This window comes from Candidatus Flexifilum breve (assembly GCF_016713355.1).
This window is the reverse complement of sequence record NZ_JADJPI010000022.1, coordinates 1-56,793: the sequence shown is the minus strand read 5'-3', so window position 1 is coordinate 56,793 and position 56,793 is coordinate 1. Positions and strand designations below refer to the sequence as shown.

Below are 56,793 nucleotides of genomic sequence, written 5' to 3'. Positions count from 1 at the left end.
CCCCGGATGGCCGCGTGATTTCGCCCGAAGAAACCGACCGCACCGGCGTCGATCTCTTTTTGGCGACGGCGAGCATCGGGCGGCCGCTGCGCACGATTTTGCTCGGTCTGGTCGGCGAAATGAGCATCGCCAGCGGCAAACGCGCCGCCGCGGGCACCTACGTCGACATTGTCGAGACGATCAACCTCGGCGAAAACCGTTCGCTGGAAGACCAGCTCAACGCCATCACGCTGGCGCGCCCGGACCTGATCTTCATCACCGGGGGCACGGAAGGCGGCGCGGAAGGCCCAGTGCTCGAACTGGTGCAGATGGCGCGCACCGCCATTCGTTTGCTGCCCAAAAATGTCAAACCGATTGTGTTATATGCGGGTAATAGTGCCGTTATTCCGCAAATCCACGAATTATTTGACACGCAAACTGGTCTTTTAATTGCCGATAATGTACGCCCTACGCCGGAACGCGAAGCGCTGGAATCGGCGCAGAAGGCGCTGGCGCAAGCCTACAATAACTTTACGGAAAAGCGCGGCCTCGGCTTTGACGTGATCGCCGAGATGAGCGCGATTGGCGTGGTGCCGACGGCGCAAAGCTACCAGACGATCATCGATTATCTGGGGCGGACGACCCGCGGCGGCGTGCTGGCGGTCGATGTGGGCAGCGCGGTCAGCACCGTGTCCGCGTCGGTCAAACGCTTCACCGCGACCAGCATCCGCACCGATATCGGCCTGGGGCACAGCGCGAACAATATTCTGTACGGCGTCTCGCTCCCGTCGGTGCGCGATTGGCTGCCCTTCGCTGCGACCGACGCCGAAATCACCGCCTATGCGATGAACAAAGCCCTGCGCCCGGCCAGCGTGCCGGAAACCGTGCGCGAACTCTACCTCGAACATGCGCTGCTGCGCGCCGCGCTGCGGACGCTGGTGCGCGATGCGCGCCCCACGTGGACGCCGGACTCCGCGCCGGATAAGGCCGACGCACCGCTGCCGTATTTCGAACGCATCATCGGGGCAGGCGCGGCGCTCACCGGGACGGGACAACCACTCCTGACCGCTATGCTGCTGCTCGACTCGTTCCAGCCCGTCGGCGTGACGCGCTTGCAAGCCGACCGCCACGCGCTGATCCCGGCGTTGGGCGCGCTGGCCTACATCATCCCGGAGGCGGTGGTGCAGGTGCTGGATGGCCGCAACCTCGAAGATCTGGGCATCTGCATCAGCCTGAGCGGCAACCCGCGCAAGGGGCGTGCCGCCTGCCGCGTGCGTGTCACCGATGAGCGCGGCGAAGTCAGCACGTATAATGTGATGGGCGGCACGATTTTCAGCATTCCGCTGCCGCTGGGCGTTGCCGCGAACGTGCAGGTGAGCGCGTCGGGCGGCGTGAGCATCAACGGCAAGCGGCGGCTCAAAATTGATGTGATCGGCGGCACCGCGGGCGTGATCATCGATGCGCGCGGGCGCGTGCTGCCGCTGGAACGGTCGCCGCGTGGCTTGGCGGGTCAGCTCCCGGCGTGGTACGAGCAGGCAACGGGGGTCAAACACGACATCCCGGACGATTGGCTCGCCGCGCCCGAGGCGCCCAAAGCGGAAGCCCAGGCCCAGAAACGGCAGGAACGCCGCAAGAAGCGGCAGACGGCGACCGAAGATGAGCCGATCTTCAGTGTGACGGGCGACCCGAAGGCGGAGCCCAAGAAACGCGGACGACCGCGTAAGGCCACGCAGGCAGAGGCGCCCGCTCCCACTCCGAAGGAAGAAGAGGTCGATGACTTACGCGATTTACTTTCCTAGTCACCGCCATATGCTCGCGAGCGCCCAACTGCGCCGCGAACGCACCCTGCCCGACCTGAGCGTGCGCGTCGAAGTGGGCAACATGACGCGCGTCAGCTTGTCGGATGTTGTGCTGCGCGGGATTCAACCGGCGCCGTTTGCGGTGATTGACGCGGCGCGCTTCTTTGGGCTGCGCCGTCCGGAGCAGCTGCCCGACCTGATGGAAGCGCGGCAGGGCGACCGCATCGAAGAGGGGCAAACGCTGGCGATCAAGGCGCGCGGCAAACGGCTCCTCGCCCCGATCAGCGGGACGATCATGTTTGTTGGCGATGGCAAGATCATCTTACAGCAAACACAGGGCGTCGTCGAAGTCGAAGCGGGCATGAACGGCATGGTGGTCGAGGTGGTGCAGGGGCGCAGCGTGACAGTCGAGGCGTATGGCGGCGTGCTGCAAGGCCTGTGGGGCAACAACCGCCGCGCCGTGGGCACGCTGAGCATGGAACCGCGCGAAGGCGTCGAGAAGATTCGCGCTGATGCGATGGATACGGAACTGCGCGGCGCGATCATCGTCACGCGGCAGCCTGTGCGCCAGAGCACGATCGACGTGATGGAACAGCAGGGCTTTCGCGGGTTGATCGCCCCGAGCATGGAACCCGACCTGATCGACGCGGTGCTGAAACTCCAGCGTCCGGTGCTGCTCACCGAAGGCTTCGGCTCGATGCGCATGAACACCACGACGATCAATTTCCTGATTGATATGCAGGGCAAACAGGCGACGTTGGACGCCGTACTGCCCGCGGCGCTCGAGCCGCGCATCCCCGAAGTGGTGATCAACGTGCCGCTCACGGGGAACAACCGTCCCAACCCACCCAATACGATGCAGCCGCTGCGGCGGGGCGACAATGTGCGCTTACGCTCCGGCGTTACGGGGAAAATCAGCGATTTGCCAAAAACCCCTATCCTGTTGGACAATGGATTGCGTATGATGTGCGCTCAGGTCGAACTGGCGGGTGGTGAAAAGGTCACTGTACCACTAGCGAACATCGACTATTTAGGCTAATAATTTACCCAAAGCTGTTACCCGCTGCGGGAAGGGGGAACATGAGCAACCGCGACCAGAACGACTTTGACGATTTCGAGAATGATCCTTTTAATTTTGGGGATGAACCAGAAGACGACCTTGGCGCCGATTTTTTTGACGACGATGCGGTCGCCAACGTTGGGGATGATCTCGACGACGACATGCCCGTCATCGAGGAGCAGGAAGAAGAACGGGGCGGCAACCGCACGTTTTTGCTCGTCGCCATCCTGCTAATCCTCGTACTGGTCGTCGGCTTGGGCGCGGTTTTGTTCCTCGCGACCCGGAATACCGGCCCGACCGAAATAGAATTCACGACGACGGCGATTGTGGCGTACAACGAGACGCAGATGGCCTTTGGCGCGCTGACGGCGACGGCGGGGGCAGAACAGCTCGCGCTGACGCAGACTGCCGCCGCGTGGACGGATACGCCGACGCCGACCTTCACGGCCAGCCCGACGGAAGTGCGCCCGACGATCACGCCGACGCCTTCCGCGACGCCGAACCTCGATCTCACGGTGCAGGCCATGCTCGACTTAACCGCCGCCGCCCAACCGACCGCCGTGCCGACCGAACCGCCGACGGATGTGCCGTCAGTTCCGGCGCAGAACGCCGAACTCAACGTCGGCGACGCTTTCGCGACGCAGGTCGCGTTTGCGACGGCGCAGGGCGCGTTCAACCAGAGCCTGTACAGCACGCAGGTCGCCATCGCGACCCAGTTCTCCGGGACGGGCGGTCTTGATCCGACCTCGGAAGCGGCGTTAGCGGCAGGCTTGAGCGCGACGCAGTCCGCGTTGGATGCGCAGGTGGCCGCGGTGCAGCAGGCGATTGATGTGGTCGACCGCGCGCTGCAAACTGCCGCCGTGACCGATCCGTTCATCGCGACGCAGCTCTCGGTGCTTGTCCCCATCGGGCAGGCGACGCAGACCGCGCTGGCGAATCAGGGCAATCTGGCGACGCAGGTGGCCGGACAGACCCGAGAAGCCATTGCGACGGAGATCTTCAACGCCACCGCGCAGGCGGGCGGCACGACCTCGATTCAAAATCGACTGCGCGTGGTTCGCACCGCGCCGTTGAACGCGAAAGCCATGTTCCTGCCCGGTTACGCCGCGCAGGTCGCGACGCTCGAACCGACGGTGGCCTTCTTTGGCACGCTGGCGGCGCAGGCGACGCAAGCCGCAGGCTCCTCACAGAGTCAGCTGGGCACGGCGCAGGCGCAGGGCGGCGACACCACGGCGGCTTCGCTGCTGGCGACGCAGGCCGCGCTCTCGTTCCAGTTCCGCCTCGCGACCATCGAAGCGCAGATCACCCAGTCGGGGTTGGCGACGGCCACCGCGCAGGGCACGGATGTGAGCATCGACGCACAGGTGGCCACGCAGAGCGGCGAACAGACGCAGGCGGCTTTTGCGGCGCTGGTCGCGCAGGCGACGGCGGCGGTCAGCGGCGTTGAACCGACTCCGACGATTGAAGGTGTGGACGACAGCATCGCGACGCTGGTGGCTGCGGCCACCCAGCAGGCGCTCTCGACCCCGCCGGCGGTCGCGACCCAGTCGGCGCTGGCGACGCAGTCGGCGCTGTCGACCCGCCAAGCACTCATCGACCGGCTGCAGGGCACGGTGATCGTGGACGTTACCCCGACCATCGATCCGCTGGCGGCGGTCAACCAGACGGCGACCGCGATTGCGGGTGCGTTCCTCACGGCGACGGCGCAAGCTGCTCAAGCGCAGGCGGGTACGCCCACCGCGGAAGGCGCGCTGGTCACGCCGACGCAGGGCTTCCTCCCGACGACCGTTCCGACGGCGCTGCCGGATACCGGGCTGTTCGACGAGATCGCCGGCGGCGGACGCGATGGCGTGGGCGCGCTGGCGCTGGTGGTGATCGGTCTGGTCGGCGTGATCGTCGTCTCGCGGCGCGTGCGCACGAACCTCAACCGTTGTCGGGATATTCAGGTCAGGGATGGCCTGTGTGGAGATGTTGTCGAGCGTCATCACCAGCGCGCGCAGACTGTTGCCATGCGCCGCGACCAGCACGCGCTTGCCCTGCTTGACCAGCGGTTCGATCTCGGCGCGGTAGTAGGGCAGTACGCGGTCACGGGTGTCTTTGAGACTTTCGCCATTGGGCGGCTGCGTGTCGAAGGAGCGGCGCCAGATATGCACCTGTTCCTTGCCAAATTTGATGGCGGTTTCGTCCTTGTTCAAGCCTTGCAGATCGCCGTAGTGCCGCTCGTTGAGCGCCTGATCGCGGGCAATTGGGATATCCGTCTGGCCGATCACCTCGAGGATGATCCGCAGCGTTTCTTGCGCGCGCGTCAACGCCGAGGTGAACGCAAAGTCGAACTGCTGCCCTTTGAGCAGTTCGCCCGCCTTGCGCGCTTCGGCTTCACCTGCCGCGCTCAAGGGCACATCGATCCACCCCGTAAAGCGATTTTCGAGATTCCACTGTGACTGTCCGTGCCGCACCAGAACGAGCGTGCCGACCAGGTTCTCCATGCCGCCTCCATTCATAAAAGGTGTAATGGACATTGTAACCGGAAATTCGGTTTTCTGAGCAGGCTGGTCACCCGCCGCCGATGGTCGCCAGCGCCGGCAGGTGATCGGAGCCGACGTAGGGACCATAGCTGGCCGTCAGCGCGACCAGATCCGGCGTGTGCCAAATGTAGTCGATGCGCATGGTGGGGGGCAGTCCCGGCGGTAAACCGAACGCCTCCCACGCCGGGAAGCTGAAGCCAAAGCCCGTCGAGGTTTCGCGGTAGCTGTCGCGGAGCTCACTGGCAAGCTCCCAGTAATCGCTCGACTGCTCGACGAGATTCATATCACCCGCCACGATGACCGGGTTGGGCGACGCCGCGACATAATCGACGATGGCCGCGACTTCCGCCGAGCGCGTGACGTCACTGTAACCCCACAGCATATCCCACGCGTTGTTGACCAAGCGGATGCGCGTATCCGGCAGCAGCACGCGCCCGCGCACCCCGGTTGGCGCGTCGAGACTTGTGCCGATCACCGTGACGGGCTGGTCGCCAACATGCACGGTGATGCGCGGGTAATGCGGATAGCCCGCCTCATCCTCGCCCCACCCTTGCGGGTCGCTGAGGGGATAACGCGACAGGATGGCCACGCCATTGCGGCGATCCTGCCCGATACTGTACGGGTACAGGTCGGACATGCGCGGGAGGGTGCGGTCGGGGGAGCGGTCGATTTCCGCCAGCACGACGACATCGGCGTCCATGGTGCGCAGCCACGCTTCGATGCGGTGCATGGGTTGGTGGCGCGACGACACATTGAACGCGATCACCTTGAGCGACCACGCGGGTTCGGCGGTGACGGCAGCGCGCGGCACGAAATAGCTCGCATACAGGAGGGCCGCGGCGACCATGACCGGGAGCAGCAGCAGCGCCGACCGTTTGGCGCGAATCAGCAGCGCCGCGGGGAACATGAGGAAGGCGGGCAGGAGGAGGAACGGCGTGAAGTTGACGAGCATCGCCACCCACCACTGCCGCTCGCCGAGGAACGCCCACGCCGCGCCAAACGCGATCATGCCGAGGACGTACAGCAGCGTGAGCAGAAAAAAGAGCATGCGGAGCAGCGTCATCGCACTCAGCGACCGCTGACCCGCACTCCGGTGTTCGCTTTCAATGGGATAGTTACGATTCGAGGTCGAAGAGATAAACGGTTGTGCCAACGAAATCCTGCGCTTCGACTAACGGATACTGGTCTGGCAGATCAGATAACGTCAGCCGCTCACCTTCCGGGTTCGACGCATACACGACCAACCACAGCCGATCGCTCTGGCGGCCGCACGTGCTGATTTGCGCGGCGAGCGCCGCGCTGTCGCCGCGCACGTCGACAAAGCAGTCGGACGTCATGGCCGGATAATACCACGAAAAACTGTCGCGGATGTTAAAGGCGTCGCCGGGGAAGATGCCGTACGAGAGCGCCAGCGCATCGCCGGGCTGAATGCGCTCGTCGATGAACGCGGCGGTTTCGCGCCACTGCTCTTTGAGATCCTGCGTGTAGTACGTCCACAGTACGCCGGTGATCAGGATGAGCAGCACGACGACCGAGAGCGCGACCGGGACGACGCGCCGCAGCGTCCACATCGCCAGCGCGATCAGTAGATACCACGCGGGCGCGGCGGTGATCACGAAGCGATCCAGATACATGGGCGCGAAGACGTGCGAGAGCAGAAACGTGATGCCAATCGGGCAGATCAGCCACAGAATGACCAACGTCAGGCGGGAGTCGAACAGCCCGCGGATGCTGCCCGCCGTCGCGCGGACATCATCACGCCACGCGCCGCCGCGGGTGAGCGTGTAGGCGAGCAGCCCGACCACCAGTACCGCCGCGCCGACGCCGATCACCGACCATGACAGGTAACTGCGCTGAATGAACATAAAGTTGATGAGGGTGCGCAGCGGTGCATAGATCGGCGGGACAGGCAGCCAATCGACGACGGGCGTGCCGCCACCGACCGTGTTTTCCGGAATTACCGTACTGACCGTGGTGAACGTCGAGATGATACGCGGCAGCACCGCGATGATAATCAGCACCTGCGAGGCGACCCACAGCCAGCGTTTGGACGCCTGCGCCTGCCACCGCGTCAAAAAGTGCAGGCCCAAACCGACGTAGAAGAAGATCGCGTAGGTATGCACGTAGGCGGCGAGCGCCGAAAACACCGTGTAGGCGATGAGATCAATCGCGTGGCCGTGCTTGAGCCACAGCAGATAGAACAGCACCGCGAACAGCACCACCAGTTCGAACACGGCGTAATAGCGATATTCCTGCGAGTACCAGACCTGAAAGGCTGAGACCGCCATCACGAGCGCCGCCAGCAAGCCGACCTCGCGGCGGTAGAGTTCGCGCCCGATCAGGTACATCACGCCAATCGCGGCGACCCCGGCCAGCGCAGAGAGCGAACGTGTCGCCGCCTCGCTGGTACCGAACAACTGCGACCACGCATAGCCGAGCAGCACGTAGACCGGGGGGCGATCCGTCCCGGTGATCTCCTGCAGCACGGTGTCGAACCCGTTTCCGGTCAGGCGCACCATGATGATCTCGTCGAGCCAGTAGCTTTCCCCGCCGATGTCGGCGAAGCGCAAGAGCGCCGCCAGCGCCAGAATCGCGATCAGCGCGATGGCGATCAGCGTGCCCTCGCGCTTAGACAGGGATACGCGCATGGTTGCTCTCCTGGCGGCGTTCCCGGCGGCGCTGGCGGAAGTAGGCGCGGATCTGGTCTTCGTTCATATGCTGCCAGTAACGCGTCGAGTGCACGATTTTGGCGTTGACCTTGACGAGGTCGTCGGGCGAGCAGGGCAGCCCCTTCCATACCACCGCCAGCGGCTGTTCGGGGATGTGGAAGCGGGCGACCTTCAGCCCGACGGCGTAGCACAGCAGCCCCCACAGGTGATCTTCCTGCAGCATGGTGCGGCGCAGTTCTTCGCGCAGCAGCATGTCGTGTTTGACGAGGCGCTCGATGAATTCCGGGTGATAGATCGCCGTGCCGCCAAGCACATGCTCGCCGATGATGTAGCCATTGGCTTCGGCCTGCTGCATGTACAGGCGCATGGTGGTACAGCGCTCACGGTCGCGCAGCCAGCCGTACATGCTCACTTCGCGGCCAATCGTCTGCGCTGGGTACTTGATGCCGTCGCCGTCGTACAGGCGGTGCCCGATTTCGCCGACGCCGGGATGCCCGTCGAAGAAGCGAATCGCGTCGTCTTCGATCCCCGGCCCGGTCATCAGGGCGTCGGTGTCCATCTTCATCAGCACCTGATACTGATACGTCGAATGGACGTGCAGCAGTGCCAGCGACAGCGACTTGTACAGCCCGCCGAACAGCCCGTAGTTGAGCGGCGCGCGCACCACGTCGAGGCGCGGAAACTCCTTGAGCAGCCGGTCGCCGAGATGCATGGGCGCGGAATTGTCCTGAATCACGATCTTATGATTGGGCGTGGCATAGTGCTGGATGCTCTCAATCGTATCCACCATATGCTCATAGCGATTCTTCGAGCTCAACGCCCCCACCGGGATGACGACAACCAGTTTCACCTGTTGTTTCATTCGTTTCCCCCTTTTACTGCACACCGATGCGCGCCCGGAATGTGACTTGAATCTGAACGGTGATCACCAACTGCCCCGCGCCCGCCAGCAGCGTGCTGGAGGGTTCGGTGATGATGCCGCGCGTGATCTCGATTTCTTCTACGTTGAGCGGTTCGCCCACGATCAAGCCGAGGCCGGCCGCGAGTTCCCCGGCGCGCTCGTATGCGCTGGTGATCGCTGTAGTGCGCGCGCTCGTCTCCAACGCCCGCAAATCGGTCATGCCGAACGCGAAGTCACGGATGATGTTCGCGCCCGCGCGCACCGCCTCGCTGATGATGGTACGCGCCTGACTCACATCGCGGATGATGACCTGCTGGGTATTCGACACACGGTAGACCAACTGCCCGGTGAGCGCGCCGGTGCGCGTGTCGACCAGATCCTGCGGTGTGACATCCACGCCGATGATCTGAATGTCGGCGGCGTCGACGCCGATGCCCGTGAGCGCTTCCGCGATCAGGTTCATGCGGCTTTCGACGTCGAGGATCGCCTGCGCCAGATCCGTGTTGAGCACTTCCACGCCGAGATTCACCGATGCGAGATCCGGCGTCGCACTGACCTGCCCCTCGCCGACGACGGTGATGCTGTTCTCGGGTTCCTGCTGCGCCTGCGCCGGTGTCGGCGCGAACCCGCTGACGAGCAGGAAGAACAGCACGGCGACGTTCACGAGAACGCGTTTCGCGGGGCTGAGGCGCAGCCCAACGGTCGTAGGGGCAAGGCGCGCCTTGCCCCTACCCTGATCCATGTGCGGCATAAAACGGTTAGCGAACTTCCACAACTGCATGGGTGATGTCCTTTTTCAACCAGTAAGAGGCGAGTCCATACGTCACGATGCCGCTGATCGCTCCGACGAGGGAGGTCAGCGCCGCCCCGGTCAAGCCGAGGGTGGGAATGAACACGAAACCGAAGACGACCGATACGCCGACCACGACGACGCGCATGATGGTTTCGAGCTGTGGTTGCCCCGCGCCCACCACCACCGCCGACATGATGCCCTGAATGCCGAACGCGATTTCGCTGAACGCCAGCATGACGAGCACGGCGAGCGGCGCGACGTAAGCTTCCCCGAACACGTACAGGATGAACGGACGGTAGGCGACCAGCATGACGATGAGCACCAGCGCGTTGATCATCAGCGAAATCAGGATGGAGTTGCGCAGCAACCCGCGATGCGACGCGCCCTGACCCGCTGCTACTTTCGGCAGCAGCACGGTCGTCAACCCGGTCGGGACGAAGCTCAACAGCATGGTGAGCGTCTTGGTCAGCGCGTACAGGCCAACCGCACCGGTGCCGAGAAAGCGTTCGAGCAGCAGAATGTCGATGCCCGCGTAGAAGATGTAGGCGGCGTGCGACACCCACACGGGCGCGCTGAACTTGAGGATGCGCCGCACATACGCGCGGTCGGGCAGGAAGAACCGGAAGCGCACCGGGAAGGGCTGCATGAGCTGGAGCAGCGCAATCGGCAGCAGATACGACGCGCCGTAGATGATCAGCGCGGGCATGGGGCCGCGTTCGCCCAGTACCACGTACACAATCACGATGGCGATGATCTGCACCACGTTGCTGCCCAGATAAGCCGCCATCAACCGCCACGACGCCATGAAGCCGCGCGCCAGCCCAAAATAGCTGTAGTGCAGCGTGAAGCCGAGGAACACGACCAGCACGCCGACGCTCAAGCGTCCGGCGAGCAGCAGCACGGGCACAGCGATCACCAGCGTGACGGCCACCAGCCCGATCAGGATGATCCACGCGGTGGCGAGAAACTCGTCCAGTTCCAGCGGCTGGTCCTTGACATTGCCGACATAGCGCGCCAGAACATGCTGACCGAAGGGCATGGTGAGCAAGGTCACCAGCCCCGCCAGCGTGAGCGAGTACTGAATAAAACCGTAATCGTCGGGCGAGAGCAGCCGTGCCAGCACCAGCGAAAAGCCGAAGCCGAGCACGCGCGCCAACGCCACGCCAACCGAAATGATAGTCGAACTCTTGATGAGTTCGCGGGTTCCAGATGCCATACGTTATGCCTGTTCTATCGCGCGCAGTAGCTCGCCAAACCGTGCTTGCCACGCGGCTTCCTGCTGAAGCGCCAGCCACTTGACGGCTTGGATCAGGTGGGTTTCGTCGCGCATAACTGCGCGCACGCCCGCCACAATGCCGCCAGCGGTATTCGGAATGAAAACGACCCCCGACGTGAAAAACTCACGCAGCGCGGGTTGGTCGGAGAGCAGCAGCGGCTTGCCCAGCGTGACACCGTCCTGCGCGCCTCCGAGCACGGAATAAGGGTAGGTGGTCAGCACCATGACGGCGTTCGCCGCCCGCAGCGCGTCCCAGTAGGCCTCCCCGCGCAGATACCCGGTGAAGGTCACGTTGGGCGGCGTGGACTGATGCACATCAGCGGGGGCCATGCTCAAATCCCCCATGATCGAGAAATGGGCATCGGGCAGGGCGTAGGCCGCCTGCAAAATGATGTCGAGCGGTTCATCAGCGGCGAAGGTGTTGACCACGGCGACTTCGAACAGCCCATCCTGCCGCGTGCGTGTGACCGTCGATTTCGGCTGTTCAGCGGCTTTGTCCACCGAGTGAGCGCGTTCCAGCTCGATGATCTTTTCCGGGCGCGGGCGGGGCGGATTGGTCAATGTGACGACCTGCGCGCCCCACTGCCGGAACTGGTCGGCAAAGCGCTCCTGATCGATGATGTTCAGGTAGGCGCGCTTAATCACAAAGCGCTGAAGCGGCACCGTCCACGCCCATTTGCGCGAATACAGCGCGGGCGGATGCGTGTCGATGACCAGTTTCGTCCCCGTGAACAGGCTGTAGAGCCACACACACAGCGGCGCGAACACGGGCGGGTTGAGCACGTACACCAACTGCGGCCGTTCGCGCAGCAGAATTGCCCACGTTTTGAACGCTTGCAGCACATACTTGAACGGCGCGATATACGGTCGCTTGTAGAGCAAAAAATGCACGAAGAACACCGGCACTTGCAGGCGGTCAGCGAACAGGGCAGTGCGCGCTTCGAACGGCGCCCACGCCAGGGCCAGCATGTGCGCGCGCCGCGCGGGCAGCGTCGACTTAGTGAGTACGGAAGTCATAGTCGGCCCTCATCGCTGTAATTGGTTCGGCGTTGAAATCCGGGAGCGTGACTTCGCACGGCGTCGGGTTTTCGACCTTCAACCGGTAGCCCGCGGCGATCAAGCCCACAATGATCCAGACATAATCGACCGCGCCCGAACTGGTGAACACTTCGTTGGTGATGCCCATAATGCTGAGCACAGCCAGAATGGCAAACAGCGCAATCGCCAGTTGATGCGTGACTTCGCTCGGCGAGCGGAAGCGGCGGAACGCCCACACCATCAGCGTGACCACGTAGGCGAGATGCCCGATCAGCGAGATGAGGCCGGAGCGCACCAGCAGATACAGATACTGGCTTTCCGCCCACGCCCACGTCACGCGTCCGGCAAAGGTCGGCGTGATGCCCCACAGCGGATTTTGCCGGATCATCGGGAAATAGATGTCCTGCCACACTTTGAAGCGGTAGGCCAGTGTTTCTGGCACCACGCCGCCGCTGCGATACTGATAGTCCAGGCGTTCGAGGATCAGGTTTTGCAGGAAGAAGCCCGCAACCGCCATGCCCACCAGAAACACGAGGATGATCTTCCAGCCGCGCCGGTCAAAGCCTTTGACGATGAACAGGCTGAGCACCAGCCCGAACAGGCTGGCATACGACCCACTTGCCAGCAAGCACGCGCCGCACAAGGCCAGATTCACCACGAGATTCGCCGTACCCCACCGGGCGCGCTGCTTGTAGCCGTGCATCGCCAGCACCATGATCAGGTTGATCATGAGGAAGTTTCCGAGCGAATTCCACGCGCCAAGAATCGATGTCACGCGCCCGAGATCCGCGGCGTCTTCCGCCTGCTTGCTCGGATACAGCGTCTGGATCAGGTCGTTGACGGGGCCGACCCGCGCCGCCTCCAGCAAGCCGATCAACGCGACCGCCGAGCCGCACATCAGCATGAAGGTGATGATTTTGTAGCGGTCAGCTTCGTTTTTCGGCAGGGACGCGAACAGCCACACAAGCACCACATACTGCACGGGGGCGACCAGACTGAAAATATCGCTGGTCGTCAGGGGAAAGTCGCGCAGATAGTAGGCGAGCGTGGGGATGAGCGCCGTGCCGAAGACCATGCAGCCGAGCGCGAACACCACCGGGCGTGGCAGCTTGGGTGCTTTTGCGCGTGCCAGCATCACGAAGAAGGCCAGCGCCGCCGCCACCACGAGAATCGGCTCGTTAGGGATGAGCAGCGGAATCACACCGCCGCGGGGCATGCCCGACAGGAACACAATCGCCGCGACCAGCACGTAGCACAGCATGACCGGGCGCGTGAGCGCCAGCACCGCGAAGCCCAGCCCGAAGAGAATGCCCAAGCTGACGAGCGGCGAGATCAGCGTGGTGATCGCCAGCAGCGTCCCCGTCAGCAGCGCCCACAGATATGGTTCAAGCCGGGTGCGAGCCATGCGCAGCGTCATGACGCACCATCCTTCGGTTGAATGACGGGCAAAACCTCACCCCGATGGGCGTGACGAGGGGGAACGGCGGACGCGGAGTTTAAGTCCCCTCGCCCTCTGGAGAGGGGATTTAGGGGTGATGTGATCTTTTCCACCAACCCGCGATACAGCGCGCGCTGCTTGGGAATCGAACACTGCTCGTAGACGCGCAGCCCGTTGACGGCGAGGCGGTGACGCAGCGCGGGATCGCGTGCCAGTTCGAGGATGGCGTCGGCCAGTGAGCGCGCGTCGCCCGGCTGGAAGAAGCGCATGGTGTCGTCGTTGAAATAGGAGGTGACTGCCGAAGTCGCACTGATGACCATCGGCACGGCCAACTGCAAATACTCATACATCTTGAAGGTGTGCACGAGGTCGGCTTCCGGGTTCTGCATGAGCGTCACCGCGCCGATGTGCGCATTCATGAGGCGTTCGACCAGCACGTCATCCGGCACAAAACCGCTGAATGTCACCACGTCGCCGAGGCCGAGGCGCGCAACCTGCGCTTGCAGGTCGGGCAGCGCCTGCCCTTTGCCCAGAATCTCTAAGCGCGCGTGCGGCAGCTCTTTGACGACCAGCGCCAGCGCGTCGATCAGCACGTCGTGACCGTAACGCTTGATCACCGTGCCATGCGTGATGATGCGCAGGTCGCCGTCGATCACCTGATCGGCGGGCGGCGGCGTGATCGGGCGGGGCGGCTGGAGTTCACTCGTGTTGAGCATGACGGCGATCTGGTCGCCGTTTGCGCCGCGCTGGATGAGCGCCTGGCGCATCTGCTCGGTGCACGTCACGCTGACATGGGCGAAGCGCAGCGCCGCCTGTTCGATGCGCGTCATCAGGTTGAGGATGCGGCTCCCCGGCTGCGCGCCAAAGCGATCCATGAACATCTCCGGCGTGCATTCGCGCACGTCAAAGATGATCTTGGCGCCCAACAGCTTGGGGATCAGCCCGGCGAACACCAGCGTATCCGGCAGGTTGGTGATGTGGATAACGCGGTAGCCGCGCAGAATCTGCATGACGGCCAGCAGCACGAACACGGGCGTGAAGAAGGAGATATATTCCGCCACATAGCGCACCTTGCCCGCGCGCTGCCGGGTCAGGGACGGAATGCGCAGGATGCGCACGCCCTCCACGACTTCGCTGAAGCGTTCGCCGGGCTGCTTCATGGCGATCATATCCACCGACCAGCCGGCCTCGGTCAGCGCCGTGATTTCGGTCTGCAAGCGGCCGTCGCCGGGGTAGTACCGCTGGCTGACAAAACAGGCTTTCATTTACCGCTGTCCATTCCCATAGCCGACGCCTTCCGGCTCGCCGTGGCCGTTCGGGCTGATCGGCTGGCTGACCCGATTGCCATTGTCCGAGCCGGTGCCGCCCGCGTATTTGCCTTTGGCGCGCGCCCGGTAGTACTTGACCCAGTTGAAGCTCTCATCCTTGGTGACGCGGTTCGCCACGACGCCGAGCACCTTCGCGCCCACGCCTTCGAGCTGTTCGCGCGCGAAATCCACCACGCGCTGATCGACCTTTTCGGTGTCGATCACCCACAGCACGCCGTCGACGAACGGGGCGAGCACCGCCGCGTCAGTCGATGCCAGCAGCGCGGGCATGTCGAAGACGATCACGTCGTAGTAATGCAGCAGGCGCGAGGTCAGGTCGTTGATTTCTTCCGTGTGCAGCAGTTCCGCCGAGTTGCCATTCGCGGCGTAGCCCGCTGTGAGCAGCTGCAGGTTCGGGATCATGCTTTCCTGCACCGCATCTTCCAGCCGGGTTTCGTCTTTGAGCACATTGCTCAAGCCGGAATTGTTGGCGAGGTGGTAGCGTCGATCCAGCGTGGGCGCCTGCATGTTGCCGTCCACGAGCAGCACCTTGCGCCCGTTCTGCGCGATGGCCGCCGCGAGATTCGCCGCGACGGTCGATTTGCCTTCGCCGGGGATGGCGCTCGTCACCAGCAGCAGACGCATTGGCTTGTTGCGCGCGCCCGCGAACAGGTTGGCGCGCAGTCGGCGGAACGCCTCTGCCGCCGACGGATCGCCGCCGAAGACGTTCTCCGTATGGCCGCGTTTGATGCCGGGAATCTTGCCGATGACCTCCGCGCGCAGCACCTTTTGAATCTGGCGCAGCGTGTAGAAGCGCGGGTTCTGGTACTCGGTGGCGAAGGCGATCACAATGCCGCCCAGCAAACCGATGATCGCCGCGACGACGGTGTCGCGCACCACCTTCGGTCCTTCACGCTCGGTGGGGATGGCGGCGTTCTGGATGATCGTGAGCGCGTTGGAGCGGCTGAGCTGTTGAATCGCCGCCTGATTGAAACTGTTGAGCAGCAGTTCGTAGCGCTGCTGCAGCGTCGTGATCGAGCGGTCGAGGTCGGCGATGCGGCCGCTGTCGCGCGGGACGGTGTTTTCCAGCCGTTCGCGCTCTTCCAACTGCGTGTTGAGCTGCGTCTCCATCTGGTCGATCTGGATTTGCAGTTCGGAACGCACGCCGCTGATATCTGAGCTGAACGAGCTTTCGTTCTGCTGGACGAGGAGCTGCGAGAGCGTGTTCGCGACCGTCTGCGCGAGGCGCGGGTCTTCGTCGATGACCGTCAGCTTCATCAGTTCCGTCTGCGGAATCACTTCAATGCTGAAATCCGGCAGTTCCTGCAAGCCGAGCATCTCTTCCGCCTGACTCACGATCAGATCGCTCGTCAGAATGTCCGAATAGGTGTTGGCCAGCCGCTCGAAATACACGTACGCCCCGTAATCCGGCGAGGTGATGCCGAACGGCACAATGCGCAGCCGGGTCGCCGCCGCGTAAGTTGGCGGCGTCTGCGCGCTGATCACGGCGACAATCGCCGTCGTGATCAGCGCCGTGAGCAGGATGATCCATTTGCGCTTCTGAATGACCTTCAGGTAATTTGCCAGTTCCACAGGTTAGCCCTCTCTACGTGATGGTCAGTTCTTGGGTCGCCACAAATACCTTGAGCGCATTGGCGACGTGTTCGATCTGTTCCTCGCTCAGTTCCGGGAACATGGGCAGCGACAGAATCTGGTCGGCGTAGGCTTCCGTGATGGGGAAGTCGCCGCGCTGGTGGCCGAGGTTTTCGTAATAGGGCTGCAGGTGCAGCGGGAGCGGGTAATGCAGCGCCGTGCTGATGCCCTGTTCGTTGAGACGGGCTTGCAGCGCCGCGCGGTTCTGCACGCGCACGACGTACAGGTGCCACACGGGGATGGTGTAGTTCGGCGCGGCTGGCGTGATCACGCCGCTGTGCAGCAGGAAGCGGTGATAGAGCGTGGCCTTCTGGCGGCGCAGCGCGTTCCATTCGTCGAGGTGGCGCAGCTTGATGCGCAGGACGGCGGCGTGCACGGTGTCGAGGCGATGGTTGTATGGCGTGGTCACATGCACATACTTTTCTTTCTGACCGCAGTTGCGCATGGCCTTGATCTGCGCGTTGAGCTGGCTGTCGTTGGTAACCAGCGCGCCGCCGTCGCCCGCCGCGCCGAGGTTCTTCGCCGGATAGAAGCTGAAGGCCGCCGCGTGCCCAAACGAGCCGATGCGCTGGCCGCGGTAGTACGCGCCATGCGCCTGACACGCATCTTCGATGACGATCAGGTTGTGCTGGTTGGCGATAGCCATGATCTCGTTCATGTCCGCCGGGATGCCGTACAGATGCACGGGAATGATCGCCTTGGTGCGGTCGGTGATGGCCGCTTCGATCTTGGCCGGGTCGATGTTGTAGGTGTTCGGCTTGATATCCACGAATACCGGCTTCGCGCCGACGAACGAGACCGCCGCCGCCGTCGCGATGAAGGTATTCGCCGGGACGATCACCTCATCGCCTTCGCCGATGTTGTAGGCTTCCAACGCCAGCTTGAGCGCTGATAGGCCGCTGTCCAGCCCGATGGCGTGCTTCACGCCACAGTAGGCCGCGAATTCTTCTTCAAACTTGTTCACCTCTTCGCCGAGAACGAAGCTGGTATTGGTGAAGACGTTGGCAATGGCCAAATTGATTTCGGTCTGCAGCGGCTCGTGCTGGGCTTGCAGATTGACGAAAGGCACTTTCATCACAGTGGGTTCTCCTACTTGATGCTGAATCAGGTCGGTTCGTGCGGATGCGCGCGGCATCCGGGATAAACAGAGAATCGGTTGGAACGCAGTCAACTGCGGTGCGAAGGTGTGTTACTGGCGCGGAACGGTGTTTAAGTGCCGGGACTTGCCGTTGGTCGCGGGCGTTTGCAGCCCGACCGAGTGCATGAGGTTGACCACGTTTTCGGGATTGAGTGTGTCGAGTGTTGGCGTGATGCCGATGGGCGTACCGTCCGCATCGAGTGACTGCTGCGCGGCTTCCAGCACCTTGACGATGCGTAGGCCAACCTGTCCGCTGCTGCGCGGCGTCGTCTTGTTGCGGACGCTGTCGGCGAAGTGTTCGCATTCCACCTTGAGCGGCTCGACGAATTGAATGTGCGGCGTGACGATGTCGCCGTAGCGGTAGCTGCACTGGAATTCGGCGAAGGTGTCGGTGTACGGCGGCACGTCGACGCCCTTGTCGTACACGCGAATCTTTTCGAGATTTTCCACGTCATCGTAGACGGCCATCTTCTTGCTCCCCACGACCGTGATCTTGCGCGTCTTGTTCGGGTCGAGCCAGCTCACATGGATGTGCGCTTGCAGGCTGTCACCAAACTTGAGGTGCATGAACACCACATCATGAATGTGCTTGAAGACGTGTTTGCCGCCCTGCGCGCTGACGCTCGTCGGCTCTTTGCCGAGCAGGTACAGCAAAATCGAAATGTCGTGCGGCGCTAAATCCCACATCGCGTTGACGTTCGGCTGGAACAAGCCGAGGTTCGTCCGTACGGCGTTGATGTAGTAAATCTCGCCCAGCTCGCCATCCGCGATCAGCTTACGCAGCGTTTCGACGGCGGCGTTATATTCAAAGGTATTGCCGACCATGAGCGTCAAGCCCATACGGTCAGCCAGTTCGATCAGCGCTTCGGAGTCTTCGGCGCGCAGCGTGAGCGGCTTTTCGACCATCACGCTCAGCCCGTGGCGCAGGCAGTCCGACGCGATCATGTAGTGCGTGGCGGGCGGCGTCGCGATCACGACGGCATCCAGCCCCAGGTTGAACAGTTCGCGGTAGTCGTTGACCGTCTTGATCGACGGGTACATCTGCGCGATCCGGTCCAGTCGTTCCTGCTTCATATCCGCGACCGCCACGAGATTCGTCTTCGGTAGATCCACGAAGTTGCGGATTAAGTTCGGCCCCCAATACCCGGCGCCAATTACGCCGATGTTCACAGTATTCATTCCATCTCCCTCGGTTAAGCCGCGCCCTTGCCCTTTAGGACAGCGAACGGCGTTTTAAACAGGATCACGAGATCCTTCAGCAGTGATTGGTTCTCGACGTACTGAATGTCGAGATCGACCATCGTTTCAAAATCGACCTGACTGCGGGCGGCGACTTGCCACATGCCCGTCAGGCCCGGCTGCGCTTCCAGACGGCGCAGGTGCTTAGACGAATACATATCCACTTCATAGGCGAGGGCGGGGCGCGGCCCCACCAGCGACATATCGCCGCGGAACACGTTCCACAACTGCGGCAGTTCGTCGATGCTCGTCTGGCGCAGGAATTTGCCCATCCGCGTCACACGGGGGTCGTCCTGCAGCTTGAACTTCTTGTCCGCGCTGGCCTTGCCGTTCATCGCCGTGATCGTCTGATCGTCCCGTTGAATGAGCGCCGTGACGAACTTCTGATGGATGTCGCTCCGCGCGTCCTGCTTCATCGTGCGGAACTTGTAGACAATGAAGGGCCGAATCTCCCAGAACTTCTGGCCGTTGCGCGCTTTCACCCGCACGCCGACCCGTTCCTGGGCGAAGATCGCCCGTCCCGGTGAGTCCAAGCGGATGATGATCGCGATGGTGAGCAGCACCGGGGAGAGCAAGATGAGGGCGGTGCCAGCCAGCACCATATCCAGCAGCCGCTTCATGACGAAATAGAGGCGTAACTGCCAACGCTTCAACATGTCGTCGCTCCTTCTCCAATAAAGACCCCCTCATGATAGAAGTCTCACCTTTCACGAGGCTAACAATGCGATTTGTAATATTTGACGGGGGGACACTCAAGAAAATGTTAGATTTCTGCTGATTTGTCGGTATATGACAGGATGCCTAACATGATGACGTTAGGCGGCTTACAGGTGGGCAATCGTAGGCTAGCAGTATCGGTGTTAAGGCTGGAATGGAGAAAAGCGGATGCCTGTCAACGATAATGTGCAGTTAGGCGCGAATGTACGTATTTTTCACCCGACGATGGTCAACATTTACGGCTGCATCATCGGCGCGGAGACGCAGATCGGCCCGTTTGTGGAGATTCAAAGCGGCGTCGTGATCGGGCGGCGCTGCAAAATCTCGTCGCACGCTTTCATCTGCGAAGGGATTACGTTAGAGGATGGTGTGTTCGTAGGGCACGGCGTGATGTTCGTCAACGATCTGTTCCCGCGCGCCGTCACCCCCGCCGGGGAGCTCAAGCGCGGCGACGATTGGACGCTGGCCCCCACGCTGATAAAAGAAGGCGTGGGCATCGGCTCCAACGCGACGATTCTGGGCGGCGTAACCGTCGGAAAGTTCGCGCTGATCGGCGCGGGCGCGGTCGTCACCAAAGATGTCCCGGATTACGCGATTGTCGCGGGCGTACCCGCCAAGGTCATCGGCGATGTGCGCCAACGGGAACAGGCGCAAAAGCAGGCCAAGATGTAACGCTAAAACGCCACGCTGTTTTCAACCGCACCCTTGTCCCCTCTTCTCTTTACGGAGAGGGCGACAGTCCAATCCAAGCGAACCGCCTGTAGGGGAGGGGACTTGCCTCCCTGGGCGGTCTTAACGAGGGACGAGGCATGCCTCGTCCTCCTACGTAGTCACCACAACCTCAAACGCCTCTTTTGCTTTCACTCAAACCGATCTGCTGCCTAACCTAGAGGAGACGAGGTAAGGGTTTTAAAAGCACTTGTTGTAGCCTTTCCCTTCGTCAGCGGACGCAATGAATTGCGTCCTACGAAGCAGGGTGAAGGCTGTTGAGCTCCCTCCCTAATTGTGGGAGGGTCGGGGTTGGCCTACAGATCCATAACTCCGACTAAGGTAATCTGCATCATTGCGTCCGCTGTTTCCGACCCTACCTGCCAACAAAAAGGGCGCAGTTGGCTGCGCCCGGTCATGAGAGATTGTGGAGAGTTGCCGCGTGTGTTAGGCGGTTTCTGTTTGCGCGCCGGGTTCGTGATCGAGTTCTTCCCGCACCACGTAGATCTTGCGGCCTTGTGGCTCGTGATAGGCGCGCATCACAAATTCCGCGACCAGCCCCGTCCCCGTGATTTGCACGCCAAGGATGATGAGCAGCATCGAGAGCAGCAGCAGCGGCCGGTCGCCGATGCCCTGCTGCAGGATCAGGCGCACAAATGCGAGGTACACGCCGATCAACACGCCGACTGCCCCGGTCACAAGGCCGATGCCGCCGAACACGTGCAGCGGGCGCGTAGAGAAGCTCAGAAAAAAGATCACCGTAATGAGGTCGAGCATCACTTTGAACGTGCGCATGATGCCATATTTGCTCTTGCCGAAGCGCCGCGCCCGGTCGCTGACCGGGACTTCGGCGAGCTGTACGCCGAGGCCGCTGGCAATCGCCGGGATGAAGCGGTGCAGTTCGCCATAGAGACGGATGTGCTTGGCGATGTCCGCGCGGTACACCTTGAGCGTGCACCCGTAGTCGTGCAGGGCGACGCCCGTCGAGCGCGAGATCAGGCGGTTCGCGAGCATCGACGGCAGGCGGCGGCTGAAGAACGGTTCTTTGCGTTCCATGCGCCAACCGCTCACGATGTCGTAACCCTCGTCCGCCTTGGCGATCAGCTTGGGAATATCCTGCGGATCGTTCTGCAAATCGGCGTCCAGCGTGATCACATACTCGCCGCGCGCCGCCTCAAATCCAGCCATCAACCCGGCAGTCTGCCCGAAATTGCGGCGGAAGCGAATGACCCGCCAGTGCGGGTCGGTCTCAAACAGTTTGCGTAATTCGATAAAACTGCCGTCATTGCTGCCGTCATCCACCACGATGACTTCATACGTGTCGCCGAGCGCATCGAGCGCTGTGCTGAGTTCCTGGTACAGCGGCGGGATGTTATCGACTTCGTTGTACAGCGGGATAACGACAGACAGGCGCGGGTTGGTTTCGGAACTGGGGGTTTGGAACCGTTCCGGTTGATAGGCATAGATTTTGCTCAGGTTTTCAGCAGTCTGCGTCATGGTTCACCTTTCAAGCGCAGGGCTTACCGATGGGCAGATTGTCTATATTACGCCTTACATAAACCTAAACATGAAACTGTCAGCACGGATTGGGAAACGTTCTTAAGTTGTAATTCTCGCCTGAAATCGGTGTTCGTTGTTGTCGTAAGTTCAGCGCAAGGAACCAGACCGTATTGTGAGAGCAACACACAATACCTGGGAAACCAAAAAATGATAACCCTGGCCGAATTTACAGAAACAGCAGATATCGAAACGTCGTCGGACGGGTACGCGACACGGTTTGCGGGCGGCGTGGGCAGGTGGTTCCTGAGCGTCCAAGAACAGGCGACCCTGCGCATGCTCGCACCGTATCCCGGCGCGACCGTGCTGGATGTGGGCGGGGGGCATGGGCAGATCACCGGGGCATTGATCGCGGGTGGATTCGATGTAACCGTGGTGGGCAGCGACCCGATCTGCGCTCAGCGCATTCAGCCCTACATTGATGCGCGCCGCTGCTCGTTTGAAGTGGGCGATATGCTCAACTTACCATACCCTGACAAAGCGTTTGGCGTGGTCATCAGCTACCGGCTGCTGCCCCACGTCACCCAATGGGAACGCTTCATCAGCGAACTGTGCCGCGTGGCCGAAAAGGCCGTCATCCTCGACTATCCCGAAGTCAACAGCGTAAATGCCTTTGTGCCGCTCTTCTTCAACTTCAAGAAGCAGTTGGAAGGCAACACCCGCCACTATACGAACTATCGCCGCGCTGACCTGCTGCGCGTCTTTCGCGAACACTGCTTCATCTATGGCGAGAGCTACGCGCAGTACTTCGTGCCGATGGTGGTGCATCGGAAACTGCAAGCGCCGACCGTTTCGGAGCGCATGGAGCGCGTGTGCCGCGGCTTCGGGTTGACCCAGCGTTGGGGCTCACCCGTGATCCTCAAAATGATCCGCGAGGGGGCAGGATGAAAATTCTCCTGCTTGCGCCGCAGCCGTTCTATCAGGAGCGCGGCACGCCGATCGCGATCAAGCTGCTGCTGGAGGTCTTGTCGCAGCGCGGCGATCAGGTCGACGTGATCACCTTTCACGAAGGCGCAGATATCGCGCTGCCGGGTGTGACGCTGCATCGCATCCCCGCGCTGCCTTGGCTGAAGAACATCCGCCCCGGCTTTTCGCCGAAGAAGCTGGCCTGTGATGTGCTCATGCTGCCGCAGGCGCTGCGCATGGCGGCGCGCGGCGGCTACGACTACGTGCACGCGGTCGAAGAGGCGGCGTTCATCGCCTACGCGATCCGGCGGCTGTATCGCATTCCGTACCTGTACGACATGGATTCGTCGCTCTCCGGCCAGTTGACCGAGAAGATCGGCGTCTTGAAGCCGCTGCTGCCCGTGTTTCGCGGATTGGAAGGCATCATGATTCGCGGGGCAGAGGCAGTCGTGCCCGTGTGCGACGCCCTGCGCGACGATGCCGTGCGCTGGGGCGCGAAGAAGATCGCCGTGCTCTACGATGTGCCGATGCCCGCCGAGGTATGCGCTGTCCCCGTGATCGACGTGCGCGCTAAGTACGGGCTGACCGGACCCATCGCCATGTACGTCGGCAACCTCGAAGGGTATCAGGGCATTGATCTGCTGCTGGAAAGCTTCTGGCTGGCGGCACAGGATGCCGCCGATCTCGACCTCGTCATCATCGGCGGCAAGCCCGCTGATATCGAGCGCTACACGACCATCAGCCGCGATTTGGGAATTGCCGAGCGCGTGCATTTTCTCGGCCCGCAGCCCGTCGCGCTGCTCTCGGCGTACCTGGCGCAAGCCGATCTGCTGCTTTCACCGCGCATCAAGGGCAGCAACACGCCGATGAAGCTCTACTCGTATCTGGAGAGCGGCAAGCCGATTCTGGCGACGAATTTGTGGACGCACACGCAGGTGCTGACGCCGCAGTCGGCGGTGCTGACCGACCCGCTGCCGCGCGCCTATGCTGATGGTCTGCTGCGCCTTGCAGCGAACGTGGCCTTACGCGACCAGATCGGCGCGGCGGGCGCGCAGTTGATCGCGACCAAATACAACTATCAGACCTTCTACCAGACGATCACTGATTTGCTGGCCGAGATGGAACAGGCCAGCGGACTGCGAGGGGCGGCATGAAGCGCGATCTCGTCAATCTGGCAGCGACTACCTACGACGTCGTGATCATTGGCGGCGGCATTTATGGCGCGACGGTGGCGTGGGAAGCGGCCTTGCGTGGGCTGAGCGTAGCGCTCATCGAGCGCGGTGACTTCGGCGGCGGCGCTTCGGCGAACAGCCTCAAGACGATTCACGGCGGGCTGCGCTACCTGCAAAGCGCCGATTTCCGACGCATGCGCCACTCCATCCACGAGCGGACCACGCTGTTACGCATCGCGCCGCACCTCGTGCATGTGCTGCCCGTGCTCGTGCCGACCTATGGTCACGGCGTGAAAGGCCGCGAGGCCATGAGTGTCGCCATTCGCGTGAATGACGCGCTGAGCTTCGACCGCAACCGCGGGCTGGACGCCGCCAAGCATGTTCCCAACGCGCACATGATCAGCCGGGCGGAAACGCTGGCGCTTGCGCCGGGCATCAACCCGGACGGCTTGAACGGCGGCTGCGTCTTCTACGATGCGCAGGCGTACAACACCGAACGGTTGACGCTGGCGTTTGTGCGCACGGCGGAGAATATCGGCGCGGCGGTGGCGAACTATGTCGAAGCGGTCGGCTTGGTGTGTGCGGACGGGCGGGTGCGCGGCGTGCGGGCGCGGGATCGCTTTACGGGTGATGTGTTCGAGATCCGCGCGCAGCGGGTGATCAACACGGCGGGCGCGTGGACGAGCGTCGTCAACGGGTGGCTGCACGCGGACCCGCCGCCGCCCCGGCTGGCGAAAGCCATCAATGTGATCACGCGGCCGCTGTTCAAGACGCACGCGGTCGGCGTGTCGGGCGCTGGTCGGCTGTACTTTGTCTCCCCATGGCGTGGTCACTCGCTGATCGGCACGGATTACGCGCTGCACGTCGGCGACCCGGCCACCCTGCGCGTGACGGAGCGCGACATCAACGGGCTGCTGGCGGCGGTCAACAGCGCGCTGCCAGCCGCCTGCCTGACGCCTGACGATGTGACTTTCGTGCATCGTGGTCTGCTGCCGATCGACGGTGTGGACATGCGCGGGGAGGTCAAGCTGAGCACGCATCCGCGCATCAGCGACAGCGGGCGCGGCCTGATCAGTGTGGAGGGCGGCAAGTACACCACAGCGCGCGGCGTGGCACAGCAGGCGGTCGATCTGCTGTTCAAAAGTCTGGAACGGTCGAGCCCGCCCTCGGTGTCTGCCGTGACGCCGCTCTACGGGGGCGCGTTCGCATCGTTCGATCAGTTTCTGGCCGAGCAGAGCGCGCGCAATCCGCATGGACTGCGCCCAGACACTATCAAGCGGTTGGTGCTGAACTACGGCACAGAGTATCCCAACGTGCTGCGCTATGTTGAGCGCGCGGAGCTGCCCGAAGCGCTGGCGGTGCTGCGCGCGGAGATTCGGTACGCGGTCAAGCATGAGATGGCGCAGACGCTGGCGGATGTCGTGCTCCGCCGCACGGAACTCGGGTCGGTTGCACCGCCGAGTGAGTCGTATTTGCGGTTTGCCGCGCGGGTGATGCAGTCGGAACTCGGTTGGACGAATGAGCGTGTGCTGCGCGAAATCGACGCAGTGCAGGCGCACTACCGCTGGTGACCGCATAGGACATACGCAACCTTACTTCCGACTCTTCTCCTAAATGCTTCATCCGGTAAAAGGTCGAATATGGATTCGTAGGGGCGCACGGCCGTGCGCCCCTACGAAAAAGCGCTTCCTTTTCTGCAATCAATTGCTGGACGGAGCACTAAAGTAGGCACTCGAAAGTCCCAATGTAGGGGTAGACCTATGTGTCTACCCGGTTTCGGGCGCACACACAGGTGCGCCCCTACATCCATTCGTGGATTTGTTTCGAGAACCTACTTAAGTCAGTGTCCGAAAGACGCCAAAACAGTAGGCGTGGGTAGACAAAACACCGATTCTGAATTGCCCGCATGTCTTGCCCCCTACAGCAGCAAAAATGACAGATTTTCGAATGCCCGCTCACAGTTTGGGAGTAACAGATGCAGGTGACAAAAACCGCGCCCGAGTGGGCGCTGGAGCTCTTCAATAAATCGGTGCTCAAGCGCCGCAAGTACCGGGAAGTGACCGCGCTGTTAGGTGACTTCGCCGGGCGGCGTTGTCTCGATGTGGGCTCAGATAACGGTGTGATCAGCTACTTGCTGCGGCAGCAGGGCGGCGACTGGTCGAGCGCCGACCTCAACCCGCAGACGGTGAACGCGATACGTGAGCTGGTGGGCGACGAAGTCTATCAGATCAGTGGGGAGGCGCTGCCATTCCCCGACCAAACCTTTGACCGCGTAGCGATCATCGACTTCCTCGAACACATCCCAGATGACCGCCGTTTCGTCGACGAACTGCACCGTACGCTCAAGCCGGGCGGCTGGCTGATCATCAACGTGCCGCATCATAAAAGCACTGCGCTGCGCCGTTTGCGCTTCCGGTTGGGGCAAACCGACGAGAAACATGGGCATTTGCGCCCCGGCTACACGCTTGACGATCTCCAGGGATTGCTCGGCGAGCGCTTCAGCGTCGAATCGGCCCACACCTATTCCAAATTCTTCTCTGAACTCATCGACACGCTGATCGTCTTCGCCGTCACCACGCTGAAAGGCGGCGGCCACAGCGAGAAGGGGCTGGTCGTCACGAGCAGCGACCTCAAGGCGAACAAGTCGATGTTCCGGCTGTATTCGCTCATTTATCCGGTGGTGTGGGTGTTCAGCCAGCTCGACGCGCTCGTCCCCGCCAGCGGCTACATGCTCATTGTCAAGGCGCGCAAAAGCGAGCCTACGGGGCACTCACGGATCGCTTAGGCAGCAGACGGCGAATCAAGGTCGGCTGATAGGGAGGTGTAAGGCCTAAAGTTATATTGTTTCCAATGTAATCGAACGTGAGTTAGGGATAAGGTGAACGCACATCGATCTATTTCTAGAGCAGTTCCCCTCACCCTCTAGCCGCCTGGCGACTTCGTCTGTTTTACCCCTAACTGACGTCAATTGTTCGTGACTCACGCGCATCCCCGCTGTGAGCTCTGGAGAAGAGGACAACCAGCTTTTGCGCAAACAACTGCTGTCCATCGTGTCGATCAGCCTCACGGTGCTGTTGATGTATCTGGTGATTTCATCAGTTGGCCTCGACGAACTGATCACCGCAGTGCGGAATGCCAATCCACTCTTCATCCTGCTCGCGTTCCTGTGGGCACAACTGCTTAACCTGCCCGGCGTGTTCAAGCTGCAGGGATTGCTGCGGGCGCAGGGCTATCGCGTGCCCTTCTTCTATCTGTTCCGGGTGTATCACATCGGCGTTTTCTTCAATCACTTTCTGCCCTCCAACGTTGGCGGTGATTTCGTCCGCGCTTATGAGATCGGCAAGACCACCCATGACCCGGCGACCAGTCTGGCGGCGGTGTTTGTCGAGCGGCTGACGGGGTTCATTGTGCTCGTGATCTTCGCGGTGATCGCGCTGGTCACACGCATCGCCCTCGTGGAAAACCCGCTGCTCACGCTGGCTGTGCTGGGAGTGACGTTCGGGCTGATCATGATCGTGTGGTTAGCCGTCGACAAGCGGCTGATCGTTTGGTTCGAGCGGGTGCTGCCCAAGCCGCTGCACAAGTACCTCGCCAAGTTCGGCAAGTTCCAAACGTCGCTCTACCGCTACCAGAACCAACCGCGCGCGCTGCTGCGGGCGTTGTGGTGGTCGCTGCTGTTCAACGCGGGCGCGATTGTGTATTCGTGGCTGACAGCGCTCGCCTTTCACCAGCCGATCAGCCTGCTGGATCTGGCGACGATCATCCCCTTGACGATGGTGGTGGCGATTGTGCCGCTGTCCTTCAATGGCATTGGTTTGCAGGAATGGGCGTTCGTGCTGCTCTTCCCGCTGATCGGCGTTCCGGCTTCGGTCGGGTTATCGGCCATGCTCACCATCCGCCTAATCACATTGAGTACGGCGCTGCTGGGTGGTGTGTTCTATCTGCACAAGCAGTTTCGGCGAGAAGCAGCCATCGCCTAGTTAGGGAGACATCAATGCTAACGACGCAAGGGGAACGTGCCGTTCCCAAAGAGCAGGTGCTGCAGGATATTCAGGCCAGCACGTCGGCGCTCCAGCGCTACGGCAACTTCTACGTTGGCAGCAGTGATCTGAGGGCGATCTTGCGCTATGAAATGGCGGCCTCATTGCTCAGTTGGCTGCCCGGCGCGCTCGGATTGGGGCTTAGAAAGGCCGTCTACCCGTCGATCTTCCGGTCGATGGGCGCGGATGTGATGTGGGGGCGCAACATTGTGCTGCGCCACCCCAATAAGATCAGCGTGGGCAGTCAGGTTGCTATCGACGACAACTGTCTGCTCGACGCGAAAGGCGGCGGTGAGGCGGGCATCGTCATTGGTAATCATGTGCTCGTCGCGCGCAGCACCATCATTCAGTGCAAAGGCGGGACGATCTCGATTGGGGATCACGCTACCATCGGCAGCCAGACGCAAATTGCGTCGGTCGGCGGGATTTTCATCGGCAGCCATGTTCTTATTTCCGGCCAGTGCTATTTTGGCGGCGGTCGCTACATCACCGACGATGCGGACACCCCCATCGTCAAGCAGGGGCTGTATTCCAAGGGCGCAACCGTCATCGAAGATGATGTGTGGATCGGTGCGGGCGCGCTGATTCAGGATGGCGTGCACATCGGGCACGGCAGCGTGATCGGCGCGGGTGCGGTTATTCGCGAGGATATCCCCGCGCAGACGGTGGTCGTCCCCAATCAGCGGCTCGTCATGCTGCCGCGCGAAAAAGGAGACTAACCACGATGATTGACCAAACTGCGCGCATTCTGAACGCGATCTACGCGGCGATTGACGAGCTCAACCAGCAGCTCCCGGCGGATAAACGCCTGAGCAAAACGCCCGACACCGTCCTCTATGCGAAGTCCGGCGTGCTCGACTCGCTCGGCTTCGTCAACCTGATCCTCGCGGTCGAAGAGAGCATCGAAGATGAGTTCGGCCTCGCGGTCAACATTGCCGACAAAGTCGCCACCGCGTCGGAGGCCAACCCGTTTCGCACGGTCGCCACGCTGACCGAGTACATCGAACCCCTGATCGAAGGCGAAACCAGCAGCGACGAGGCGATTTAGCCGCTGCTTCGACCTCACCCCCGATCCCTCCACGAATTCAGGGAGGGGAGAACGAAACCGGGATGAGGAGAATTGATCACACGCAGCATCATTCTGTAGGGGCGCAGCATGCTGCGCCCCTACAGAATGATGCGATTTATTTCGAGGGAAGAGATTTGGACACCCAACACTTGCGCGCCGCGCTGATCGGCGATTTTAACCTTGGCAACTTTGCCAACTACCTGAGCAATGACGACTCCACCCCGCTCGTGCAGGCCGCCGCGCCACCGTATGGACAGGTCGCGCAGATTTTGATGAATCCCGACCATGAGACGTGGGCGACTCGCCCCGATGTGGCCGTGATCTGGACGCGCCCTGATGGCGTGATCGCCTCGTTCAAGCGCCTGCTCGACTTCGAGCAGGTGTCACTCGATCAAATTCTCGCCGAAGTCGAGCAGTTCGCCGCGTTGATCGCGGTCACGTCCACGCGCGTCAAAGCGGTGTTCATCCCGACGTGGGTTGTGCCAACGTGGGTCGACGGCCTTGGCCTGCTGGATATGCGCGACGGGATCGGCGTAGCCAACACGCTCATGCGCATGAATCTGCGGCTCGCGGAATATCTGCGCGACGTGCCGAATGTCTACCTGCTCAACACGCAAAAGTGGATCGAACGCAGCCGCATGCCGTACCAGCCAAAATTCTGGTATATGGCGAAAGTCGCGTTTGGCAACGATGTGTTCAAAGAGGCCGTCCGGACGATCAAATCGGCGCTGGTCGGCATTTCTGGCAAGCGCAAAAAGCTGATCGTGCTCGACCTCGACAACACGTTGTGGGGCGGCGTGGTCGGCGACATCGGCTGGGAGAACCTCAGTCTCGGCGGGCACGACGCGACGGGCGAAGCGTATGTCGACTTTCAGCGGGCGCTCAAGGCGCTGACGCGGCGCGGCATTGTGCTCGGCGTGGTCAGCAAGAATGAGGAGAATGTCGCGCTCGACGCCATCCGCCAGCATCCCGAAATGGTGCTGACGCTGGACGACCTCGCGGGCTGGCGCATCAACTGGCAGGATAAGGCGCAGAACGTCGCCGATCTGGTGACGGAACTGAACCTCGGCTTCGACTCGGTCGTCTTCCTCGACGACAACCCGGCGGAACGAGCGCGCGTGCGCGACATGCTGCCGGATGTGCTGGTGCCGGAACTGCCCGAAGACCCGATGCTCTACGTCAAGACACTGCTCAGCCTCGGCGTGTTCGACGCGCCGACGCTCACCGCCGAAGACGCCGAACGCACCAAGATGTATGTGACCGACCGCCAGCGCACCGCGCTCAAAACGGAGATTGGGTCGCTGGATGATTGGCTGCAAACGCTCGGCGTGCGCGTGGAAGTCGCGCCGCTCAACACGAGCACGCTGCCGCGCACCGCGCAGTTGTTCAACAAGACGAATCAGCTCAACCTGTCCACGCGGCGCATGGGCGATACTGAACTCATGGCGTTGGCGCATGAGCCCAATCACCGCCTGTGGACGGTCAGCGTGACCGATAAATTCGGCGATCTCGGCCTGACGGGTATCATCAGTCTGGAAATTGAAGGCGACCGCGGGAACATCGTCGATTACGTGCTGAGCTGCCGCGTGATGGGGCGCAAGGTCGAAGAGACGATGCTGGCGGTGGCGGTCGAGTATGCGCGGACGCTTGGTCTGCGCGAGGTGGCTGCCGTTTACTTGCCGACTGCCAAGAACAAGCCCACGCTCGACTTCTTCAAGCGTTCCGGCTTCGCGTACATCGACGAGACGCAGACGTTCACGTGGGCGACGAACGATCCCTACCCTGTGCCCAAGGGCATCGAACTGGCGGTCGGGGAGGCTATTTAACCCATATCCACCCCACCCCCGGCCCCTCCCCGAATTCAGGGAGGGGAGCCGACATTGCTCGCTATGCCTATCAGAATCTGCGTCACGGAAACGTGTTTGTATAGAGACGCATAATAAAACATCGGTTCATGTCCCTCTCCCCATGGAGAGGGACGGCTCGCGCAGCGAGCAGGGTGAGGTTGATCTGGAACACCTGTTCACAAATCATTCCCGGTTCGACATGGAGCAGCACACGAATGTGAGGAGAGAGTCCCATGCAGAAGATCGTCACTAACCTGTGGTTTGACACGCAGGCGGAAGCAGCGGCGCGCTTTTACTGTTCGCTGTTCAAGAATTCGCGCATTGTGAACGTCTCGCATTACACCGACGCCGGGCCGCGCCCCGCCGGCGAAGTCCTGACCGTCGATTTTGAGCTGGACGGGCAGCGCTTTACGGCGCTCAACGGCGGGCCGGAATTTAAGTTCACCGAGGCGATTTCGCTGCTCATCAACTGCGCGGATCAGGCGGAGGTCGACTACTTCTGGGACAAGCTCACCGCGGACGGCGGCGAAGAGAGTATGTGCGGGTGGCTGAAGGACAAGTACGGGCTGTCGTGGCAGGTCGTGCCGCGGGGCTTTGACGAGATGATGTCGACGGGCAATACCGAAGGCATCAACCGCGCGATGCAGGCCATGTTCAGTATGCGCAAGCTCGACATGCAAGCCTTGCAGGACGCCTTCGACGGGAAGTAGGCGTTAGGATGGGCTATTGGTGGGACGAGGTACGCCTCGTCCTATTTGGAAGATCATTTATTCCGTAGTTTCTTTTTGAGGTTGCGAATCTCGGTGATAACTTCGGATCTATCTCCATATTGCATCGGTCCACGCATATCAATATAGCGCTCAAAATCCCTAATAGCGTTACTAAACGCGCCTCTTTCTTTTTCCGCAAGTCCGCGGTTTCTGTAGTATATGAGTTCCCCGGTTTTGAACCTATAGCCCGATCGTAGTCCTTAATTGCACCTTCAAAATCACTATTCGCTTTGCGCGCAATTCCACGATTGTTATATGCCATGTGGATGTCAGGCATCCTTAAATCAATACAGCTAGTAAAATCTGCAATTGCAGCGTCCAAATGGCCGTATAGTGGCTGGATATTGCCTCGATTATAGTAAGCGTTGGCATATTGAGGATTGAGACGGATAGCTTCAGTATAGTCCGCTATCTTTCCACCATAGTCGGATTCATCTCGAGCCAAACCACGACTGAAATATTCTTCAGCAGTCAATTGCTTTTCCGTTGGTTTCGGCTGGCTCTCAACTTCAGCCTGCTTTGCCGCCACTGCAGTCAAATCGGCGGAGGGTGTTGCCGTGATGCTCATACCAACAGGCGATTTCAAGAAGCGTGTCCGCAGCCGACCTAACGCCTCTTCAAAATAATCGAATGGAACATTAATCGCGTTGTAGCGCGGGAGTTCGGCGAGTTTACCCGTAAAGCGCTGCGTGGTGGCAGCGTCAAACTTGAAGTCACTTGCCAGAATCGGCACGATGTTGCGCCTGTGCAGCATGGCATGTTCAATCTCGCGGCGCAGCCAGTCGTCGGGGTCGTTGATGCGGTCAAACGTGCCGGGGGTGCACAGCAGCAGGAAGTGCGCGCGCGCTTCGATCTGCCGCAGGATGATCTCGTCAAACTGCCCGGAGTCGATGCTTTGGACGTCCATAAACACATCGTAGTTGTGCTGTTTCAAGTCCATGTAGATGGCGCGGGCGAGGTAGCTGCTGGTGCTGCGGCGGTAGCTGATGAAGACTGTGTTGTGGACTTGCTGGGTCATGCGCGGCGCTCCCATCGAGGTGTGCTGATGTTAGCGAGTATAGCATGAAAACCTCACCCTGTTTGCGCCCCGCCTTTGCCCCTCGCCCTCTGGAGAGGGGCGGTTGAGCGCAGCGAAACGGGGTGAGGTCAGGCAGTCGAGGGTGAGGCTAGGCTTTCAACACTTGCTCATACACCGCCAGCGTTTCGCGGGCGGTCTTGCGCCAACTGTAGCGCGTCGCCTGCGACAGCCCGCGCGTGATCTGCGTTTCGCGCAGCGGCTCCTGCTCCAGCAGCGCGATGATCGCGCCCGCCATTTTGCGCGCGTCGCCTTTGGTCGTCAGGAACGCGCCATCGCCCGTGACTTCTTCCAGCACGGGGATCTCGTTCGCCACGACCGGCGTGCCGCACGCCATCGCTTCGAGCACGGGCAGGCAAAAGCCCTCGTAGACCGTTGGGAAGGCGAACACGTCCGCCATGCGATAAATCGCGGGCTTGTCGGCCTCGTCCACATAGCCGAGCCACTGCACCCACTCGCCGATGCCGAGTTCGGCGATGTACTTCTTCAAATCAGGGAACATGGGCGATCCCCACTGTGGCTCGCGCCCGGCGATGACCAGCGGCACCTCGCCGCCCTCCGCTTCGATCACATACGTGAACGCCAGCAGCAGTTGATCGACGCGCTTGCGCACGTCAAAGCCGCCGAGGTACAGCACATAGCGATCCGGCAGGTTGTACTTGGCGCGCACGTCTGGGTCGTGCTCCGCGCCCATGCGCGGGTTGTACTGCTCGTCGGCGGCGAGGTAGGTCGTGGTGATCTTCTCCGCCGGGATTTTCAGGTATTGGACGATGTCGGCCTTTGCCGCGTCGCTGATGGTGATCACGTGCGCTGAACCGCGCCCCGCCGCGCTGACGAGTGACGTGTACAGGCGTCCGCGCCAACCGGGGGAGTATTCCGGCATGACCAGCGGGATCACGTCGAGGATGCTGGTGATCAATGGGATCGGTGATGAGAGCGGCGTCCCCCAGTAGGGCACATGCGCGATGTCGGCGCCGCAGCGTCCCGCCATCTGCGGGAAGGTCTGCTGCTCAAAGCGCACTTTGCCGAGGTTGCCCCGGCTGCCCGTCGTAGTGATCAGGCTGACATCGGCGGGGAGATCGTCGGCGCTGGTCAGTCCCGGCGGCAGCACGAGCGTCATCTGCAGATCAGGCGCGACCCGGCGCAAGGCGTGCAGCAGCCGCCGCAGATATTGTCCGCTGCCCGTGTTCGGCTGATCCCAGAACCAGCCGTTGAAAGCAATGTGCATAGGTTCGTTCTCGTCCTTTTTACGTCGGGGGAGCGTCTCTGTAGGGGCAGACCTGTGTGTCTGCCCCATGAGCAGGGCGCACACACAGGTGCGCCCCTACGTCAAACACCGGATCGGCGGGCTTATTCTTCGCGCACGGGCTGATCTTTGCAGGTGCTGCACAGACCGTAGAATTCGAGCAGATGCCCGGTCAGACGCACGCCGAGGCGTTCTTCCAGCGTGTGGGTGAGCGCGCCGAGGCTGCAGTCCTCAAATTCGATCACGCGGCTGCACTGCGTGCAGATGATGTGATGGTGATGGCCGTCCGGCATGAGCACATACGTCGGCGTGACGCTGCTGTCAATGTACGTCGGGCGGACCAGCGACAGGCGCGTGAACAGATCCAGCGCGCGGAAGACGCTGGCGCGACCGATGCTGGAATCGAGCGCCTCGACCTGATCGAGCAGTTCGGTGGAGGTCATGTGACCTCCGCCGCGTTCCAGCGCGTTCAGCACGGTGATGCGGGCGTGGGTGAGTTTGTACCCCGCGTCGCGCAGTCGCTGCATACGGGGGCTGATAATCTCCTCTGACATCGCGCCTTCTTCCTTGACAAATTGACCCAACTGAGATACCGTATCACTTGAGACACCGTATCAATTACAATAGGGAAAACAATGCGTCGTCGTGTACTACTCATTTTACCTCTGATTCTGACGTTTTCTGTAGGGGTGATCCGCGCGCAAGACCCAATCAACGTCGTCGCGACCACGACGATCCTCGCGGATGTCGCGCAGAATGTCGCCGGAGACGCCTTTACCGTCGCCGCACTCATCCCCGCCGATACCGATCCCCATGCCTTCGAGCCGTCCACGAGCGACGCGGTGCTCGTCGCGCAGGCCGATCTGCTGCTGTCGGTCGGCGCGGGCTACGAAGCCTTCCTCGCCGATCTGCTGACCACAGTGGGCGAAAATATCCCGGTCGTCGTCGCCTCCAATGGCGTCGAGATCCTCCCGTATGGCGAACACGAACATCACGACGAGGCTGCCACGCCAGAAGCCGACCACGAAGATGAACATCTCGGTGTGTTGGGCGTCGATCTGGAATGCGCAGCCCACGAACATGAAGAGGAAGCTGGCGCCGAAGACGAGCATGATCACGGCGGTTGTGACCCGCATGTGTGGCACGATGTCGCCAACGCGGTCATCTGGACGAACAACCTCGCCGACGCCTTCGCCGAATTTGATCCCGCGAATGCTGCGACCTATCGCGCGAACGCCGACGCTTACATCGCCGAATTGGACGCATTGCAGGTTGAAATTCAGACCGCGGTGAGTACGATTTCCGAGGATCAGCGCGTCTTAATCACGAATCACGAGTTTATGGGCTACTATGCGCATGCCTATGGCTTTGAAGTCGCCGCGACCGTGCTGCCGGGCAGCGCCACTGGGGCAGAAGTCGCGCCGCAGGAGCTCGCCGCGCTGATCGAACTGGTGCGGACGGAAGGCGTCCCGGCGATCTTCGCCGAGAACACGACCACGCCGCAAATCGCCGAACTGATCGCGCAGGAAGCGGGCGTCACGGTGGTGACGACGCTGTACAGCGATGCGCTTGGGGCGGATGCGCCCACTTATATCGACATGATGCGCGCCAACACTCACACGATTGTCGACGCGCTGAGTTAGCCTCACCCCACCCCCGGCCCCTCCCCGAATTCAGGGAGGGGAGACAGCAGAGTCATCGTTTTGCCCTCGCCCCGTTTGTGGTTGAGGGGTTGGGGTTAGGCCGTAGGGACGCGATTTATCGCGTCCGCTCGTTTATGATAAAGCATGGGATGCCCTGAATAGCATCCCGATGAAGGCAAGAGCCATGGCAGTGTTTGAACGAACCGCAGTCATCCAGATTTCGCAGGAACGCGCGCACCCCGCGTTGATCGAAGCGCGCAACCTCACCGTCAACTATGAAGGCGACAACACCGCGCTGGAAGACGTGAGCTTTCGCATCGAACGCGGCGATCAGGTAGCGATCATCGGGCCGAACGGCGCGGGCAAATCCACGCTGATCAAGGCGCTGCTCGGGCTGCTGCGCCCGTCCTCCGGCACATTCGAACTGAACGTGCCGCGCGAACACATCGGCTATGTGGCGCAGCATGAGGCGGTCGATTGGACGTTCCCGGTCAGCGTGCGTGATGTGGTCATGATGGGCTGCGCGCGCCGAATTGGCTGGTTCAAACCGCCGAAGCGCGAACATCAGCACATTGTCGATCAGGCGTTGGCGCGCGTCGGCATGACCGAGTACGAGCACCGCCAGATCGGCGAATTGAGCGGCGGTCAGCGGCGGCGGGCGTTCATTGCGCGGGCGCTGGCGCAGGATGCCGAAGTGCTCATCCTCGACGAACCGTTCAGCGGCGTGGATTCGGGCGCGCAGGCCGACCTGATGGCCGTGCTTGACCGCCTCAACCGTGACGGACTGACAATCCTGCTCTCCACCCACGACCTCGATCTGACCTTCGGACGCTTCCCCAAGGTGTTGGCGCTCAAGCGCACGCTGATCGCCTACGGTGAACCGCAGCATGTGCTGACCGCCGAAACGCTCTCGCAGTTGTACGGTCAGCGCTTGGTGACGTGGCAGAATGGGCGCGAAGTCAGCGTCTTCGTGGACGATCACCACTGCACGAATTGCTAGGGGAGCGGTTAGCCGTTAGCGATTAGCTGAAAGATAAGTTGTTCCGGGCTTCTGTAGGGACAAGGCATTCGGCTATTTCATAATTGGTGAAAATACTCAGCCTCACCCCCGATCCCTCTCCGAAAAGACTGAAGACGGGACACTTGTAACAATCGTCCTCTTGTAGGGACGCGCTTCTGCGCATCCGTGGTTAGCAGATGATCTTCTAGGCTTGTCCGCAAAATGCGAAAATATCCAAGGTCAGTATGCTCTCAAGCGCCAACAGAGAGCAAGTATGGACTTGGACACCTTTCTCACTACAGTATAGGTGCTGGTGGATGACTGGTACGCGGCCAGTTGTTCGGCCTGCTGCTTGTCTCGGACGTGCCCGCGCACATACTCCCGCTGTCGTAACCGGCCCGCCTTGCTATGCCGATAGACAGCGTCAAGTGCTTGAATTTGTTTGGCGCTTTGCGGGGAGAGGAGGAATGCATGAAACCACTCCTCCTCTCGCTAGTCTAGGCTAACTTTTCCCTGTGGTTGCACTTAGTACGTTTCCCAGACAGGTTCACCGGAGAGGATGCGCCGCAGTTGGCGCGGGAAGCGTGATCGGCTGATCGGCTTGCCGATGTAACCATCGAAGCCCGCGGCGCGGCACTTAGGAATTTCCACGTCGGCGTCCTGTGCGGTGACGGCGATCACCAGCACTTTTTTGAGCTTCTCGTCGGCACGAATCTGCTTAATGACGTCATAGCCGCTCGTCATGGGCAGGTTGAGATCGAGGAACACAATATCCGGGATCGGCTTCATCGCCCGCGCCAGTTCGACCACGCCTTCGCCCGTGGTGTTGATGTAGGACTTGATCCCCAAATGGCGCATCATGACGCCAATAATCGCCATCCCGCCGGCATCGTCTTCCACCGCCAGCGCGTTGACCTTGGTAAAGTCAAAATCGGGCGCGTACACCATGACACCCCTCACAATCGCAGTTCATCTACTACTATGAATGCGCGATCATAATTAAATGTGCGACAACTTGCAAATCTGGTAGTCCACAAGTCCGCCCCCTGTTTTTCGGTGAGAATGCACAGACAGACATGGGAAGGCGGGGACGGGGACTCACCTCACGAATACTGAGTTTACCCGCCGTCCCTCTCCTTTCGGAGAGGGACGGGGGACAGTTATTGCATTTGGGTGCATCGAGGCGTAAATCTGAGGAGAAATATGCTTCGTAGGGATGCATCACTAACGTCTTGACGAAGAGCGGCGCTGTCCGCTCACAGATACCCGTTGGCGGTGTACCAGTCGGCGGTGCGCCGCAGCCCTTCACGCAGATTGACCTGCGGTGCGAAGCCCAACTCATTCACCGCCCGCGAGATATCGAAAGCGCGCGCCTTGCGGAAGAAGTCGATGCGGCGCCGGAACAGCGGCGGCTCAATCTTGAGCGGCTTGAACGCCATTTCGACCGCGAATGCGGCCGCATAAACGGGCGCGAGCGGGATATGCAGGCGCGGCGTGGGGACGTGCAGCACGTCGGCGATGAGCTCGACCAGCGTGTTCAGCGTAACCGTTTCGTGCCCCGCGAGAATATAGATGCGCCCGACCGCGTCGGGCTGTGATCCACACAGCAGAATACCGTCGACCAGATCGTCAATGTACACCATCTGGTAGAGCGTTTCGCCGGAGCCGATCATGGCGAAGCGCCCGGTTTTGATCCCCTTGAACAGCTTGCGAAAGCGCAGATCGCCGGGGCCGTAGATGCCCGCCGGACGAAAGATGACCACGGGCAGACGGTCACGGAAGCGCTGCGCGATCTCCTCGCCTTCCAGCTTGGTTTCCTGATAGATATCGCCGGGATTGTAGGGCGAATCTTCGGTCGTGGGGATGTCCTTGCAGTCGCCATGCACGCCGACCGTCGAACAGTGGACAAAGCGCCGGATGCCCGCTTCGGTCGCCGCCTCCAGCAGATTCTGCGTGCCACACGCGTTGATATCGCGCATCTCCTGGTCAGAGACATTGGTCTGACGGTAGAGCGCCGCGATGTGGTAGACCGTATCGATGCCCTGCATGGCCTGTCGGACGGCGTCCTTGTCGCGCACATCGCCGATCACGCTCTCGGCGGACGCAAACTCCGCGACGGGTCGCCGGACGAGCAACCGCACTGTTTGCCCGTCCGCGATCAAACGGCGCGCCAAATGCCCACCGGTAAAACCGGTTGCCCCCGTAACAAGCACGGTCTGTCCCATCCGTCACCCCCTCGTATGTGTTCCCCGCGAGTATAGAGAGGTCGAAACTGGGCACCTAGGGGCCGTTCGGCTACAAACGTCGGGACAGCCGGATAATAAATAACCGCCTTACAAGTCTACGAAAACTCCTGCAGCACGCGCCGCGCGATCACCATGCGCTGAATTTCGCTCGTGCCTTCGCCGATGCTCATGAGGCGCTGATCGCGATAGATGCGCTCGACCGGGAATTCGCGGCTGTAGCCGTAGCTGCCGTGAATCTGAATGGCGTTCTTGCACACGCGCTCCGCGACCTCGGTCGCCATGAGCTTGCCCATCGCCGCCTGTTTCGTGAAGTCTTTGCCCTGATCTTTGAGCCATGCGGAGCGATAGACCAGCAGGCGGGCGGCGTCGATCTCCAGCGCGGCATCCGCGATCATCCACTGAATCGCCTGATGCTCGCTGATCGGCTTGCCGAAGGCGCGGCGCTGCTGCGCGTACTTGACCCCCTCTTCGAAGGCGGCCTGCGCCAGCCCGATGCTCAACGCGCCAATGCCGATGCGCCCGTTGTCGAGCGTCGCCATCGTCTGATGGAAGCCGCGACCCACTTCACCGAGCACCGCATCGGCAGGGACGCGCACGCCGTCCAAGCTGAGCATGTGCGTAGGCGAGCCCTTCAAACCCATCTTCTTCTCTGGCGGGTGAATGGTCAGTCCCGGCGACTTGGTATCGACCAGCAGCATGCTGAAGCCGCGCGCGCCTGCATCTTTGTCGGTGCGGCACAACACCGTGATCACCGGCGCGATGCCCGCGTTGGTGATCCACGCCTTCGACCCGTCGATCACCCACTCGTCCCCCTCGCGCCGCGCGAACGTCTGCACGCCGTTGAGCAGATCCGACCCGGCATTCGGTTCGGTCAACGCCAGCGCGCCGAGCACCTCGCCGGAGATCAGCGAGGGGAACCACTGTTCATGCTGTGCGGGTGTGCCCCAGCGTTTGATCGGCGCGCAGCCGAGGCCGTTGTGCGCCGCCAGCGAAAGCGCCGTCGAGCCGCACGCGCGCCCGAGTTCTTCCATAGCAATCACAATGCTGATCGTATCGACTTCCGTGCCGCCCAACGCTTCCGGTACTTCGAGGCTGTTCAAGCCGATGTCTTTCATTTTGCGGATCACATCCCAGTGGAGCTGCCCGGTTTCGTCGACTTCGGCGGCGTGGGGTTTGACTTCGGATTCGCAAAACTCGCGCACGATGCGCTGCCACATCTTTTGTTCCTGATTCAGTTCAAAATCCATGTTTTTTGTCCAAATCCGGCGGTCTATTGATCGAAATGTACGCCATTCTGTAATATAGTATACCTGACGGGAGGGACGGTATGCCACGACTTAATCAGCGGCTGGGGCTGACGCGCTACGAAGCGGACGAAGCCTATAAGCAAGCGCTCGACTTCTACAAAAAGGGCGATCTCGATAACGCCGAGGATCAACTGGGCAAGGCCATCGACGCGCTGCCGGGCAACAGCGAATACTACGCGGCGCGCGGGCTGCTCTTCCTCGAAGATGCCGAGTACGAGCAGGCGGAAGCCGACTTCGTTGAGGCGCTGCGCCTGTTCCCCTATGAGATGCTGGCGCACTATGGGCGCGGCGCGATCGCCTACAAGCGCAAGAAGTGGGACGAAGCGCTTGAACACTTCACGAAGGCCTACCACGCCAAAACTGACCGCCCGGAAACGCTCTACTATCTGGCGCTGACGCACTATCAGCGCGGCGAATATGCCAGCGCCGCCGAGCGCATGTTCGCCGCGAACGAGCTGTTCGAGAAGGCGAACGACAAGCGCAAAGCCGATTCCGGACGCTGGCTCAAAGAGCTGGCAAAACACCGCCTGCCGACGCAAAAATCGCTGCTGGAAGGTGGTTAGCAGTGATCAGTTCGCAGTGATCAGTTCACAGTTGACCGTACGAATCGCGCCTCGCCCACCCAACCGGGTCGAGACATGCTAGACGACCTGAAGTCGTTTTTGGGGCCAGCGGACGCAATGAATTGCGTCCCTACCCAAGCGCCGTTTTCTCGGAGGGGCGCGATTGAGAGGGTGTCCAATAAGGGTGTCATTGGTAGGGACGAGGCATGCCTCGTCCTAATTTCTAGAGAAGGATACAGAGGACAAGGCATGCCTTGTCCCTACAAAACCTCTCTAATCAAGATGCCTGTGTGCTTTTTAGACACCCTCTTGATCGCGTCCGCTGTTTCTCACCCCACCCCGAATTCAGGGAGGGGAGCCAGATGCGGGCGCGTCGTTGCCATGCAGTCGATGAGTCAGTGATTTTGACTGTGAACTGTAAACTCTCCACTGTAAACTCTCCCCATAAACTATTTTCTCGTTCAGGAGGTTGTATGCGTGGGTTGAAATGGCTGGCTCTGAGCTTGGCGCTTCTGCTGGCGGTCGACGCGGTCTCCGCGCAGGCGAATTGGTCGGCGTATCTCTTCAACAGCGTGACGCGCGAACTGGTGCGCGTCGGTCTCGACGGGACGCAAACGGCGATCCCGCTGAATCTGCCGGAAGGCGCGTTCCTCGGCGAAGCGGATACCGCTTTCACCAGTGACGGCAACACGTTGGCCTACTGCGCGCTTGACTACAGCCAGGCGAATTCGGTGGCGACGCTCAACGTGGTCGATGCGACGAACGGCATGCCGCTCTATCAGCAGACGGTCGGGCAGACGCTCGGCTGCTGGCTGGAATACAGCGCGGATAACTCGATGCTGACGGTGGGCACGGTCAACTACTTCGGCGGTGACCCGAACGCCGATGTGTCGCGCCCGATCTGGGAACTGCATATCCTCGACGCGGACAGCGGCAGTCTCATGGCGTCCATGAGTCCGCTCGACCCCGACGCGACCAACCTTGGCCTGCTCAACGACTTCGCCATCATGCCAGACGTGCGCTACTTCGACAACAATCAGGTGATCTTCACGGGCGTGATCTGGGGGTCAGAAGGCGCGCCGATTGAACCCGCCTTTCTGTGGGATCTGAACTCGTCCGCGCTGCAGCCGTTCGACGACTGGTGGCGCTGGGGCTTGTCGGTGAGCGGCACGGATGTCGTGTGGTTGGATAACGACCCGACGCTCCCGGTTGGCAACCCCGGCGGCCCGATACCCGCCAGCAACGTCGTGCGCATGCGCGATGCGGCGGGCGAAGTCGTGACGATCTATCACAGCCCGGATTGGATTTTGGCTGACACTGAGTTCATCGAGGATGGACAGCGGTTGGCGCTTTCCCTGCTCGAACCGTTTGACGAGACTAACCCGAGCGAATCCAACGACCTGCGCTGGATCGCGTTGGATCGCGCCGGCAATGTGACCGAACTCGCGACCACGACCGGCTTTTCGCAGGTGGCGAGCGCCCCCGGCGGCTACGTCTACCTGTACGCCTCCGGTCCGGAGGTCGGCAACACGATGACGCTGGAATACCGGGTTGGCGCTCAGGTGCAGACGTTGTTCACGGGGCGGTCGGAGAATTCCGGCGCGGCATGGAATCTGATCTGGACGACGCCGGGCACGCCGGTCAGCGGTCTGCCCGGTTTCATGGTGCAGTAAGTTAGCCTCACCCCCTAACCCCCTCCGAGCGGAGAGGGGGAGAAGCTGTGCGGTGTTGAAGCCCCTCTCCCCCGGGAGAGGGGTTGGGGTGAGGCTAGTTTTCTAGCCCGGGAATCTCGACCGTGAATGTCCAGTTTCCGGCGTAGTGATCACTGAAGGCGGTCTCCATGGCCGTCTGAATCAGTTGGCCGACATCCCCCTCTGGCTGATCCGTAATCTCGTAGCCGAAGCCTTCCCCATTCGCCTGCGTAATTGTCACCTCGACGCCCTGTTCCGCCAGCAGTTGGCGGAAGGCTTCAGCGCGTTCTGGCGTGTAGCTCGCGGACGTGCGCAGTTCGCTGGCCGAGAAGGTGAACGTGATGGGCGTGTAGTCGTACGGCGCGTAGAACTCATAGGTTACGCAGCGTTCCCGGTCTTCCGGCGTGGGCAGCGCGTTGAGTCCCCAACCGGCAACGGCGGTGTCAGCGTCGCCCGCGCGCAGCGTGAGCACCGGGCTCCAATCGCGGTCATCGGGCAGGGTGTAGCAGACTTCGGCGACCGTCATTGACGGGACAACCCTCACTGACTTGAGCGTGAGCGTGACATCGTTCGACTCGACCGTTTGCTCCGTCTCTACGCTGATCTCCGGATAATGCGGCAGCGTGAACGTAAATTCGAAGGGGCCAACGCTCGGCAAGCTGTCACCCACTTCCGGTGTGCTCTCTACCGCTCCCGGCGGGATCACTGCGCCGCCAGCGGTGGCACCGCCGCCACCCCCCCCGGATCCGCCGCCAAAGCCGCTGATCCCCACTTCCATCTGCTCCACGGGCAGAAGCGTCAGGTCGACGTGCATGACCAGCTCTTCCGGGGCATCGTCGGCAAAGGTGATGTTATAGCTGGTCATGTACTGCGATTCGCGCCCCACGCCCTCGCCACCACCCCCGCCGCCGCCGCCATCAGCGACGAAGCTGTTCGCATCGTCATACAGGCGCAGATCGGTCGTGTTGTAGTAGATGTTTTCTTCCGGCGCGGTGACGCTGTAGCCGAAGGCGATGCGCTGGGCATCGGCATACGCCCATTCCAATTTGACGGTCACGCCGTCGATGGTCTGCGTCTGGTTGACGTCGGTGATCAGGTTGTTGGCGCGCGCGCCTTCCAGCCCCGGATCGCCGATCTGACTGCTGACGATGGCAAACACGGTCGTGCTGACGGCGAACATCAGCACGACGACGATCAGCAGGGAGAGGCTGCGTGAACGGCGGCGCACCCCGGCTAACTGCGAATGAATCTCCGGTAGTAAATTCATGGTATCGGGTATCTCCTCATGGGCAGTTTCGTGGAGGGATTGCGTGATGAGGCGGTTTTTCAGGTCGGTCATGTTACACCCCCAACCACGCGGTGAGCGCCGCGCTCATGACCGGAGCGAGCAGTTTTTGCAGGCGGGAACGCGCGTCATGCAGCCGCCATTTGACGGTACCGACGGGCACGCTCAAGGCGGCGGCGATCTCCGCTTCGCTCCATTCGAGGTAGAAGCGCAGCACGGCGACCGCGCGCTGTTTAGGCGGCAGTTGCCCCATGGCTGACCACACGGCGCGGCGCACTTCATCGCGTTCGAATTCGCCCGCCGGATCGCTCGTCCAATCCGGCAGCAGATCCGCCAGTGTCACGCCGTCGTCGCCCGCGTCCATCGAGAGATCACGTTCGCGTTTCTGCGCGATCTTGATCGCCTCGTGGACGACGCAGCGCACCAGATAGGGCGCGAACGGGCGGCGTGGATCGTACTGGTGGATGCGCTCGATCAGCCGCACGAACACGCTCTGCGCCGCATCTTCCGCCGCGCCGCGGTCGCGGGTGATCAGGAACGCCGCCCGCGTCACTTCGACCTGATAGCGCAGCACGAGCACATCCAGCGCCCGCACATCCCCGCGCCTCAAGCGGGTGATCGCCGCCTGCTCATCTTCAAGCTGAACCGCTGGCTCCACAATCCCTTCCTTACGGATAAACGTTGAGTCGACTCACCCTCTACTATCCGCCAGCCGGGCAAAAGGTTGGGAATCAAAAAATGAACCGCAGAGAACGCAGAGGATAAAACAGAAAATCAAACCGCAGAGGGCGCAAAGACCGCAGAGGACAAACCTTGATCGTTCTCTCTGCGCTCTCCGCGTTCTCTGCGGTTCAATGTCTTTTTATGCTTTTCCTCGGTGGTCTCTGTGGTTAATGCCCTTTAAAACGCGGCCGTGAGACCGTCTTTGCGCGGATCGCTGCCGCCGAAGAGCACGCCGCCCTCCGCGCGGATGATCTGCCCGTCGCCGAACAGGCCGCGACCGCTGCCGCACACCGGGCGCACGCGATGTCCCAGCTCGGCGAGGCGCGCCATCGTCTTGACCGGGATGCCGTCCTCCAGCGCGAGCACGCTGCCGCCCGTGCCGTCTTCCAGACACCAGCGCGGGCGATTCAACGCCTCTTGCGGGTTCAGTCCATCGTCGAGCATGGCGCTGATCACTTGAAAGTGTCCCTGCGGCTGCATGAAGCCGCCCATCACGCCGAACGACGCCCACAGGTCGCCGTCGCGGGTCGCCATGGCAGGGATGATCGTGTGATACGGGCGCTTGTTGGGCGCGAGTTCGTTGGGGTGCCCCGCTTCCAGCGAGAACAGCGCGCCGCGGCTTTGCAGGAACACACCTGTCCCCTGCGCGACGATCCCCGTGCCGAAACCCGTATACAGGCTGTTGATGAACGAGCAGGCGTTGCCGTAACCATCGACTACACTGAGGTAGACCGTATCCGACGAGCGGATCGGACTGCCATAGTCCGGCGGCTGCATGGCGCTGTTGGGCTGAATCAGCTTGCGGCGTTCGGCGGCATAGGCATCGCTGAGGAGCCAGTCAAGCGGTGCGGGATTGGTCGCCATGTCCGCGACGTACTGGCGCGCATCGGCGAAAGCGAGGCGCATCGCTTCGACCATCAGATGCAGGCGCTCGGGTGAATCCCATGCCAGCCCGGAGAGCTGGAATTCCCCGGCGATATTCATGGCTTGCAGCGCGGCGATCCCCTGCCCATTGGGCGGGCATTCGTACACACGCACGCCGCGATAGGTGGTCGAAATGGGGTCGTCCCATGTCGACCGGTGATTCTTCAGGTCGTCATGCGTCAGGACGCCGCCCTGTTCCTGCACCGTGCGCACAATCGCGTCGGCGATCGCGCCGGTGTAGAAGGCCGCCGCGCCGCCTTCCGCGACCGCGCGCAGCGTCCGCGCTAAGCCCGGCAGCTTGACGATCTGGCCGACCTCCGGGGAACGACCATCAGGCAAGTAATCTTCGGTGTGCGGGCTGGTCTGCAGGAACGACTCGGCGCGTTTCCACCCCGCCCCGAAGACCGGATGCACAGGGAAGCCGTCTTCAGCATAGTGAATGGCATCGCGCAGCACGTCCGCCAGCGTCATGCTGCCGTGTCGCGTGAGTAGGTCTTCCCAGCCCGCCGCCGCTCCCGGCACGCTGATCGCATGCGGCGAGCGAATCGGGATCTCGCTGAGGCCGCGTGAGCGCAGATAGTCGGCGGTGAGCTGACCCGGTGAACGTCCGCTCCCGTTCAACGCGGTGACCTGCTTGGTCTGGGCATCGTAGAACAGCGCGAAGCAGTCCCCGCCGATCCCGGTCGAAGCCGACTCGGTCACATTGAGGACGGCGGCGGCGGCGATGGCCGCATCGGCAGCGTTGCCACCCGCGCGCAAAATCGCCAGCCCGGCCTGCGAGGCCAGCGGATTGCTGGTCGCGACCATGCCGCGTCGCCCCACCACCATCGACCGCCGGGATTGAAAATCAAAACTCATGGTATTCATGCTATCTTTCCATCATCTATGTAGGGACGCCCGTTTGGACATCCGCGGCAATCCATGTTTTTGACGGACGCGCAGCCCCGCATCCCTGCAGGACTACGCTTTCGGGCGCAGCCACCCATAGCCATACGGCGGCAGGGTGAACTCCGATGTCACCGCCACATCAGGCTGTAACACATTCTCGAGTGTATCCCATTCCGGTAGATTGATCGTGAGCGGTTCATCCGCCAGATTATGCAGCGCGAGCAGGCGTCCGTCCGGCGTATTGCGCCAGTACGAGAGTGACGACAGCGGGGTGTCTTCCAGCCAGGTCAGCCTACCTTTGGCGAGGAACGGCAGTGCCTTACGCTTCAGGATCATGTGGCGGACGGTGTGCAGGAGCGAAGTCTGATCGGCCTGCTGCGCCACGACATTGACGTTTTGGAAGCCATAGATCGGATCGCGGATGACATCCGCGTAGAGCGCGTCGGACTGCGTGTTAGAAAACCCCGCGTGCGGCGCGTCTTCCCACTGCATGGGCGTGCGTACGCCGTTACGGTCAGGCAGGTTGATATTGTCGCCCATACCGATCTCGTCGCCGTAATACATGACGGGCGCGCCGGGCATGGTAAAGAGCAGCGAATGCATCAGCTCGATCTTGCGGCGGTCGTTGCCCATGAGCGGCGCCAGGCGGCGGCGAATGCCGAGATTGAGACGCGCGCGGTGATCCGGTGAGTAGTAATTCCACAGGAATTCACGCTCCTCCGGCGTGACCATTTCCAGTGTGAGTTCGTCGTGATTGCGCAGGAAAGTCGCCCACTGGCCGTCCTCGGGAATCTCGGGCGTGTTCGCCCAGATGCCGCGTACGGGGTGCGATCCCCCTTGGCGACCGCCATATACAGACGCGGCATGATCGGGAAATGGAAGCACATGTGCAGTTCGTCGCCGTCCCCGAAGTAAGGCAGCAAATCCTGTGGCCATTGATTGGCTTCTGCCAGCAGCAGACGGTCCGAGTAATGCGCGTCGACGAACTGGCGCACTTTCTTCAGAAAAACGTGCGTTTCCGGAAGGTTTTCGCTGTTCGTGCCCTCGCGTTCATAGAGGTAGGGTACGGCGTCCAAACGGAAACCATCCACGCCGAGGTCGAGCCAGAACTTAATAGCCTTTAACATCTCGTCCTGGACGCGTGGGTTATCGTAGTTCAGGTCGGGCTGGCTGCTGTAGAAGCGATGCCAGTAGTATTCGCCGGTGGTCGCGCTGTAAGCCCAGTTGGAGCCTTCCGTGTCGATAAAGATGATGCGCGCCTCTTTGTATTTCTCCGTGTCGTCCGACCACACGTAGAAGTCGCGCATGGGCGAGTCTTTGGTGCGGCGCGCCTCCTGAAACCACGGGTGCTGGTCGGAGGTGTGGTTCATCACCATGTCGACGATCAGTTTCATCCCCCGGCGGTGAATCTCCTCCAGCGTCATGGTGAAATCTTCAAGCTGACCATACGTTGGGTGGATACCATAGTAGCTGGAGACGTCATAACCGTCGTCTTTGAGCGGCGACTGGTTGATCGGCAGCAGCCAGATGCAGTCGACGCCCAGCCACTGCAAATAATCTAGTTTCTGCCGCAGCCCCGTGAAATCGCCGTGACCATCCCCATTGCCATCACTGAAAGCGCGTACATACAGTTCGTAGAAAATTGCGTTTGTGTGCCAGTCCATTTCTCACCGTTTCCCACAGAGCAACATCCGTTACGGATAAGCGTTCGGGTAAAAGCCGTGCGCAGCGAGGTGTCCAAAAGAGCTGGTTGCTAAGGCAGCAAGCAAGCGAAATGGGGGCGGGGGCGGCAGTCGTCTCTAACCTACTCAATCGGTCTCTCTCTACAAGTTTATCCATAATCCCATCGTCATATATAACGGGCTCGTCGGTAATAGCCAGCAGTTTGTCAGCCTTCTCTCACGAAGTCCTAACATCTACCAAGAATGATCTCGGCGTTAAACTCGTTGAGATAACGCTTGTTTGGAGGAAATCTATGCGTAAAGTTTTCGCACTGGTACTACTGCTCTCTCTGTTGGTCGTGGCGACCTCTGTCTTCGCGCAGGAAGACAACGTGATCGTTGATGGCCTGCAAAACCCGCGCGCGATCTACTTTGATGACGCGGGCACGCTCTATGTCGTCGATGCGGGCAACGGGGGCGATCAGGAAGCGCCCGGCGATTTTGGCCCGGTGGCCTATGGTTACTCCAGCGGCGTATGGACGCTTGAGCAGGGCGCGGAAGAACCGAGCGAATTGATCGGCGGCCTCATGAGCATGGGCTACTTCCAGAGCATCATCGGCGCGGCAGATGTGGCCGTCACCGAAGATGCGATCTGGGTGCTGCTCTCGCTCGGCGCGGACGATAATGATGATGCGACCCATACTAGCGGGATCGTCGCCTATGATCGCGAGACTCTGGAAGAAATTGCTTTCGTCGATCTTGGCGCGTTCGAAGCCGAAAACAACCCCGACAACGATGAAGTGGTGTCGAACCCGAACGACATGGCGATCGCGCCCGATGGCACGGTCTACATCGCCGATTCGAGCGGCAATTCGCTGCTGAGCTGGACGGAAGCCGATGGCGTGCAGTTGGTGAAAGCGTGGGAAGATCTGCCCGTGCCGACCGCGGTTGATGTGGCGTACGATGGCAGCGTGTACGTGAGCTTCCTGTCGGCCTTCCCGTTTGACCAGGGCACGGCGCGCGTCGAAAAGTGGGTGGATGGTGCGCTGGTTGAAACCTACAACGATCTGACGGCGGTCACCGATGTGTTCGTCGCGGCGGATGGGACGGTCTACGCGGTACAGATGTCGTCGGGCGTGAGCGATACCGGTTGGGTTCCCAATTCAGGCACGGTCGTGGCCATTTCCCCGGATGGTGTCATCACCGACTTGGTCACCGACCTCAACTTCCCCTATGACATCGCGCAGGATGCGAATGGCGTGCTGTATGTCACGCTGAACGCGGCCTACAGCGAACCGGGCACGGGGCAGGTCATTCAGCTCGCCGCGGGCTGAGATCCAGCGCCCGTGGGCGTCTGCACAACTTGAGGAACACAAAACGGACGAGAGGCTTCTCGTCCGTTTTTACTTATCAGTTGAGGAACGGCTTATTGCTGTTCGCTGTCGCCGCTGGACCATGTGCCGAAATCGGCGCTGCTGCCCGTGCCGTTGCCATTCGCTTCGGCGGGTGGCGGCGGGGCGCTGATCGATTTGGGCGCGGGGGCTTTGATATCCGCGGGCTTGAGCGGCGTGAGCGGCTGGCGCACATCGGCGGCGGTGACCTTGAGCTCTTGCATCGTCTCTTCGAGCGGCTTGGTGAGCGGGGCGGCGGCGCGCCCGATCTCTTTGGCGATGCTCTGACGCGTGGGGAGTTCCTGCGGAACTTTCACATCCACCCCCGCCGCATCGAATTCCTTTTGCAACTGCTTGGCGGTTTCGACCCACATTTTGCGGATGACCCCGACGTAGCGCCCTAATTGATACGACCACGCGATCATGCGTTTCGGGCCAGCCACAACTACCATAATCAGCAGGATCGCGAGCAGTTCCCAACCACCAACACCAAGAATGTCCATTGCCTTACACCCTCTCCATCACCCCTTAAGGATACTACAAATTGGCACAGGAACGAGGCGCGTTACACTTGTTCCAAAATCACAAGGAGTTGCTATGCTCGCGTTCACCATCATCAAGGGCTTGATCAAACTGCTCCTGACAACCAAAACTAAGCGTTCCGGCGTGACCGGCTACCTCGCGGTGGGCAGTAATGGCTTCGAAGACTATGTCGCGATGGGCAGCGGGCTGCGCCAGCACGGCTACCCCGCGCCGGAAAGTGACCTGAACGTGGCCATCGGTGGTGGTGGCTACAGTCAAATCGGGCGGCTGGTGGTTGGCGGTCAGGGCGAAGGCGGCGGCAGCACGGCGGAAGACGCCTACTTGATCAGCAGCGTGGGCTCGGGCGGGGGCTTCGGCGTGTTCGGTTGGCTGCTCATCGATTCCCGCGTGGCTGCGCGTGTATCCGCTGGTGGGTGTGGGCGGGCGCGGTTCCGGCGTCAGTGTGCGCCCTAAGAACAACACGTCGCGCGGCGTGAGTTCTAGGCTCGGGCGGCGCGAACCTCGTCGCGGGCGTTGGCCTCGAAGTCCGCATCCCCTTCAGCCGCTCGTTCCGCCCAATGATCGGCGCAGATCGGCTGGCAGTGGCAGCCCGCGGGCGGGTGGCAAAGGTGATCTCAGCGTCGAGCCGGGAAGAATTGGGCTTGCGTCCGACCTCCGCACCCTACATGCGGGTGCTGATTGGTTTGGGCGGGTAAATCCGCTATCCTGTGACAATCGATATGGGTGGGGACGCGCAATCGCGTGTCCGCTGCTGGCTATTGTTGAGCGCAGACTGGATTCCCATGACGCAGACGCACGAACTCACCATTCTGATCGACGACGAAACGCGCCGCTTATCCGTGCCTGTGGGCGCGAATTTGCGGCGCGCGCTGCTGGAAGCTGGCATTTCTCCTTATGGCGCGGTCACGCGGTCAGTCAACTGCGGCGGGCGCGGCCTGTGCGCGACCTGCGGCGTGCAGTTCGAGGCGGGTGAACCCGAGCCGATCCACTGGCATGACAAACTGGCGAAGGCTGGCGGCTATCCGCGGCTTTCGTGTCAGATCAGCGTGGATCGTCCCATGACGATTCGCATGCTCACCGACAAGCTCCTCTGGGGCAAACTGCCACGCTGATCACGCCTCCAATTCGGCGATAAGGTCGGCAATCGCGGTTTCCGGGTCGGCGGCCGTCCTTTGCTCCACCACTCGGTTTCGCGGCGCACCTCCTTGAGCTGTTGATAGTCGGGTCGTGCTCGCCTTCCAGCGTGCCGAGCGTCTCGATCACCCCGCCGATCTCCGCGGGCGCGCGGCGTCGCGCCTTGCTGATGCAGCACCCGCGCGGAGTTGGGCAGCACATGTGCCATCCGCGGCTTGGTCTTCCGTGTCCAGCGCGATCCGCAGCGCCTCCGCCAAAACCAGACCAAGCCGCGCGATAGCCGCCAAGCGCGCGTGAAGGTCAGCCCGAGCGACGCCAGATTAATCGATCGGATGGATACGGTCATCCAGCCGCACAGCGACGCGAGACTCTCTTCGTAAGTGGCGCGCATTGGCGCGCCGTCTGTGTGCCACCCAGCAAATCGCCAAGGCTGTTGAGCGCATGGGCGAGTTCGACGTTCGTCGTTGCGCGCGCGATTGATGCTAATCGCTTCTTCCATGTGGGCGCGGGCGTCGCCGTAGCGCCCCTGAAGTTCTTTGGGGCTCGCGCCGAGGCTTGCGGAGCCGCCCGCGCCGCGCGGATGCTGTCGCCCAACTGCCGGGGAGACGCGCAGCGCCTCGCCGAAGCGCGTCTCCGCTTCTTCGTAGCGTCCGCGGCCATAGTGCAGCATGCCGAGGTTGTTGAGGCAGTCGTGCCAATCGGATCGCCGATCACGCGCATGATGCCGAGGCTGTCTTCGTAGTAACTGCGCGCGCGGTCGAATTCGCCCAATTGATAGTAGGCGGTTCCAGGCGGTTGTAGGTCAGCGCGATGCCACGGGCGGTTGCCGACTTCGCGCGGTAGAGGTCGAGGCCCCACTCCTCTTGCAGCTTGATCGCGGGCTGGTATTCCGCCCAGGCCGTAGAGAGCGTGATGCCAAGGTTGCCGAGCACAGCCGCCCGGTCGCCGCGCGTCGTGTTTGATCGCCAGCGCCTGCTCGTAGACCTCTTTCGCGCGCCTGGTCGCCGCGCAAGATGAGCACGCTGCCGATGTTGCTCAGCTGGTGGCCTCGTTGGCAATATCGGTCTGCTGCCTCGCGCGAGATCGAGTGCTTGCTGCGCGTACTGCGTCGCGAGTTCCCATTCGCTTTTGTGGCGCATGATTTCGCTCAGGCCGGTGTAGATGCGCGTGCGCATGGGGGCGTCCGCGCCCGTCAGCGCCACCTGATAGTGATCCGTCGCTAGGTCAAACTGACCGCGGCGCAGCGCGGCCCTCGCCGAGCAACAGCGCGAATACGCGGGTTCGGTCAAGGTCGTGTGCAGCGCGAGATGCAGCAGCCGTTCGGCGCGGTCGTATTCCGCCGTCAAGCGGATGAGGTATTCGCCCGCCCGCAGCGCATACGTGAACGCCCCACGGTTCGCCCGCCTGCCGCCAGTGTTCGGTCAGCCGTTCGGCACAGGCCGGATCGTCTTTGTAAGTCACCGATGCCTTCGGCGATCTGGCGGTTGATCGTTTCCCGGTAAAGTCGCTCCGGCGATCTCTTTGAGCAGGAACAGGCGCAGCTTTCGTGCGCGAAGCGCCACGCGCCATCCGCCACCTCAATCACCGCAGCATTGGCGCACGCGGTCAGCCACGCTTCGACATCGGTCACGCCGGAGCGCGGGCAGCAGCTTAAAGTTGATCCGCGCCGGCCACCGCCTGCCGCAGTGCCGGACGCGCCGATCGGTACGCAGGCGCAGCATGCGCCGCCGCACCACATCCTGAATGCCGCCTGCAATTACGCTCTTGGGCAGCGTTGCGCGCCCGACTTCACTCATGCCGCCGGATTCGTCGAGGAGCACGCGCACGACTTCCGTGATGAAGAAGGTGTTGCCCTCGGTCTCTTTCTTGATCAGGTCGAGCACAAATTCCCTGCTTACCCGCTTCGCCGAGCATCGCCTCGCTGAGCGCCGTCGCGATCTCGGCGTCGCTCAGCCGCGCCAGCTTGACCACGCGCGCCCCGGCGATCTGTTCCGGCAGTTTGGGCGCTTCGTCGTCGCGGTACGAACCGATGATCAGCCACGACCGTTCGCTGGCGAAGGTCAGCAGTTGTTCCAGCACGTCGAGGCTTTCCTCCGCCCACTGCAAATCTTCGAGCAGAGCAGCACGGGCTGCGTCTGGCGCAGAATCGTCGTCGGCGATGGTCAGGTACGAGGCGTTGATGGCGAAGCGCGGCCATCGAGCGGCGGCGCTTCCGGGCGGCGTGCGCCCCAGCAGCGCGCCGATATCGGCACGATGGCGCGGAGCACGCCCGCTTCCAAGTCACCGGGCGGCGTAGCTTTCAGCACCAGTCGGCGGACACTTTCGCGCCAGTTCATGGGCGTGCTCGGTTGGGAAGCTGCCCGCGTAGCACCAGCGCCCTTGACGAGCGCCTGAATGCGCAGTTCTTCCAGCAGGCGCGACTTGCCCACGCCGGGATTCGCCGCCGACCAGCCACGCCGATCCCGCCCCACCGAACGCGGCGGTATCGAGCGCCTGGCTGGGCAGCGTCATTTCTTCTTCCTCCGTCCGACGAAGGTCGACGCGCGGATGTAGCTTTCGCGGATTTTGCGGCTTTCGGCGGCAGCGGCTCGGTGACCGCTTCGACCAGCGCTGCCAGCGCGTGATCCGCCGTTTGGAAGCGTTCTTCCGGCTTTTTGACCAGCAGCCCCACTGGCACCGCGCCGATCTTTTTCGGGGAGCGGCGGGTTATCCGGGATGTGGCTGTAAATCATTGATGGGCTGCGCGGCGTTCTCCATGTTATAAGGAACTGACCGACGGACATCTCGTACGCCATCACTTCGACCGAATACAGGTCGGAGGATCGACGGCGAAGAATCGGTCAGCAATTCCGGCGCGAGGTAGGCGAGCGTCCCGGTCATGCCGGTGGTATCGTCGTTCGGCATGTTCTTTTCGAGCGCGAGGCCGAAATCCAGCACTTTGACGCGCCCGCTCGGTTCAACCAGCACATTCCCCGGCTTCAGGTCACCGTAGAATGACGCCGCGCCGATGCAGCCGGGTAAGCGAGGGCGCGCAGCGTTTCCGCCTAACAGGCCGCGCCTGCTCCGACGGCGGGGCGCCGAGCCGCAGAGGTCGGCGTGCGCGCGTCGCGCAGCAGATCCATTGTAGGCGGCGAGCGCTGCGCGTCGGAAGCCACAATCGATCACGCTGATGATGTTGGGGTGGCGCAGCGAGGCCAGCGTGCGAAAATTCATGCGGAGGGCGACGCGCAGATGAATCAGGCGTGTCCTCTTCCGGGGCGTCGGGCAGCGAAACGCGCTTGAGCGCCAGCATCTGCCCCGTCAGCCGGTCTTCCGCGCGGAAGACCGCGCCCATCCCCTGCGCTGAGCGCTTCGTGAAGTCGATACCGGATTTGCCGATGACGGTCGTTTCGGAATCATGCCCGGCCGATCGGCTGCTCTCCCCCACCAGCGCCGATCATACCCGATCAGATGAGTCCTGCCTACCCGTCGCTCTGGTTTTATGATGAGCCGTGCATATAAGAAGCGGCCTGAAGATTCGCAAGTCGTCTCGGAGGGGCAAGGCGCGCCGGTAAGTGCGTAGACCACTGTGAAAATGGGTTACAGGTCGGTTTTGGGATTTTGCGGACGCGATAAATCGCGTCCCTACGAGAAGATTGTTTTTGTGTAGGGGCGCACCGGTGTGCGCCAAAACCAGGTCGACACAGAGGTCATCCCCGACATGCGGACCTTCAGGCTGTTTAAGACGGGTTGAAGTGATCAGAACTGCGTCAGGTCGTCGGTGCCCATGATCAGCGTCCCCGCCCCGAGCCAGCGTGCGCTCGAACGCGTCGTCGCGCTGATGATCGGCGCATAGCCGAAATCGCGGGCGGCTTTGTCGTGATTGAACCAGAAATCCCGGCTGGTCGCGGCGACGGTGTAGCGGCTGAGGACGGGCAAACGCTGCCGCCCGATAAGCAGGTGGAGTTCGCTGCCTTGCGCGAGGATTTGGGCTGCGCCCGCCGGGAGCGTGGTCGTCTGATAGGTGAGGTTGAGCGCGGTGAGGTGGCGCTCGAAGAAATCGAAGGAGTTATCCGGCGCGTGGTCGGTGATGAAGTAGCACTGCCCGGCGAGCGGCTGCCCACCGCCAAACGGTCGACAGCCAGCGCAAACGCATGGGCCGCATTGTCGATATAGACGTGATTGAAGCGCGCGCCCGTTAACCGATGCGTGTAAAGCGCCCCGAGCGGTCGACCAGCGGAATGACATTCGGGAAACGGTGCTTGTCGTGTTCGCCAGCACAGCCCGCCATGCGCGGGGAACGGGTGGCCAGGCTGCTCGCTGTTCGCGGCGATCACTGCCTGTTCGCCGAGCGACACCGTCTCAATGTAGTAATCGAGATGCTGCGCCGGATACAGCGGCTGCTTTCATCGCCAGCGCGGATCGGCGTGCCGTCAAACACCGCGTCAATCGAGCCCGTGTAGATGAGCCGCGGTACATGGATCGCCCGGCACGCGTCAATGAGTCTGCTGCACCGAGCACATTGATGTCATACGCAGGCGAAGGTTTGACGAGTGGGTAGTTGATTGACATAGGCTACGGTCTGGATCACGTCCATGCCCGCGCAGGCGCGTGGCAAAACCTCGGCATCACGCAGGTCGCCACTCTGGCGAGGTCACGCCGCTTTCCGGACGGGCAGCAAATCAAAGCTCGTCGCCCGACCGACCTGCCAATTGGAGCAAACGAGCGAACGCGCGTCCCAACATCCCCGCGCCGCCAATGACCAGTACGTGCATGCCTGTCACTCCCGCTGCCTGGGCAGATCGCCGACCGTGTACTATCGGTATACGGAGGGAGTCGCGCACAGACTTGAGTTGCCCTCTCAGTTAGGAGGAACCGTCAGGCGCAGGGTCGCGAAAAACCGTATGCACCCGCGGCGTGGCGCTCTGCGATCATTTTGGTCGTCGATGTAAGCTGACCTTGTAAGTAAAAAGTGGTAGATTCTGTTTGAAAATCTTAACTTAAAATTTACGCTTCTTTCGTTTATGTTGGTAAACAGACACTGAAATCTGATTAGATGGTACAAGCGCCATGATGTTTTCAGTCGGTCTGCGCGGAGAAATCCACAAGAATGGCGCGCGACGCTGGATATCGTTCGCTGCGGCGCTACTGCGCAAGGGTGACCTCCACGTTTCTCGCGCTCATCGATCTCAACCATGTTTCGTTCATTGGGACGACTGCGCGCGTCAGATTCGCCGAAGCCTCACGAAGTTACCTCAGGTCAAAGAACTGCTGTTTGTCGCCAACCGAACCCCACATACGGCAAGCCGTGCACGCCAGTCGCGGTGCTCCGGTAAACCGCACGCCATCCATATATTCAGCAGCGTCGACGGTGCGCGTCAATACGTCGAGCAAGCGACCATTGCTCAATGCGTCATGTGAGCATACTGCACGAGAGATCACTTCAAAATCGGAGTCTGTTGACCTCACCCTAGCTCGCCTCTCCGCACGGAGGGCGAGTTACCAGGTAAATACACCGCGTTACCGCGGGATATACACCGCGTTGGTGGCACGGGATCTGCTGGCCGGTACGCGATCACCACGCCACGCAGAAGTCGCCCGCTGAAGTCGGTGATGAACCACGTCCCGCCGGGAGCGCCACGGGAGCTGCGTCGCGAGATCCGGTTGGTAGAACAAGGAACACGGCCGCCGGGAATCTGGTACACGACCGCGTTGGTCGGCAGCGGGTAAATGCGCATCGACGGAAGCGGGCCGCTGCCAGCGTCATGAAGAGGAAGGCAAAACCCTCCCCATAGCAACCGGCTCGCCGGGTTCAAGCGTGGGATCATGATGGTATAGGTCACTTCGCCTGCAAATAGATCTGGCCGTCGTCGTCAAAGTTGGCGAGACAGTT

The 56,793-nt window shown here is 61.6% G+C and carries 55 protein-coding genes (1 of these 55 only partly in view); 21 read left to right on the top strand and 34 right to left on the bottom strand.

Annotation, left to right across the window (positions count from 1 at the left end):
- Both IPK17_RS19660 and IPK17_RS19655 read left to right on the top strand, forming a co-directional pair.
- Positions 1–1,778, top strand: the 3' portion of a protein-coding gene (locus IPK17_RS19660; protein WP_343419398.1) for a glutamate mutase L. It extends 211 nt beyond the left edge of the window; 1,778 of the gene's 1,989 nt are visible here — the last part of the coding sequence; its start codon lies off the left edge, out of view; its stop codon occupies positions 1,776–1,778.
- A complete protein-coding gene (locus IPK17_RS19655; RefSeq protein ID WP_343419397.1) occupies positions 1,753–2,817 on the top strand; it encodes a hypothetical protein in 1,065 nt (354 codons plus the stop codon). Before IPK17_RS19660 ends, IPK17_RS19655 begins: the two co-directional genes overlap by 26 nt.
- Positions 2,818–4,022: 1,205 nt before the next feature.
- On the opposite strand, the gene IPK17_RS41090 is transcribed toward IPK17_RS19655, so the two are convergent.
- From IPK17_RS41090 to IPK17_RS19590, 13 genes are all read right to left on the bottom strand, one after another.
- Complete coding sequence (locus tag IPK17_RS41090) at positions 4,023–5,324, bottom strand: 2,3-bisphosphoglycerate-dependent phosphoglycerate mutase (RefSeq protein WP_502748955.1); 1,302 nt, start codon at positions 5,322–5,324, stop codon at positions 4,023–4,025.
- Positions 5,325–5,391: 67 nt separating this feature from the next.
- Positions 5,392–6,516: an endonuclease/exonuclease/phosphatase family protein gene (locus IPK17_RS19645; RefSeq protein WP_343419396.1), complete on the bottom strand. Its 1,125-nt coding sequence runs from the start codon at positions 6,514–6,516 to the stop codon at positions 5,392–5,394.
- Positions 6,479–8,011 carry a glycosyltransferase family 39 protein gene (locus IPK17_RS19640; protein WP_343419395.1) on the bottom strand — a complete coding sequence of 511 codons (1,533 nt, stop codon included), beginning with the start codon at positions 8,009–8,011 and terminating at the stop codon, positions 6,479–6,481. Before IPK17_RS19640 ends, IPK17_RS19645 begins: the two co-directional genes overlap by 38 nt.
- The gene (locus IPK17_RS19635; protein ID WP_343419394.1) at positions 7,992–8,894 is read right to left on the bottom strand and encodes a glycosyltransferase family protein; all 903 of its coding nucleotides are present in this window, start codon (positions 8,892–8,894) and stop codon (positions 7,992–7,994) included. Before IPK17_RS19635 ends, IPK17_RS19640 begins: the two co-directional genes overlap by 20 nt.
- Positions 8,895–8,907: 13 nt before the next feature.
- Positions 8,908–9,714 carry an SIMPL domain-containing protein gene (locus IPK17_RS19630; RefSeq protein WP_343419393.1) on the bottom strand — a complete coding sequence of 269 codons (807 nt, stop codon included), beginning with the start codon at positions 9,712–9,714 and terminating at the stop codon, positions 8,908–8,910.
- Positions 9,692–10,942: an oligosaccharide flippase family protein gene (locus tag IPK17_RS19625; protein WP_343419392.1), complete on the bottom strand. Its 1,251-nt coding sequence runs from the start codon at positions 10,940–10,942 to the stop codon at positions 9,692–9,694. Before IPK17_RS19625 ends, IPK17_RS19630 begins: the two co-directional genes overlap by 23 nt.
- Before the next feature lie 3 nt (positions 10,943–10,945).
- Positions 10,946–12,019 (bottom strand): glycosyltransferase family protein, encoded by a 1,074-nt coding sequence (locus IPK17_RS19620; protein WP_343419391.1) that lies wholly within the window; start codon positions 12,017–12,019, stop codon positions 10,946–10,948.
- A complete protein-coding gene (locus IPK17_RS19615; RefSeq protein WP_343419390.1) occupies positions 12,000–13,457 on the bottom strand; it encodes an O-antigen ligase family protein in 1,458 nt (485 codons plus the stop codon). Before IPK17_RS19615 ends, IPK17_RS19620 begins: the two co-directional genes overlap by 20 nt.
- Complete coding sequence (locus IPK17_RS19610) at positions 13,454–14,743, bottom strand: glycosyltransferase family 4 protein (RefSeq protein ID WP_343419389.1); 1,290 nt, start codon at positions 14,741–14,743, stop codon at positions 13,454–13,456. Before IPK17_RS19610 ends, IPK17_RS19615 begins: the two co-directional genes overlap by 4 nt.
- Entirely contained in the window at positions 14,744–16,378 is a 1,635-nt protein-coding gene (locus tag IPK17_RS19605; protein ID WP_343419388.1) for a tyrosine-protein kinase domain-containing protein, read from the bottom strand. It lies immediately after the preceding gene.
- Between the two features lie 13 nt (positions 16,379–16,391).
- Positions 16,392–17,513 (bottom strand): DegT/DnrJ/EryC1/StrS family aminotransferase, encoded by a 1,122-nt coding sequence (locus IPK17_RS19600; RefSeq protein ID WP_343419417.1) that lies wholly within the window; start codon positions 17,511–17,513, stop codon positions 16,392–16,394.
- Between the two features lie 114 nt (positions 17,514–17,627).
- The gene (locus tag IPK17_RS19595) at positions 17,628–18,755 is read right to left on the bottom strand and encodes a Gfo/Idh/MocA family protein (RefSeq protein WP_343419387.1); all 1,128 of its coding nucleotides are present in this window, start codon (positions 18,753–18,755) and stop codon (positions 17,628–17,630) included.
- A 14-nt stretch (positions 18,756–18,769) separates the two neighbouring features.
- On the bottom strand, positions 18,770–19,471 hold the full coding sequence (locus tag IPK17_RS19590; RefSeq protein ID WP_343419386.1) for a sugar transferase: 702 nt from the start codon (positions 19,469–19,471) through the stop codon (positions 18,770–18,772).
- Between the two features lie 229 nt (positions 19,472–19,700).
- On the opposite strand from IPK17_RS19590, the gene IPK17_RS19585 reads away from it, so the two are divergent.
- Positions 19,701–20,204 (top strand): acyltransferase, encoded by a 504-nt coding sequence (locus IPK17_RS19585; RefSeq protein ID WP_343419385.1) that lies wholly within the window; start codon positions 19,701–19,703, stop codon positions 20,202–20,204.
- 483 nt (positions 20,205–20,687) lie between these two features.
- Here the strand turns inward: IPK17_RS19585 and IPK17_RS19580 are convergent, their stop codons facing one another.
- Complete coding sequence (locus IPK17_RS19580; RefSeq protein ID WP_343419384.1) at positions 20,688–21,737, bottom strand: glycosyltransferase family 2 protein; 1,050 nt, start codon at positions 21,735–21,737, stop codon at positions 20,688–20,690.
- A 210-nt stretch (positions 21,738–21,947) separates the two neighbouring features.
- Between IPK17_RS19580 and IPK17_RS19575 the strand changes: the two genes are divergently transcribed.
- The 9 genes from IPK17_RS19575 to IPK17_RS19535 all read left to right on the top strand — a co-directional run bounded on the left by IPK17_RS19575 (position 21,948) and on the right by IPK17_RS19535 (position 31,541).
- The gene (locus tag IPK17_RS19575; protein WP_343419383.1) at positions 21,948–22,685 is read left to right on the top strand and encodes a class I SAM-dependent methyltransferase; all 738 of its coding nucleotides are present in this window, start codon (positions 21,948–21,950) and stop codon (positions 22,683–22,685) included.
- A complete protein-coding gene (locus IPK17_RS19570; RefSeq protein ID WP_343419382.1) occupies positions 22,682–23,857 on the top strand; it encodes a glycosyltransferase in 1,176 nt (391 codons plus the stop codon). The genes IPK17_RS19575 and IPK17_RS19570 overlap by 4 nt, the downstream gene beginning before the upstream one ends.
- On the top strand, positions 23,854–25,446 hold the full coding sequence (locus IPK17_RS19565) for a glycerol-3-phosphate dehydrogenase/oxidase (RefSeq protein WP_343419381.1): 1,593 nt from the start codon (positions 23,854–23,856) through the stop codon (positions 25,444–25,446). The genes IPK17_RS19570 and IPK17_RS19565 overlap by 4 nt, the downstream gene beginning before the upstream one ends.
- Before the next feature lie 404 nt (positions 25,447–25,850).
- Positions 25,851–26,660 (top strand): class I SAM-dependent methyltransferase, encoded by an 810-nt coding sequence (locus tag IPK17_RS19560; protein ID WP_343419380.1) that lies wholly within the window; start codon positions 25,851–25,853, stop codon positions 26,658–26,660.
- A gap of 241 nt (positions 26,661–26,901) precedes the next feature.
- On the top strand, positions 26,902–27,855 hold the full coding sequence (locus IPK17_RS19555; protein WP_343419379.1) for a lysylphosphatidylglycerol synthase transmembrane domain-containing protein: 954 nt from the start codon (positions 26,902–26,904) through the stop codon (positions 27,853–27,855).
- A 14-nt stretch (positions 27,856–27,869) separates the two neighbouring features.
- Entirely contained in the window at positions 27,870–28,634 is a 765-nt protein-coding gene (locus tag IPK17_RS19550; RefSeq protein ID WP_343419378.1) for an acyltransferase, read from the top strand.
- Positions 28,635–28,639: 5 nt separating this feature from the next.
- Positions 28,640–28,963, top strand: coding sequence for an acyl carrier protein (locus IPK17_RS19545; RefSeq protein ID WP_343419377.1), 324 nt, complete (start codon positions 28,640–28,642; stop codon positions 28,961–28,963).
- Positions 28,964–29,118: 155 nt separating this feature from the next.
- On the top strand, positions 29,119–30,810 hold the full coding sequence (locus tag IPK17_RS19540; protein WP_343419376.1) for an HAD-IIIC family phosphatase: 1,692 nt from the start codon (positions 29,119–29,121) through the stop codon (positions 30,808–30,810).
- Positions 30,811–31,064: 254 nt separating this feature from the next.
- Complete coding sequence (locus IPK17_RS19535) at positions 31,065–31,541, top strand: VOC family protein (RefSeq protein ID WP_343419375.1); 477 nt, start codon at positions 31,065–31,067, stop codon at positions 31,539–31,541.
- 13 nt (positions 31,542–31,554) lie between these two features.
- Here IPK17_RS19535 and IPK17_RS19530 read toward each other — a convergent pair whose 3' ends face one another.
- From IPK17_RS19530 to IPK17_RS19520, 3 genes are all read right to left on the bottom strand, one after another.
- Positions 31,555–32,619, bottom strand: a complete 1,065-nt coding sequence (locus tag IPK17_RS19530; protein WP_343419374.1) for a TIR domain-containing protein — start codon at positions 32,617–32,619, stop codon at positions 31,555–31,557.
- A 148-nt stretch (positions 32,620–32,767) separates the two neighbouring features.
- A complete protein-coding gene (locus IPK17_RS19525; RefSeq protein ID WP_343419373.1) occupies positions 32,768–33,904 on the bottom strand; it encodes a glycosyltransferase family 4 protein in 1,137 nt (378 codons plus the stop codon).
- Positions 33,905–34,026: 122 nt separating this feature from the next.
- A complete protein-coding gene (locus tag IPK17_RS19520; protein WP_343419372.1) occupies positions 34,027–34,476 on the bottom strand; it encodes a Fur family transcriptional regulator in 450 nt (149 codons plus the stop codon).
- An 81-nt stretch (positions 34,477–34,557) separates the two neighbouring features.
- Between IPK17_RS19520 and IPK17_RS19515 the strand changes: the two genes are divergently transcribed.
- Positions 34,558–35,565 carry a metal ABC transporter solute-binding protein, Zn/Mn family gene (locus tag IPK17_RS19515; protein ID WP_343419371.1) on the top strand — a complete coding sequence of 336 codons (1,008 nt, stop codon included), beginning with the start codon at positions 34,558–34,560 and terminating at the stop codon, positions 35,563–35,565.
- A 184-nt stretch (positions 35,566–35,749) separates the two neighbouring features.
- Entirely contained in the window at positions 35,750–36,565 is an 816-nt protein-coding gene (locus IPK17_RS19510) for a metal ABC transporter ATP-binding protein (RefSeq protein WP_343419370.1), read from the top strand.
- A 525-nt stretch (positions 36,566–37,090) separates the two neighbouring features.
- Here the strand turns inward: IPK17_RS19510 and IPK17_RS19505 are convergent.
- The 3 genes from IPK17_RS19505 to IPK17_RS19495 form a co-directional block, all read right to left on the bottom strand.
- The gene (locus tag IPK17_RS19505; RefSeq protein WP_343419369.1) at positions 37,091–37,513 is read right to left on the bottom strand and encodes a response regulator; all 423 of its coding nucleotides are present in this window, start codon (positions 37,511–37,513) and stop codon (positions 37,091–37,093) included.
- A 308-nt stretch (positions 37,514–37,821) separates the two neighbouring features.
- The gene (locus IPK17_RS19500; RefSeq protein WP_343419368.1) at positions 37,822–38,790 is read right to left on the bottom strand and encodes an NAD-dependent epimerase/dehydratase family protein; all 969 of its coding nucleotides are present in this window, start codon (positions 38,788–38,790) and stop codon (positions 37,822–37,824) included.
- Positions 38,791–38,906: 116 nt separating this feature from the next.
- Positions 38,907–40,058, bottom strand: a complete 1,152-nt coding sequence (locus IPK17_RS19495) for an acyl-CoA dehydrogenase family protein (protein ID WP_343419367.1) — start codon at positions 40,056–40,058, stop codon at positions 38,907–38,909.
- Positions 40,059–40,138: 80 nt separating this feature from the next.
- Between IPK17_RS19495 and IPK17_RS19490 the strand changes: the two genes are divergently transcribed.
- Positions 40,139–40,681, top strand: coding sequence for a tetratricopeptide repeat protein (locus IPK17_RS19490; RefSeq protein WP_343419366.1), 543 nt, complete (start codon positions 40,139–40,141; stop codon positions 40,679–40,681).
- A 473-nt stretch (positions 40,682–41,154) separates the two neighbouring features.
- Complete coding sequence (locus IPK17_RS19485; protein WP_343419365.1) at positions 41,155–42,354, top strand: hypothetical protein; 1,200 nt, start codon at positions 41,155–41,157, stop codon at positions 42,352–42,354.
- A gap of 94 nt (positions 42,355–42,448) precedes the next feature.
- On the opposite strand, the gene IPK17_RS19480 is transcribed toward IPK17_RS19485, so the two are convergent.
- From IPK17_RS19480 to IPK17_RS19460, 5 genes are all read right to left on the bottom strand, one after another.
- Positions 42,449–43,711, bottom strand: a complete 1,263-nt coding sequence (locus IPK17_RS19480) for a DUF4179 domain-containing protein (RefSeq protein ID WP_343419364.1) — start codon at positions 43,709–43,711, stop codon at positions 42,449–42,451.
- A gap of 1 nt (position 43,712) precedes the next feature.
- The gene (locus IPK17_RS19475) at positions 43,713–44,315 is read right to left on the bottom strand and encodes an RNA polymerase sigma factor (RefSeq protein ID WP_343419363.1); all 603 of its coding nucleotides are present in this window, start codon (positions 44,313–44,315) and stop codon (positions 43,713–43,715) included.
- Between the two features lie 242 nt (positions 44,316–44,557).
- Positions 44,558–46,171 (bottom strand): gamma-glutamyltransferase, encoded by a 1,614-nt coding sequence (gene ggt, locus IPK17_RS19470; protein ID WP_343419362.1) that lies wholly within the window; start codon positions 46,169–46,171, stop codon positions 44,558–44,560.
- Positions 46,172–46,264: 93 nt separating this feature from the next.
- The gene (locus IPK17_RS19465; protein WP_343419361.1) at positions 46,265–46,825 is read right to left on the bottom strand and encodes an alpha-amylase family glycosyl hydrolase; all 561 of its coding nucleotides are present in this window, start codon (positions 46,823–46,825) and stop codon (positions 46,265–46,267) included.
- Positions 46,795–47,856 (bottom strand): alpha-amylase family glycosyl hydrolase, encoded by a 1,062-nt coding sequence (locus IPK17_RS19460; protein ID WP_343419360.1) that lies wholly within the window; start codon positions 47,854–47,856, stop codon positions 46,795–46,797. The genes IPK17_RS19465 and IPK17_RS19460 overlap by 31 nt, the downstream gene beginning before the upstream one ends.
- Before the next feature lie 311 nt (positions 47,857–48,167).
- Here IPK17_RS19460 and IPK17_RS19455 point away from each other — a divergent pair, with 311 nt between their 5' ends.
- The gene (locus tag IPK17_RS19455; protein ID WP_343419359.1) at positions 48,168–49,187 is read left to right on the top strand and encodes a ScyD/ScyE family protein; all 1,020 of its coding nucleotides are present in this window, start codon (positions 48,168–48,170) and stop codon (positions 49,185–49,187) included.
- 92 nt (positions 49,188–49,279) lie between these two features.
- Here the strand turns inward: IPK17_RS19455 and IPK17_RS19450 are convergent, their stop codons facing one another.
- Positions 49,280–49,747 (bottom strand): Sec-independent protein translocase subunit TatA/TatB, encoded by a 468-nt coding sequence (locus IPK17_RS19450; RefSeq protein WP_343419358.1) that lies wholly within the window; start codon positions 49,745–49,747, stop codon positions 49,280–49,282.
- 94 nt (positions 49,748–49,841) lie between these two features.
- Here IPK17_RS19450 and IPK17_RS19445 point away from each other — a divergent pair, with 94 nt between their 5' ends.
- Both IPK17_RS19445 and IPK17_RS19440 read left to right on the top strand, forming a co-directional pair.
- The gene (locus tag IPK17_RS19445) at positions 49,842–50,240 is read left to right on the top strand and encodes a hypothetical protein (RefSeq protein WP_343419357.1); all 399 of its coding nucleotides are present in this window, start codon (positions 49,842–49,844) and stop codon (positions 50,238–50,240) included.
- A 329-nt stretch (positions 50,241–50,569) separates the two neighbouring features.
- Positions 50,570–50,899 (top strand): 2Fe-2S iron-sulfur cluster-binding protein, encoded by a 330-nt coding sequence (locus IPK17_RS19440; protein ID WP_343419356.1) that lies wholly within the window; start codon positions 50,570–50,572, stop codon positions 50,897–50,899.
- Here IPK17_RS19440 and IPK17_RS19435 read toward each other — a convergent pair.
- Genes IPK17_RS19435 through IPK17_RS19420 form a run of 4 tightly spaced genes read right to left on the bottom strand, consistent with a single transcriptional unit; the run spans position 50,824 to position 52,804 of the window.
- The gene (locus IPK17_RS19435) at positions 50,824–51,684 is read right to left on the bottom strand and encodes a tetratricopeptide repeat protein (protein WP_343419416.1); all 861 of its coding nucleotides are present in this window, start codon (positions 51,682–51,684) and stop codon (positions 50,824–50,826) included. The genes IPK17_RS19440 and IPK17_RS19435 overlap by 76 nt on opposite strands.
- The gene (locus IPK17_RS19430) at positions 51,632–52,267 is read right to left on the bottom strand and encodes a hypothetical protein (RefSeq protein ID WP_343419355.1); all 636 of its coding nucleotides are present in this window, start codon (positions 52,265–52,267) and stop codon (positions 51,632–51,634) included. The genes IPK17_RS19435 and IPK17_RS19430 overlap by 53 nt, the downstream gene beginning before the upstream one ends.
- On the bottom strand, positions 52,264–52,551 hold the full coding sequence (locus tag IPK17_RS19425; protein ID WP_343419354.1) for a hypothetical protein: 288 nt from the start codon (positions 52,549–52,551) through the stop codon (positions 52,264–52,266). The genes IPK17_RS19430 and IPK17_RS19425 overlap by 4 nt, the downstream gene beginning before the upstream one ends.
- On the bottom strand, positions 52,499–52,804 hold the full coding sequence (locus IPK17_RS19420) for a hypothetical protein (RefSeq protein WP_343419353.1): 306 nt from the start codon (positions 52,802–52,804) through the stop codon (positions 52,499–52,501). Before IPK17_RS19420 ends, IPK17_RS19425 begins: the two co-directional genes overlap by 53 nt.
- Between IPK17_RS19420 and IPK17_RS19415 the strand changes: the two genes are divergently transcribed.
- On the top strand, positions 52,788–53,315 hold the full coding sequence (locus IPK17_RS19415) for a hypothetical protein (RefSeq protein WP_343419352.1): 528 nt from the start codon (positions 52,788–52,790) through the stop codon (positions 53,313–53,315). The genes IPK17_RS19420 and IPK17_RS19415 overlap by 17 nt on opposite strands.
- A 113-nt stretch (positions 53,316–53,428) precedes the next feature.
- Here the strand turns inward: IPK17_RS19415 and IPK17_RS19410 are convergent, their stop codons facing one another.
- The 4 genes from IPK17_RS19410 to IPK17_RS40630 all read right to left on the bottom strand — a co-directional run bounded on the left by IPK17_RS19410 (position 53,429) and on the right by IPK17_RS40630 (position 55,365).
- Positions 53,429–53,653 carry a hypothetical protein gene (locus IPK17_RS19410; RefSeq protein ID WP_343419351.1) on the bottom strand — a complete coding sequence of 75 codons (225 nt, stop codon included), beginning with the start codon at positions 53,651–53,653 and terminating at the stop codon, positions 53,429–53,431.
- Entirely contained in the window at positions 53,628–54,134 is a 507-nt protein-coding gene (locus IPK17_RS19405) for a protein kinase domain-containing protein (RefSeq protein WP_343419350.1), read from the bottom strand. The genes IPK17_RS19410 and IPK17_RS19405 overlap by 26 nt, the downstream gene beginning before the upstream one ends.
- Before the next feature lie 525 nt (positions 54,135–54,659).
- Positions 54,660–55,148 carry a Rossmann-fold NAD(P)-binding domain-containing protein gene (locus IPK17_RS19400; protein WP_343419349.1) on the bottom strand — a complete coding sequence of 163 codons (489 nt, stop codon included), beginning with the start codon at positions 55,146–55,148 and terminating at the stop codon, positions 54,660–54,662.
- Between the two features lie 85 nt (positions 55,149–55,233).
- Positions 55,234–55,365, bottom strand: a complete 132-nt coding sequence (locus IPK17_RS40630; protein WP_350341642.1) for a hypothetical protein — start codon at positions 55,363–55,365, stop codon at positions 55,234–55,236.
- Between the two features lie 96 nt (positions 55,366–55,461).
- Between IPK17_RS40630 and IPK17_RS19390 the strand changes: the two genes are divergently transcribed.
- On the top strand, positions 55,462–55,662 hold the full coding sequence (locus tag IPK17_RS19390) for a hypothetical protein (protein WP_343419347.1): 201 nt from the start codon (positions 55,462–55,464) through the stop codon (positions 55,660–55,662).
- The last annotated feature ends 1,131 nt before the right edge of the window (positions 55,663–56,793 follow it).

Excerpts from the sequence above, each read along its gene's own strand:
- IPK17_RS19485 (WP_343419365.1), top strand. The coding sequence starts at position 41,155 with ATGCGTGGGTTGAAATGGCTGGCTCTGAGCTTGGCGCTTCTGCTGGCG.
- IPK17_RS19580 (WP_343419384.1), bottom strand. The coding sequence starts at position 21,737 with ATGACGCAGACTGCTGAAAACCTGAGCAAAATCTATGCCTATCAACCG.
- IPK17_RS19465 (WP_343419361.1), bottom strand. The coding sequence starts at position 46,825 with ATGGGCAACGACCGCCGCAAGATCGAGCTGATGCATTCGCTGCTCTTT.
- IPK17_RS19445 (WP_343419357.1), top strand. The coding sequence starts at position 49,842 with ATGCTCGCGTTCACCATCATCAAGGGCTTGATCAAACTGCTCCTGACA.
- IPK17_RS19535 (WP_343419375.1), top strand. The coding sequence starts at position 31,065 with ATGCAGAAGATCGTCACTAACCTGTGGTTTGACACGCAGGCGGAAGCA.
- IPK17_RS19460 (WP_343419360.1), bottom strand. The coding sequence starts at position 47,856 with ATGGACTGGCACACAAACGCAATTTTCTACGAACTGTATGTACGCGCT.
- IPK17_RS19635 (WP_343419394.1), bottom strand. The coding sequence starts at position 8,894 with ATGAAACAACAGGTGAAACTGGTTGTCGTCATCCCGGTGGGGGCGTTG.
- IPK17_RS19575 (WP_343419383.1), top strand. The coding sequence starts at position 21,948 with ATGATAACCCTGGCCGAATTTACAGAAACAGCAGATATCGAAACGTCG.
- IPK17_RS19450 (WP_343419358.1), bottom strand. The coding sequence starts at position 49,747 with ATGGACATTCTTGGTGTTGGTGGTTGGGAACTGCTCGCGATCCTGCTG.
- IPK17_RS19530 (WP_343419374.1), bottom strand. The coding sequence starts at position 32,619 with ATGACCCAGCAAGTCCACAACACAGTCTTCATCAGCTACCGCCGCAGC.
- IPK17_RS19405 (WP_343419350.1), bottom strand. The coding sequence starts at position 54,134 with ATGAATTTTCGCACGCTGGCCTCGCTGCGCCACCCCAACATCATCAGC.
- IPK17_RS19585 (WP_343419385.1), top strand. The coding sequence starts at position 19,701 with ATGCCTGTCAACGATAATGTGCAGTTAGGCGCGAATGTACGTATTTTT.
- IPK17_RS19550 (WP_343419378.1), top strand. The coding sequence starts at position 27,870 with ATGCTAACGACGCAAGGGGAACGTGCCGTTCCCAAAGAGCAGGTGCTG.
- IPK17_RS19500 (WP_343419368.1), bottom strand. The coding sequence starts at position 38,790 with ATGGGACAGACCGTGCTTGTTACGGGGGCAACCGGTTTTACCGGTGGG.
- IPK17_RS19510 (WP_343419370.1), top strand. The coding sequence starts at position 35,750 with ATGGCAGTGTTTGAACGAACCGCAGTCATCCAGATTTCGCAGGAACGC.
- IPK17_RS19515 (WP_343419371.1), top strand. The coding sequence starts at position 34,558 with ATGCGTCGTCGTGTACTACTCATTTTACCTCTGATTCTGACGTTTTCT.
- IPK17_RS19595 (WP_343419387.1), bottom strand. The coding sequence starts at position 18,755 with ATGAATACTGTGAACATCGGCGTAATTGGCGCCGGGTATTGGGGGCCG.
- ggt (WP_343419362.1), bottom strand. The coding sequence starts at position 46,171 with ATGAATACCATGAGTTTTGATTTTCAATCCCGGCGGTCGATGGTGGTG.
- IPK17_RS19495 (WP_343419367.1), bottom strand. The coding sequence starts at position 40,058 with ATGGATTTTGAACTGAATCAGGAACAAAAGATGTGGCAGCGCATCGTG.
- IPK17_RS19525 (WP_343419373.1), bottom strand. The coding sequence starts at position 33,904 with ATGCACATTGCTTTCAACGGCTGGTTCTGGGATCAGCCGAACACGGGC.
- IPK17_RS19615 (WP_343419390.1), bottom strand. The coding sequence starts at position 13,457 with ATGACGCTGCGCATGGCTCGCACCCGGCTTGAACCATATCTGTGGGCG.
- IPK17_RS19545 (WP_343419377.1), top strand. The coding sequence starts at position 28,640 with ATGATTGACCAAACTGCGCGCATTCTGAACGCGATCTACGCGGCGATT.
- IPK17_RS19440 (WP_343419356.1), top strand. The coding sequence starts at position 50,570 with ATGACGCAGACGCACGAACTCACCATTCTGATCGACGACGAAACGCGC.
- IPK17_RS19600 (WP_343419417.1), bottom strand. The coding sequence starts at position 17,513 with ATGAAAGTGCCTTTCGTCAATCTGCAAGCCCAGCACGAGCCGCTGCAG.
- IPK17_RS19505 (WP_343419369.1), bottom strand. The coding sequence starts at position 37,513 with ATGGTGTACGCGCCCGATTTTGACTTTACCAAGGTCAACGCGCTGGCG.
- IPK17_RS19565 (WP_343419381.1), top strand. The coding sequence starts at position 23,854 with ATGAAGCGCGATCTCGTCAATCTGGCAGCGACTACCTACGACGTCGTG.
- IPK17_RS19490 (WP_343419366.1), top strand. The coding sequence starts at position 40,139 with ATGCCACGACTTAATCAGCGGCTGGGGCTGACGCGCTACGAAGCGGAC.
- IPK17_RS19640 (WP_343419395.1), bottom strand. The coding sequence starts at position 8,011 with ATGCGCGTATCCCTGTCTAAGCGCGAGGGCACGCTGATCGCCATCGCG.
- IPK17_RS19455 (WP_343419359.1), top strand. The coding sequence starts at position 48,168 with ATGCGTAAAGTTTTCGCACTGGTACTACTGCTCTCTCTGTTGGTCGTG.
- IPK17_RS19410 (WP_343419351.1), bottom strand. The coding sequence starts at position 53,653 with ATGATTTACAGCCACATCCCGGATAACCCGCCGCTCCCCGAAAAAGAT.
- IPK17_RS19400 (WP_343419349.1), bottom strand. The coding sequence starts at position 55,148 with ATGTCATTCCGCTGGTCGACCGCTCGGGGCGCTTTACACGCATCGGTT.
- IPK17_RS19620 (WP_343419391.1), bottom strand. The coding sequence starts at position 12,019 with ATGACTTCCGTACTCACTAAGTCGACGCTGCCCGCGCGGCGCGCGCAC.
- IPK17_RS19610 (WP_343419389.1), bottom strand. The coding sequence starts at position 14,743 with ATGAAAGCCTGTTTTGTCAGCCAGCGGTACTACCCCGGCGACGGCCGC.
- IPK17_RS19520 (WP_343419372.1), bottom strand. The coding sequence starts at position 34,476 with ATGTCAGAGGAGATTATCAGCCCCCGTATGCAGCGACTGCGCGACGCG.
- IPK17_RS19590 (WP_343419386.1), bottom strand. The coding sequence starts at position 19,471 with ATGTTGAAGCGTTGGCAGTTACGCCTCTATTTCGTCATGAAGCGGCTG.
- IPK17_RS41090 (WP_502748955.1), bottom strand. The coding sequence starts at position 5,324 with ATGGAGAACCTGGTCGGCACGCTCGTTCTGGTGCGGCACGGACAGTCA.
- IPK17_RS19560 (WP_343419380.1), top strand. The coding sequence starts at position 25,851 with ATGCAGGTGACAAAAACCGCGCCCGAGTGGGCGCTGGAGCTCTTCAAT.
- IPK17_RS19630 (WP_343419393.1), bottom strand. The coding sequence starts at position 9,714 with ATGCAGTTGTGGAAGTTCGCTAACCGTTTTATGCCGCACATGGATCAG.
- IPK17_RS19570 (WP_343419382.1), top strand. The coding sequence starts at position 22,682 with ATGAAAATTCTCCTGCTTGCGCCGCAGCCGTTCTATCAGGAGCGCGGC.
- IPK17_RS19480 (WP_343419364.1), bottom strand. The coding sequence starts at position 43,711 with ATGACCGACCTGAAAAACCGCCTCATCACGCAATCCCTCCACGAAACT.
- IPK17_RS19655 (WP_343419397.1), top strand. The coding sequence starts at position 1,753 with ATGACTTACGCGATTTACTTTCCTAGTCACCGCCATATGCTCGCGAGC.
- IPK17_RS19625 (WP_343419392.1), bottom strand. The coding sequence starts at position 10,942 with ATGGCATCTGGAACCCGCGAACTCATCAAGAGTTCGACTATCATTTCG.